Below are 50,809 nucleotides of genomic sequence, written 5' to 3' on the forward strand. Positions count from 1 at the left end.
AACACCACCCATGACGGTGGCCAACTCCACCCGTTGGCGCGCACCAGGCGTCGGGTGCGGCATACGGCCAGGACCGGCGTCAGTGGCTGAGGTCCTTGGCGCGCGTCTCCGGCAGCGTGAGCACGGTCGCGGCCGAGATCAGCAGCGCCACGATCGCGTACGTCGCGAACGCCCAGCGCCACTCGACCGCCGCCGCGAGCCAGTTCTGCACGTAGGGGGCGGTGCCGCCGAACAGCGCGATGCAGATGGCGTACGGCACACCCACGCCGGTGGCCCGCACGTCGGTGGGGAACATCTCGGCATACACCGCCGGCGCGATGGCGAGATAGCCGGCGAGCAGGATCAGCATCACCGAGATCGCCAGCGCGAGCTGCCACATGGTGTGGCCGATGAGCGCGGTCATGGGGATGTAGAGGACCGCCGACCCGAGCAGCGCTATCAGGATGGGGATCTTGCGGCCGATGCGGTCGGACACGAGACCCCACACGGGCAGCGCGAGGATAAAGACGGTGTTGCCGATGATCGAGGCCCAGAAGGCGTCGGTCTTGTCGAACTTCAGCACCTTGATGGCGTAGGCCGGGGTGCTGACGGACCACACGTAGTAGGTGATAGTCAGGCCCATGGTCATGCCGATGACCTGCAGCGCCTGGCGCTTGTGACGCCACACGCCGGCGAGGACGTTCTCGCGGGGGGCGCCCTCGCCGCCCACCTCCTCTTCGAAGATGGCGGACTCCTCGAGCCGGGTGCGCATCCACAGCGCGAACAGCCCGAGCACGGCCCCGAGCGCGAACGGCACGCGCCAGCCCCACGCGTCCATCTGCGCGTCGCTGAGCGTCGTCTCGAGGATCAGGCCGAGGAACATGCCGATCAGCAGGCCGACGGTGCCGGAGACGTAGATCGAGGACGCCCAGAACCCGCGCCGCTCGCGGGGTGCCTCCTCCGCGAGGTAGGTCTGTGCCGAGGGCAGCTCGCCGCCGTGCGCCAGGCCCTGCAGCAACCTCGCCACGAGCAGGATCACCGAGGCCCACACCCCGACGGCGTCATACGTCGGCGCGACGGCGATGAGCAGCGAGCCGCCCGAGGCGAGCATGACGGCGACCATCAGGGAGTGCTTGCGCCCGATGCGGTCGGCGAGCCAGCCGAAGACGTAGCCGCCGAAGGGCCGGGCCACGAACCCGACCGCGAAGATCGCGAGGGTGGACAGGAACGCGGAGGCGGGGTCCGCCTTGGAGAACAGCTGCGCCGCGATGTAGGTCGCGAAGGTGGCGTAGACGTTCCAGTCGTACCACTCGAGCGCATTGCCGACGCCGGTCCCGAGCAGCGTCTTGCTCCGGCTCGGGGCGGGCCGTGCATGGGCGGTGGTGGCGGGTGTGCTCACGGTGGTGTCCTTCGTGGTGGGGAGAGCGGCCGTATGCCGGATGCTCCCCCCATCCCACCCTCCCGTCTGCCGAACGGTCACGCCAGGACGGGGGAACGTCGTCGAAAAGTGACCGGCCTGTGCGGGGTTCGGGTCTGGCGGTGCGGCATACGGGGTAGCCGGAGAGGAGCGCCGGACCAACCCGCAGGAGGCAATCGTGCCCGAGCAGACCGACTCCATCGCCGCCGGACGGCGGACCGCACCCCGACGGCTCGTGCTCGTCCGCCACGGCCAGAGCCTCGGCAACGTGGCGGACGCCGAGGCCCGCAAGGCCGGTCACGGCAGGCTGGCGCTCGACTACCGCGACGCCGACACCCCGCTGTCGGACCTGGGCACCGAGCAGGCCACCGCCCTCGGGGCCCACCTGGCGCGGTTGCCCGAGGCCCACCGCCCCGAGGTGATCCTGTCCTCGCCGTACGCGCGGGCGCGGGGTACGGCCGAGACGGCCCTGCGGGAGGCGGGGCTGGACCACTCGCTGGTCCTCGACGAGCGGCTGCGCGAGCGTGACCTGGGGATCTTCGACGGGCTCACCGGCGACGGCATCCGGGCGGAGTACCCCGAGGAGGCCGAGCGCCGCACCAAGGTCGGCAAGTTCTACTACCGGCCCCCGGGCGGCGAGTCCTGGTGCGACGTGGCCCTGCGCGTCCGCAGCGTCCTCGCCGACATCCGCCAGGAGTACGCCGACGAGCACGTCTGGATCTTCAGCCACCAGGCCGTGATCATGAGCTTCCGCCTCGTCCTGGAGGGCCTCGACGAGGAGGGCATCATCACGATCGACAACGAGACGCCGCTGCCCAACTGCTCCATGACGTCCTACGACCGGGCCGAGGACGGCTCGCTCGCGCTCGACACCTATGCCGAGACCGCCGCGCTCGAGGACGCCGGCACGCAGACCACGCGTGAGGAGCCGGTCGCCAAGGACGCGGACCGGTGAGCCGGCAGCCCGAGGTCGTCTCGTCCGGACTGCTGCGCGGCTGGGAGCTGCCCGGCCACGGCGGCGACAAGGAGAGCAACGGCCGCGTCCTCGTCGTGGGCGGCAACGTCCGCATGCCCGGCGGGGTCGTCCTCGCCGCGGAGGCCGCCCTGCGCGCCGGCGCGGGCAAGCTCCAGATCGCCACGGTCGAGCCGCTGGCGGTGCCGATGGGGATGGCCATCCCCGAGGCCTACGTCGCGGGTCTGGCCGCCGACGACGACGGCAACCTCGCCCCCGGGACCGCCGACGAGATCGTCGAGCTTGCCGAGGGCTGCGCCGCGGTCCTGCTGGGCCCCGGGATCATGTCCCCCGACGCGGCGGTCGCGCTGCTCGAGCGCGTCGTGCCGCGCCTCGACGTGTCGGTCGTCATCGACGCGCTCGGCATGGCCTATCTCACCGAGCACGCCGACGGGGTGAAGCACCTGGACGGGCGAGTCATCCTGTCCCCCAACGCCGGAGAGCTCGCCCAGACGCTCGACGAGGACGAGGACGCCGTGTCGGAGGATCCGCTCGGCGCCGCGCTGCGGCTCAGCCGCCGTGCCGGTGCCGTGGTCGTGTCGGGCGCGTCCACGACCTACGTCACGACCCCCGGCACGCGCGCCACCGCCGACCTGTGGGCGGTCCAGACCGGCGGTCAGGGCATGGCCGTCAGCGGCTCCGGCGACGTCAAGGCCGGCATGCTGGTCGGGCTGCTCGGGCGTGGCGCGGAGCCCGCCCAGGCCGGGGTGTGGGGCGCCTATGTGCACGGCCGCGCGGGCGAGCGCCTGGTCGCGGTGCACGGACGGCGCGGCTTCCTCGCCCGCGAGCTGCTTGCCGAGATCCCACGGGCGCTGGCCGAGCTCGACGGGTGAGCGTCCTCCTCGGGACCTCGGGCTGGAGCTATGCCCACTGGGACGGCGTCCTCTACCCGCCCGGCATGCGTCCCGCGGACCGGCTCGCCTGCTACGTCGCGGAGCTCGCGACCGTGGAGCTCAACGCGAGCCACTACCGCTGGCCCCGGGACGCGAGCTTCGCGAGCTGGCGGCGGCGGTTGCCCGAGGGCTTCGTCATGACGGTCAAGGCGCCGCGCGGCCTGACCCACGCCAAGCGCCTCTACGCCCCCGAGCGGTGGTCCGAGATCATCGCCCGCGGCCTCCACGAGCTGCGGGGACGCCGGGGACCGCTCCTGCTGCAGCTGCCGCCCACGATGGCGCGCGACGACGCGCGCCTGGCCTACGCGCTCGACGCCCTGCCGCCCTGGATCGAGGTCGCCGTGGAGCTGCGGCACGAGTCCTGGCACCGCGAGGAGGTGTTCGCGCTGCTCGAGCGGCACTGTGCCGCCTACGTGGTCATGTCCGGGGCGCACCTGCCCTGCGTCCTGCGCGCGACGTCGCCGCTGGTCTACGTGCGGTGGCACGGCCCCAGCCACGACCACCTGTATGCCGGCAGCTACGGCGACGCCGACCTCGACTGGTGGGCCGACCGCATCCGCGAGTGGCAGGGCGCGGGGCACCGCGTGCTCGGCTACTTCAACAACGACGGGCACGGCCACGCGGTGCACGACGTCCGCCGGCTGCGCGCCCGCCTCGGCGTGTGACCCCAGCCCCGCCGACCGTCAGCTGCCAACTCCCCTCTATTGCTGCTGAGTTGCATTATCGTGTGGGGATGGCCATCGACATCCACCGCGCGACGACGCCGCAGGACCTGGCCGGCGCGCGCGAGCTCATCCTGACCAGCCTGCACGACGACCAGGGCTACGGCTTCCAGCCCCAGTGGCACTGGGACCTCGACCACCTGACCGAGGTGTATGTCGACAACCCCCGGCAGGCGATGGTCGTCGCCGTCGACGAGGGCACCGTGGTCGGCACCTGTGCCGCGGGGATCGGCGGCTCCGCCAGCCCGCCGCACCCCGCCTGGCTCGCCGATCACTACGCCGACCGGGCGAACGTGGTGCAGCTGGTGCGCCTGGTCACCGACCCCCGCCTGCGCCGCAAGGGCCTCGGCCGCCGCCTCGTCGACGCCACCATCGCGTTCGTCCGCGCCGAGGGCGGGTATCGCGTCATCTACCTCCACACCAACGCCAAGATCCCTGGCGCGCTCGAGTTCTGGCGCGGTGCAGGCCTGGTCGAGACCTATGACGCCCGCGGCGACGAGGGGGACGATCGTTTCGAGACGGTCCACTTCGAGCTGCCCCTGCACGCGACCGTGCCCGCCTGATCGCGAGTCGGCGACCGGCGGCACGACATACGGCCCCCTCCCTCGCACGACCAAGGCCCCCGCAGGACTCCGAGGAGTCGAGCGGGGGCCTTGATCACCCGGTCGGGCGCGTCCGAGCCAGGAAAGCGGCCCTGACCAGGGAGATCAGCTAGCGTCGAGCACGGTCGGCCAGCTGCCACCGACGGTGGGGTCCTGGCTGGTGGGCCAGCTGCCGCCCACCGTGGGGTCCTGGCTCGTGGGCCAGCTGCCACCGACGGTGGGGACCAGAGCGAAGGCTGCGAGGGTGAGAACGGCGATGGCGCGAGTGGCCTTGGCAATCATGATGGGAATCTCCTACTGGCGGGGGGATGCGGCAAGCGGTACGTTACTCGCATTGTCAACAGTTGGGAATAGGTCATGAGCGACGAGAACGGTTTCGGAGTAGCGCTGCGCGCGGCGAGGGTCGCGGCCGGCCTGTCCCAGTCGGAGCTGGGGGAGCCGGAGTTCTCCCGCAGCTACATCTCCCTCGTGGAGTCAGGGCACCGGGCGCCGAGCCGCGAGATCGTCGAGCACGTCGCCGGCAGGCTCGGCCTCTCGGTCGAGCACGTCCGCGCCTGGGCTCTCGCCTCCGGCAAGCGCGGCGACGCCCGCGCCGCGGTCCTGCAGACCGAGGCGCTCAGCGTGCTCACGACCCATACCTTCGAGGGTGCCATCAAGGCCGCATCCGACCTGCGCGACTTCGCCCTCGAGGCCGACCGCCTGGACCTCTGGTGGACCGCCGCGCTGATGGACCTCACGCTGCGCATCGAGAACGACTTCGCCGACCAGGTCGTCGAGCAGGCCCGAGCCCTCGTCGACCACTGGTTCACGCAGCAGTCCACGATCCTGCAGGGCCGGGTGCGCACGGTCCTGTCGGTCGCCCTGCGCGTGACCGGCGACCTGGAGGGGTCCGTCACCGAGGCCCGGGCCGCCGTCATGGCCTTCCGCACCACCCCCACCTGGCGCTCGACCGGCGTCGCCGCCCTCACCGCGCTCGTGTCGGCGCTCGGGCAGCAGCACCGCTACAGCGACGCGATCAGCTGGGCGCCGGACCTCGCCCGCGGCGCTGCGGACGCCCCCAACCGGCTCGAGGCCGGCAACGCCTACTGGGCCCTGGCCAACCTCGCCCTCTCGACCGGAGACCCCCAGGCGGGACTCAGCTACTACGACCAGGCCATCGCGGCCATCGACCCGGACGGCCACCTGCGCCGGTGGGGTCGGGTACACCGCGCCGCCGCGGACTTCCGGCTGAAGGCGGACGTCGACCTCGACGCCGTGCCGGGGCTGCTCGCCAAGGCGGCGACGGCGTTCTCGCTCAGCTCGGCCCGCAGCGACCAGGTCGAGCTGGACCTGGTGCAGGGCAAGTACGCCTGCGCCACCGGCGACTGGGCGCAGGGGCGTGCCCACATGGAGCGGGTGCTCGAGGACGGGCACCTGCTCGCCGCCTCCGACCTGGCCGACGCCCACCACCACCTCGGCACGGCGCTGGGTGAGCTCGGCGACCACCGCGGGGCGGCCGAGCACCTGCAGGAGTCGGTGCGCCTGCTCCTGACGCTGACGTCCACCAACGCCGGCCCCGCCTGAGCCACCGCGCACCGTCACCACCTGTCGTTGCGCATTCACACTGAGTTGCCGAGTTAACACTTTGTGTCGACGCACGCCCCCTCGCGTCATTGGTCACCACTGACGTTTGTGAACGATCCAAACGGGTCCCCAGACGCCATTGGTGACCAATGGTGTGCGGTGGGAGGGAGGACGGGACCCCCACGGCGCCGGCGCGGTCGAGCTGGTCGACGGACGCCTGCAGGACCCGCTGCGGCCCCGGTCGACGCGATCAGGGTGAGGGCGGTGCCGGCCATGATCGTCCGGCGGGCGGTGCTGCTGCTCATGACGTCTCCTTGGGTGGTCGGTGTGCCTCCACCCTCGCCGGAACGTCGTGACCCGCGCCTCCCCCGCAAGGATGAGATCGCGGACGCCCGGTCCACCCTCCCAGAGGAGGGGGTGACCGGGCGTCACAGGGGCCCGACGGAGCGCGTCGGAACGGGCAGCGCGTCAGCCCACACGTCACTCAGCCCCCAGGCCGACCCGGAGGTCAGCCGGCGTTGATCCCCTGGGTCAGGCCCTCGGCGTTGCCCTCCTCGTCGGACTCGCCGGGGGTCTCGGGGTCGCCCGAGGTGGGCTCGGGCACCTGCTCGGTGGGCTGCTGGCCGGCCGGCTCGCCCCCCTCGTAGCCACCCTGGTCGTCCACACCCGTGTCCTGGTCCGCGTCCGGGTAGGCCGGGCGCTCGGCCGCGCTCTGGCCCGCGCCGGTCGGGTCGACGTCGTGGAAGGGCCCCTGGTCGGGCTGCGTGGTCTGGTCCGTCACGTGCGGGTTCTGGTCGTTGTCGCTCATGCGCCTGGGCATACCCCACCGCGTCGGGGGTCACCCGCTGCGGCCGGGGCGCGCGGCATACGGTGGGGGCATGGATCTCAAGCCTGCCTCCGACGTCTCCACCGCACCGCTCACCGTCCTCGGCCTGGCCGGCGGCTTCGCGCTCGCCCGCGAGACCGGCATCCGCCCGCTCGGCGGCGTGCTGCTCGGCGCCTGCGGCCTCCTCGCGGGGCGCACCTGGCTCGCGCGGACCGACCCGGGGACGACCTCCGTGCTGGCCGTGACCTACCTCGGCGGGTTCGTGGGGTCGCACCGGCTGGCCAAGAGCATCGGCGCCTGGCCTGCCGTCGGTGTCGTGACGGCGGCCTCGGCGGCCGCCTCCTGGGCCCTCTGCGACGCCCGGGACTGAGCCGTCGACCCACCCGCAGATGGAGGAGCCCGTATGCCGATCCCCACGCCCCTCAACGGCGCCGTCCTCGTGGTGTCTCCGCACCTGGACGACGCCGTCCTGTCCTGCGAGACGCTCATCGGCCGCGAGGCCCCGCTCGACGTCCTGACCGTCTGCACGGCCCGCCCCGCCCAGCCCATGGTCACCGAGTGGGACACACTGTCCGGTTTCCAAGACTCGGACGAGGCCATGGAGGTCCGGCTCGCCGAGGACGACGCCGCGCTCGCCGGGACGCCGCACCGTCGGCACCACCTCGGCCTGCTCGACCAGCAGTACCTCACCGCGGGCCGGACCCCCGAGGACGCCGCCACCCTCACCGCCTGGGTCGATGCCTGGCTGCGCGAGCACGAGGGCGGCCTGGTGCTCCTGCCGACCGCCACCGGGGTGCTGCCCGACCCGCCGCTGCCCCGCCGACCGTTGGGCGTGCGGGCGGCCCGCCGCCTGGCGCGGCTCGGGCTGCGGGCTGGGCGCAGCGGCATACGGCTGGTGCGCGAGGCCCTGTCCCGGGGGGAGGCCGAGGCGATGCCACCGGCCACCGGGGAGCACGCCGCGCCCGTCGGCGCCGGCGTCAACCCCGACCACCGCTGGGTGCGGGACACGCTCACCGACCACCTGACCGGCCGCCTGAGCGGCCGCCTAATCAGGTTCGGCTACTACGAGGACGTGCCCTACGGCTCGGCGCGGCCGGGGCAGGACGAGATAGACGGCCTGGTCGAGCGGCACGGGTTCCACGTCGAGGCGTATGCCGTGCCGGTCGACCGCGTCGTCAAGGCGCGCCGGATCGGTCGCTACGCGACGCAGGTGGAGCCGCTGCGCTTCGGCCCGCACGGACTCGACGAGCCAGAGGGGCTGCCCGAGCTGGAGCGCTACTGGCTGGCCCGTCCGTGGGAGGCCGCCCTGGGGATTCCAGGACAATTGCACCACGGCCATCACCCCCGGTCGTAGGCTTGAACCAGGGGGTGGTGTCCTGTGCCGATCGTGGTGGGCATTCCGACGTACCGACGCCCTGAGCTGCTCCGGGGGCTGCTGCTCGAGGTGACGAAGCAGGCCGAGGGCCATCCGGTCTCGGTGGTGGTCGCGGACAACGACTGCGACCCGGCCGTGGAGCGAGTGGCCGAGGAGGTCGGGCGCGGCACGACGGTCCCGATCACGGTGCGTCCCGTCCGTGAGCGAGGCATCTCGCAGGCGCGCAACGCCCTCGTCACGACCGCCTACGAGGTCGACCCGGATTGGGTGTACCTCGTGATGTATGACGATGACGGCCTCCCCGAGCCCGGCGCCCTCATGGCCCTGGTGGACTGCGCGCGACGCTACGACGCCGACTGCGCGAGCGGGCCCGTCGACATGGGCATCAACAAGTCCTACCCGACGCTCGTGCGGTCCTACCTGCTGGCCAGCTCGGTCCTGCGCCGCGAGGGCCTGGTCTCCTCCCTCGACGGTGGGCAGAACCTCCTGCTCTCTCGCCGGCTCGTCGATCGGATGCCGCGACCGTGGTTCGCCCCGCACCGTGGGCTGTCCGGCGGGGAGGACTTCGCGTTCTTCCTGCGGGCCCGGTCGCTCGGAGCACGGTTCGCGTGGTCGCCCGCCGCCGTCGTGAACGAGCCGCTCCCCCCGCACCGGTTGAGCAACCGGGGTGCGCTGCTGCGCGCGTTCGAGGAGAACGCCGCCAACGCCGACACCGAGGTCGAGTTCTTCGGCTACGGCCACACGTTGGCGACGCTGGGTCGCTCGCTCGTGTGGCCCTTCGTCAACGTGGCCGGCGCCGTGCACCACCGCGACCCCGAGCGGCTCGCCGGGGTCGCGGTGTCGCTGTGCGGTGTCGCCGGGCGGGCGGCGGGGCTGGCCGGCCATCGGCCCAGGCCCTATCTCTGACGAAGCGTCCGGGCCGCGAGGGCCGGATGACCAGACGTACCTACCGGGGGCGGGATCATCAGCCTGGCGAACTAACCCCGGTCGATGCCCCTACCCCCGGCGGGATCATCAGCCTGGCGAACTAATCACGGTCGATGCCCCTACCCCCGGCGGGATCATCAGCCTGGCGAACCGACCCTGGGCTAGCCCTGGGCCTCGCCGAGGCGCGCTTCGGGCGTGAGCTCGGCGGGGAGACCGCCGCCGGTCGCAGCCCGGGCAAGAGCGCGACCCAGCGCAGGTGCCTGCTTGAACAAGTTGTGACCGGCCACAAAAGAGACAGAGCCTGCCTCCCATACGGCCACGCCGTCCTCACTCCACGGGAGGTCGGTCACCCAGCAGTGAAGGAAGTCGCGCGGCTCTGGGTGGAGACCGGGCAGCGCCCGTGTCGCGTATTCGCGTGCGCGTTCGTCCAGCGATCGAATGGCCGCAGGGTCGATGAAAGTTCCGTCGTCGCGGACGCCGACGGTCTCGCTGAGTCCGACGGAGTAACTGCTGTTGCCCGGTAGCGGCGTCGCGTAGACGCCGACTTCGCCGAAGACGCCGCTGCTGTCCTGCAGGCACGCGACTCGTGCCGGGGCGGCGGCTTTCACGTCGAAGGTCAGCCGGACGTGTGCGGCAAGGCGAACCGGCAGCGACAGGCCGACGCTGCGTGCCAGCCGGGCGGTTTCGCGGCCGGCGCACACGACCACCTTGGAGTAGACAGCCCGGTCGGTGACGCTGCGCACCTCGACCGTCCCGTCGGCGCGGGGATCGATGGAGATGACCTCCCCGGTGGTGACCGCATCTGCGAGGGCACCCGTGAGTGCCGTGATCGCGGCGCGGGTGCGGATCGCGCCGCCCGACTCGTCGAGCACCGCTGGCCCCGAGTACCCAGCGAGCAGCGGCATTCGCTGGGCGACCTCGGCCGCGTCGATCTCGTGCGCCTTCACGCCGCCAACCTGATCGAGCACCCGCAGCCGCGCCAGGGCGCTGTCTCCGATCGCCAGGACACCGTCTGATGAGACCAGCTCGACGTCGAAGTGTTCGGCCCACTCATCCCATACGCCGCGGCTTTCGCGCGCGAAAGCGACGAGTCGCGGGTCGTCGTGGGCATGCCGGAAGATCCGCGACTCGCCTGCGGACTGACCCGTCCCGGGCAGACCAGCCTCGTACAAGCGCACCGGCACGCCCTGCTCCCGCAGCGCGTACGCCGTCGACAGACCGACGATCCCGCCCCCGATCACTGCTACCTCGGGTGAACGCGTCGTGGCAACGCCGTCGTCAGTTCCGGTCATCGCGGTTCCTCGATCTGTTGGTGATGAGCGATAGGCCGCAAGAGAAGGGGCCGCTGCCACGACGTCAGCGGGCTGTGCAAGCCCGAAGTCACCGCGCGCAGCGACCCCTCCTCTCTGGGCCAGTACTCCCGGTCTGTGGTGTCAGGCGGGGAGCTTGAAGCCCAGTACGTCGAGCTTCTCGATCGTCGGTTCGGAGAACAACGTGCCGGTCTGCTCGCCGAGAGCTACCGCAACAGGGCCGGACAGGTGGGCGTCACGTCCGGCGTCATCGGGGAACACGTCGAAGATCCCGAACGAGGTCGGCCCGAGGCGGATCGCGAACCACGCGGTGGTCGCCTGCTCGTCATCAACAAGCGCACGGCCGCTGTCAAGGAAATCCTTCACGTCGTCCTCCTTCCCGGGCAACGCGTCAAACCTGACCAGCAATCCCTTGGTCACACTCATGACTTCTCCTCTTCCTTTGTCGAGGTGCCTGCGAGCTGGGACACTATCGCCTCGGAGAACGCCGGCAGGTCCTCCGGCGAGCGGCTGGTGATGAGATTCTTGTCGACCACCACGTCCTGGTCGACGACGTCGGCGCCGGCGTTGCGCAGGTCGGTGCGAATGCTCGGGAACGACGTCAGGGTGCGACCGGCGGCCACGCCGGCCTCGATCAACGTCCACGGCCCGTGACAGATCGCCGCCACTGGCTTGCCGCTCTCGACGAAGTCGCGGACGAAGGAAACGGCGTCCTCGTCGACCCGGAGCTGGTCGGGGTTCACCGTGCCGCCGGGAAGCAGCAGGGCGTCGTAGTCGCCCACCGAGGCGTCGGCGACCAACCCGTCGACGGTGAACGTGCCCGCTTCATCCAGGTCGTTCTTACGGGCCTTGATCTCGCCGTCGTGGATCGAGAGGACCTCGGTCTGAGCGCCCGCGCGGTTCAGCGCTTCGCGGGGTTGCTCGAGCTCAACGCGTTCGACTCCGTCGGCGGCGAGGATCGCGACCCTCTTGCCTTGAAGATCTGCTGCCATATCAGCTTGCCTTCTTTCCGTCTGACATGCCGGGCTTGATGACGACCTTGGTCCAACCCTTGGACCTGGAGTCGAAGTTCCTATAGGCATCGGCAGCCTGGTCCAGCGAGATCTCGTGGGAGACGATCCAGGACGGCTTCGCCTTGCCGGCCGCGATGAGGTCTCGCAGCCGGCGGTTGTACATCTTGACGGGGGCCTGACCGTTGCCCATGGTCTGTCCCTTGAACCAGTGGGTGCCGAAGTCGATGGCTGCCTTGCCCTGCTTGGCCAATTCGCCCTTGGCCCCCGGGTCCTGGGGGACGAACACGCCGACGGTGCCGATCCCGCCGGTGAACCGGACCGAGTTGATGAGCATGTTCAAGGTGGCGGCCGGGTCTTCGTTGCCCTCAGGGTCGTGGGCCTGGTAGCCGACGCACTCGCAGCCGCGGTCGGCTCCGAGCCCCATGGTCTCGTCCAGCACAGCCTGCACGGGGTCGACCTTGGAGTCGTCGATGGCGATCGCGCCGATCTGCTCGGCCAGCGCGAGCCGGTCGGGGTGACGATCGACCACCATCACCTTTGCCGCGCCCTTGATCGTCGCGGACAGGGCGGCCATCAGTCCCACGGGGCCAGCCCCGGCGATCACGACGCTGTCGCCCGGGATCACGCCGGCCATCTCGGTGGCGTGGTAGCCGGTGGGGAAGATGTCGGAGAGCATGACGTAGTCGTTCTCCTTCTCCTCCGCGTCCTCACCCAGGCGCAGCGCGTTGTGGTCACCGAAAGGCACACGGAGCAGTTCTGCCTGCCCGCCGCCGTACGGGCCCATTTCCGCGAAGCCGTAGGCCGCACCGGCGGCCGACGGGTCAGGTTGCGTCGTCAGGCAGTAGTTCGTGAGGCCACGCTCGCAGTTCTTGCAGAACCCGCACGAGATGTTGAAGGGCAGCACGACCCGGTCGCCCACCTTGACCTTCTCCACGCCACTGCCGATCTCCACCACCTCTCCCATGTTTTCGTGACCGAACGTCCGACCTACCTCGAAGGAAGTCCGGCCCTCATACATGTGCAGGTCCGAGCCGCAGATGTTCGTCGTCGTCACCCTGACCAAGACATCGGTGGGTCGCTCGATCTTCGCGTCCGGGACATCCGTGACTGCGACATCGCGCGGTCCCTGATAGACCACAGCCTTCATGGTGGATCTCCAATCGTTGTGTGGTGACTTTCCAGACCCAACCTACCCTCGCCACCGAACGAGGGGGTCGTAGGCAGATCAGGGCGAACCCGGGGGCTAGCTAGCCGGAGGAAATGAGTCGCGCCCAATTTGCCCTCGGAGGGCACGTGAGCAGCTGCGGGGTGTAGAAGGACCACGCGTTGTAGCCGGTCAGGTAGAACAGGTTGGCGGGTCGGTGACCACGAGTGCGGCCAGCCCCTGGTGCGCCATACGGGCTCGGACCGCAGCGAGCCGTCCGTCGACTCCTCGGGGGTGAAGGTCATCGTCCCGCCCTCCTCGTCAGGTCCGGGGGGCGGCGAGGTACTTGACCTCGAGGAACTCCTCGATACCGAGCTTGCCGCCCTCGCGCCCCAGCCCCGACGCCTTGACGCCGCCGAAGGGCGCGGCGGGGTTGGACACGAGACCGGTGTTGAGGCCGACCATCCCGGTCTCGATGGCCTCACCGAGGCGGAAAGCCCGCTCTAGGCTCTCGGTGTAGACGTAGCCCATGAGCCCCCACGGGGTGGCGTTGGCGAGCTCGATCACCTCGTCGTCGGTGTCGTAGGGGATGAGCGGGGCAACGGGGCCGAAGATCTCCTGCTCCATGAGCGCCGAGCCGGGGTCGACGCCGGTGAGGACCGTCGGCGGGTAGAAGTAGCCGGCACCCTTGGGACGGTCGCCGCCGCACCGTACCTCGGCGCCGCGGTCCACGGCGTCGGTCACGAGCTCCACCACCTTGTCGAGGGCCTTGGGCTCGATGAGCGGACCCACCTGCACGCCCTCGGCCAGGCCGTCGCCGACCGACAGGGCGCCCATGCGCTCGGCCAGCTTGTCCGCGAGCGCGTCGTGCACGGAGCGGTGGACGAAGATCCGGTTGGCGGCCGTGCAGGCCTCACCCATGTTGCGCATCTTGGCGATCATCAGGCCGTCGACGGCCTTGTCGAGGTCGGCGTCCTCGCACACGATGAACGGCGCGTTGCCGCCGAGCTCCATCGAGGAGCGCATGACGTGCTGCGACGCCTGCTCGAGGAGCTTCACGCCGACGGCGGTCGAGCCGGTGAACGAGACCTTGCGGGCCAGACCGCTGCTCATCCACGGCTCGACGACCGAGCCGGCGTCGGAGGAGCACACGACGTTGAGGACCCCGGCGGGCAGGCCCGCCTCGACCAGGATGTCGACCAGGGCGAAGCTCGACAACGGCGTCAGGTGGGCGGGCTTGAAGACCATCGTGCAGCCGGCCGCGATGGCGGGGCCGATCTTGCGGGTGGCCATGGCGAGCGGGAAGTTCCACGGCGTGACCAGCACGCACGGGCCGATCGGCTGGCGGGACACGAAGATCCGGGTCAAGCCGTCGCCGGAGAGCATCATGTCTCCGCCGATGCGGACCGCCTCCTCCGAGAACCACCGCAAGAACTCCGCGGCGTAGGCGACCTCGCCCTTGGCCTCGGCGACGGGCTTGCCCATCTCGCTGGTCATGACCAGCGCCAGGTCGTCCTGCCGCTCCATGACGAGGTCGTAGGCGCGGCGCAGGATCTCGCTGCGCTCCCGCGGGGCGGTGCGACCCCAGTCGCGCTGGGCCGCGGCGGCCGCCTCGATGGCGCGGCGGGCGTCCTCGGGACCCCCGTCGGCGATGGTCGCGATGACCTGCTCGCTGGCGGGGTTGACGACGTCGTGGGTCTTGCCGGACGCCGCGTCGCCCCACTCACCGTCGATGAACAGGCCGGTGGGGACGTCGGCGACCACCTCCTGCGCCCGCTGGGACTCGGCGTCGGACGCGGTGACGAGCTGCACGGTCATCGGGGACCTCCTGAAGGGTGTCGTGCTCGGTGGTCGATCTGATCAGCGGTCGCTGCCCGCGGCCCCGGTGACCTCCTCGACGGCGGCCCGGAACCTGTCCAGCCCGAGATCGGTCTCCTCCATGGAGACGACGAGCGCGGGCATGACCCGGACCACGTTACCGAGCGGACCGCATGCACGTGAGGGTGAGCCGGCGGTGACGACTCGCGGCCTGCTGGACGGCCACGGCGGTCGCCGTGTCCGGGCGGCCGCCGGGCGTCGCGATCTCGACGCCCGGCATGAGCCCGAGGCCGCCGCGCACGTCACCGGCGAGCCGCTGGTCAACGTGGTCGACACCCGCACCGGCTTCCCCTGCCGGGGGTAAGGGCATCAGCCGGGCTTCGTCCCCCAGGCTGATGATCCCGCCGGGGGTAAGGGCATCAGCCGGCCCTCGTCCGCCGTGCGGCGGACCCGCCTCACCCTCCCCCACCCGTCTCACCCCGCAGCACGAGACCAGCCCGCCACTGCGAACCCCCCCATCCCACCGAAGACCCGCGCGAGCGCCCGGCCCCCGGATGGGGTGGGCGCTCGCCATACGGACTGTCAGTGCTGATGAGCCGCCGGACCGTTGCCCGGCTGCGCCGTCAGGCGTGGGCCAGCGCGGGCCGCGAGTCCATCGAGATGGGCTCGGCCCGGGCGAACTCGTCCTCGTCGAGGATGCCCTCGCGTCGCGCGACGATGATCTGCACGAGCACCTGGCCCGCGACGTTGACCGCCGTGCGCCCCATGTCGAGGATCGGGTCGATCGCGAGCAGGAGCCCGACGCCGGCGAGGGGCAGGCCCAGCGTGGACAGAGTGAGGGTCAGCATCACGATCGCGCCGGTCAGGCCGGCGGTCGCGGCCGAGCCGATGACCGACACCACGACGATGAGCAGGTAGTCCAGCGGGCCGAGGTCGACGCCGAAGAACTGCGCCACGAAGATCGCGGCGATCGCGGGGTAGATCGCGGCGCAGCCGTCCATCTTGGTCGTGGCCGCCAGAGGTGAGGCGAAGGCGGCATACTCGCGCGGCACACCCAGGGACTCGGTCACGCGCTGGGTGACGGGCAGGGTCCCGAGGGACGACCGGGAGACGAAGGCGAGCTGGATGGCCGGCCAGGCGCCGCGGAAGTAGCTGCGCGGGGAGAGGCCGTGGGCCAGGAGCAGCGCGGGATAGAGCACGAGCAGCACGATCAGCAGCCCGGCGTAGATCGCGAGCGCGAAGGTGCCGAGCTGGGTCAGCGAGGACCAGCCGTAGGTCGCGATCGCGCGGCCGATGAGGCCGACGGTGCCGATCGGGGCCAGCAGGATGACCCACCACAGGACCTTCTGCACGATGGCGAGCGCGGAGGCGTTGAAGGCCAGGAAGGGCTCGGCGGCCTTGCCGACCTTGAGCGCGGCGATGCCCACGACGAGGGCGATGACGACCAGCTGCAGCGCCTTGAAGCTGACGCTGGTGTCGACCGAGGCGAGCGCGCCGCCGGGGCCGGTCACGGGGTGGGAGCTGACCGACAGGCCCAGGAAGTTGCCGGGGACGAGCTGGTCGATGAAGTCGAGCCATCCGCCCTGCGTGCTGGGGGCCTTGGCGGCGCTCTCGCTCACGCTCGTGTTGCGGCCGGGCTGGATCACCAGGCCGAGGACGATCCCGATGATCACCGAGGCCAGAGCCGTGATCCCGAACCACAGGAGGGTCTTGCCGGCCAGGCGGGCGGCGTTGGCGACACCGCGCAGGTTGGCGATCGAGGCGATGATCGCCGTGAGGATCAGCGGCGGCACCAGGGCCTTGAGCAGGGTGACGAAGGTCGACCCGATCGTGTCGAGCACGACGGTGAGCCAGTTGTCGTCGCCGTTCGCGGTGGGGCCCATGGTCAGGGCGACCCAGCCGAGGGCGAGGCCCAGGACGAGGGCGATCAGGATCTGGATGCTGAAGGACGGGAGGCGGCGACGCTTCGTGGGCGTGGTGCTCGCTGTCGAGGACATGGGGACCTTCTCCGGCGCGGGGGTGGGGCAGACGTGGATAACGTCAGCAACAATCAACCATAACGTCAGATTATTCCCAGGGCGCGGTGAAGAGGGGTCTGTCAGACCCACGTGGTTGAGTAGGTGCTGTCAGGACTGGGGGCGACGAGCTGGACCGGCGAACGGTCCTGAGGTGTTCTGAGAGGTGTCATGGTGAGCAGGCAGAGACAGTCATGGTCGGCTGGGTCGACTGGGTCGACGGGGTCGAAAGGGTCGACGGGGTCGGATAGGTCGGGGTCGCGGGAGCGGTCCGACCGGGGAGAGGTGTCCGGGCAGGCGGACGAGCTGGCGCTGGCCGGGGTGCGAGGGCTGAGCGCAGGGTCCGTCTGGGACCTCGACGACGCGGTGGTCGACCTGATCACGCTCGCGCACACCACCGGCGGCCGGGCCGTGGTGGAGCAGACCCTCACGACGCGGTTGCGCGGGGTCCTCGAGGAGAGGTGGCGCAGCGGCTGGCAGCCGATGGACCTGCACCACCTGGTCCGACGGTCCGCGCTGCACGTGCGGGCCGAGCCCGAGACGGTCACGCGGGTCGTGGAGCTGCTGGGGGACGTGATGGCCGCGGACCTGGCGTCCTACCCGCGGGCCACGGTCGAGCAGCGCTGGCACGACCAGCTCGAGCTCGTCGAGGCCTCCGTCTGGTGGCCGGCGGCGGACTCGTGCGTGACGGCGCGGGTCGGGCGGTGGGGCAGCGAGGCGATCGCCTACGAGGTGGCGCTGCGGCTCGAGCACGTGCTCCGGTCGCTCCCCGCCATGCAGCAGCTCGGCGCCAGGCCGGGCGAGGCGACGACGCAGGCCTCGTCCACGCCGATCGACGTGGACGACAAGATCCTGGCGCGGGTGCGGCAGCTGCTGGCCAAGGCCGAGTCCACGCCCTACGAGGCCGAGGCCGAGACCTTCACCGCTGGGGCCCAGGCCCTCATGGCGCGACACAGCATCGACCACGCGGTGCTGGCCGCGAGCGCGTCGTCAGGCGGTGGCGGTGAGCGACCGGACGGGCGGCGGCTGTGGATGGAGACGCCCTACGTCCGGGAGAAGGTCATGCTGCTCGGAGCGGTCGCCGACGCCAACCGGTCGCGCAGCGTGTGGGCCAAGGAGGACGGCTACGTCACGCTGCTGGGCTTCCCCCACGACCTGGACGCCGTCGAGACCCTCTACACGTCCCTCCTCGTCCAGGCGACCCGCGCCATGCACGCCGAGGGCAAGCGGCTCGACCGGCGCGGCGGGTCCCGGACGCGGAGCTTCCGCCAGTCCTTCCTCGCAGCCTTCGGCGCGCGCATCGGCGAGCGCCTGGCCGAGGTGACCGCCGCCGAGACCGCCCAGGCCGCCGAGGAGATGTCGGCCGTGGGAGGTCGCGAGCTCGTGCCGGTCCTCCAGGAGCGCACCGAGGCCGTCGAGTCGTATGTCGAGGAGCTGTTCCCGCGGGTGCGTCACGTGTCGATGTCCTTCGGGCGCGACCGTGAGGGCTGGGACCGCGGCCGCCGCGCCGCCGACCAGGCCTCGCTCCAGTGGGGGCGGGCCGTGGGCAGCTGACGCGGGGGCCCGGGAGATCACCCAGCGCGAACGTCATGCCGGGTGTCGTGCCAGGGTTCGCGTCGGGCGTCGGCTCGTGTGTCGGGCCTGGGGCGTCGGATCAGGTGTCGATCGAGGCTGGGCGGGGCATGGGTCACGCATGGCCACGACCGACGCACCCAGGCCCAGCACCCGCACGCCGCAGCGCGACCCCGGGCCGGGGGCCCGGGCGTCGCAGTCGGCTTCGTCCCCGTTAGGGCACACCCGGGCCGTCGAGATCGTCGACGCGGTGATCGTCGGCGGTGGTCACCACGGGCTGGTGGCCGCCGCCACCCTCGCCGACGCCGGCTGGGCCGTGCTCCTGCTCGAGGCCCGTGACACCCTCGGTGGCGCCGTGTCGTCCCGCGACGTCGACGGCTGGGTGCTCGACGAGTTCAGCGCCTGCCACCCCCTCGGCGCGGCCTCGCCCGTGCTGCGCGAGCTGGACCTCACGGCCCACGGTCTGCAGTGGTCGCACGCCGAGCGCCCGGTCGTGCACGTGGCGTCCAGCGACGACAGCGTCGGCTCGACCATGGAGGGCGACGCCGAGGCGACCGCCGCGCTGCTGGACGCCGACCATCCCGGCGACGGAGACACCTGGCTGCGCCTGGTGCGGCAGTGGGACGCCATACGAGAGCCGCTGCTGGCGAGCCTCCTCACCCGCTGGCCGCCGGGCCGCTCCGTCGGGCCGCTGCTGGCGCGCATCGGAGCGACCCAGGTGCCGGACTTCGTGCGGTTCGCGCTGCTGCCCGTCGACCGGATGGGCGCCGAGCTCTTCGGCGGCGCCCGCGCCGGGCAGATCCTGAGCGGCAACGCGATGCACGCAGACATCCCCCCGGAGGCGCCCGGCAGCGGGTTGTTCGGCTGGATCATGTCCATGCTCGCGCAGGACGTGGGCTTCCCGTCGCCCCGTGGTGGCACGCAGCGACTGGCCGACGCGCTCGCCTCGCGAGCCCGTGCCGCCGGCGCGCGCCTCGAGACCGGTCAGCGCGTGGCTCGGATCGCCGTGGCCGCTGGGCGAGCGCACGGCGTCGAGACGGTCGACGGTCGGCGCATCCAGGCTCGACGCGCGGTCATCGCCGACACGAGCGCACCCGACCTCTACGACCGGCTCCTGCCGAGCGCCGCCGTCCCCGTGGGGCTCCGATCACGCCTGGACCGCTTCGAGTGGGACCTGCCGACGCTCAAGCTCAACTACCGGCTGTCGGCACCGATGCCCTGGATCGCCGAGCGCGCGCACGGCGCGGCGGTGGTGCACGCCGGCCAGGACCGGCAGGGTCTGGTCCGGTGGACCGCCGACCTCGGCTCAGGACGGGTGCCGCAGCGCCCGTTCGCCCTGGTCGGGCAGATGACGACGGTCGACCCGTCGCGCTCGCCCGAGGGCACCGAGGCGCTCTGGCTCTACACCCACCTGCCGCGGGGCATCACCGACGCCGCGTCGGCGGACCGGCTGACGGACGCGTCGGAGGGGATGTTCGACGACCTGGCCCCTGGCTGGCGCGACCACGTCATCGACCGGTGGGACCAGCGCCCCCACGACCTGCACGCGAGCAACGCCAACCTGGGCGACGGCGCGGTGGGGGGCGGCACGATGCAGCTGTTCCAGCAGGCGATCTGGCGTCCCGTCACCGGGCTCGGCGGGCCCCGCACGCACGTCGAGGGCCTCTACCTCGGCAGTGCGGCCACGCATCCCGGCGGGGGTGTGCACGGAGGCTGCGGCTACCTCGCCGCGCGGGCCGCCCTGCAGGACAACCGCTGGTGGGGCCGCCCGGTGCGCAGCCTGTCGCTGGCCGCCCTGCACCGCCTCTACGCCGACCCACCCACCATCCGCTGACCCACCTCAGGTAGGCACATCCGCCCGACCTAGCACCCCAGGCCGATGTGACCGCCTCAGGTAGGCACACTCGCCGGGCTTCGCACCGGAGGCTGATGGGCCTACCCCCGCTAGGTGCATCAGCTGCGGGGCTGGGTGCGGCGCTCCGCCAGCAGGGCCAGACGCAGCAGGGCCTCGTGGTTGCGGCGCGCGATGCCCGCCTGGCGGACGGCGTGCGGGACCAGTCGACCGGGGCCCCGCGACGCGTCCTCCCGCATGCTGATCAGCGTGCCGCCGTCCTGCGGCTCGAGCGTGATCTCGACGGTGGCCACCCCCATGACGGGACGAGCCTTGGCGCTCAGCACGATTCGCCGCCCGGTCTCGCACTCGCGGACCTCGGTCTCGTCGTTCAGCAGCGCGGGCCAGGACCCCACGGAGTGGTGCAGCCGTGCGCCGGCCGCGGGCCAGTCGGCCGACACCGCGCGCATCCGCGACGCCCCGACCACCCAGCACGGATAGGTCCACCCGTCGGCGATCACCGCCCACACCTGGTCGACGGTGGCGGTGGTGCTTCGCTGCTCGGTGTGCATCGGTCCTCCTGAGCCGGCCCACGGCCGGGAGCGGGTGTGCTGTGCCTCCAGCATGACCGAGCCGGCCCGGCCGAGGAGCCTTGCCAGGTGGTCAGCGGCCGTATGCCGCGTCGAAGAACGCCCGCTCGCACGCCACCGACCGCGTGAACGCCCGCTCGGCTGCGTCCTTGTCGCGTGGGTCGCTGGGCTCGTTGGCGTCCAGCTCGGCCTGCAACCACTCGACCCAGGCGCGGAAGTCCGGACCGCGGTGCAGGTCGACCCAGCCCACGTGCTCCGGACGGGTCGCGGCCATCCCGTCGCGGTCAGCGCGCTCGGCCCAGTCGAGATAGAGCTTCTCCGCGACCAGCAGGACCGCGAGGACCTGGGCGTAGGACCGGGACTCGATGGCGTCCCGCATCACCCGGTCGAAGTCCAGCGTGGCCTGGGTCAGCGTGGGCTCGAACCGCTCGGCCTCGGGCACGCCGAGGGCGTCGAAGGAGTCGATGAAGTAGGTGTCCTCGTCGCTGGCGAACATGCCGAGCTGCCGCGCGAACCGCAGCCGCGAGGTGAGGCCCGGCGCAGACGCGCACGCCTGCCCGAGCAGGGCGGTGAACGCGTCGCAGAACTGGTAGTCCTGCACCAGGTATTGCGCCAGGACGTCGTCGGCGACGGTCCCGGCGAGCAGCTCGTCGACGAAGCGGTGGCCCGTCGCGGCGGCCCAGTCGAGGTCGGTGGCGTGACGCATGCGCTGGCTCCAGGTGGCGGTCATGCTTCGACCGTATGCCGCGTCGGTGGTCGCCAACAGCCCACCCCGGCCCCCGCCGCCCCTGCGCACCCCGGCCCGGCCCGGCCCGGCCCGGCCCCACGAGATTTCCGGCCCGGCCCCACGAGATCGTGAGTGTTTCGTCCAAGATTCTTGGACGAAACACTCACGATCCTGGGGATCAGAAGGTCAGAGGGTGACGACCATCTTGCCGGTGTTGGCGCCACGCATCAGGTCGATGAACGCCTGCGGCGCCGCGTCCAGCCCCTCGCGCCGCGTCTCGTCGACGCTGATGTCGCCCGCCGCGATCCAGTCCGTCATACGGCCTCGGAACTCGTCGGCCAGGTGGGAGTAGGACCCGACGATGAACCCACGCAGCGTCAGCTGCTTGCCGATGGCGAGGGCGAGGTTGCGCGGGGCGGGCGTGGGCTCGGTGGCGTTGTACTGCGAGATGGCGCCGCACATGGCGACCCGTCCGTGCAGGTTGAGGCGTCCGATGGCGGCCTCGAGGTGCTCGCCCCCGACGTTGTCGAAGTAGACGTCGATGCCGTCCGGGGCCGCCTCGCGCAGCCGGTCGGCGACCGGCCCGTCGTGGTAGTCGAACGCGGCGTCGAAGCCGAGGTCGCGCAGGCGCTGGACCTTGTCGGGCGAGCCGGCGCTCCCGATGACCCGCGACGCGCCCATCAGCCGGGCGATCTGGCCCACGAGCGAGCCCACGGCGCCTGCCGCGCCGGACACGAACACCGCGTCGCCCTCGCGGAACCCGGCGACGGCGGTCAGTCCGGCATACGCGGTCAGCCCGGGCATGCCGAGGACCCCGAGGTATGCCGTCTCGGACACCCGCTCGGTGTCGATCACCGTCACGCCGTCGGCGGGCAGGATCGCGTGCTCGCGCCAGCCCAGACCGTGCAGCACGCGCGCCCCGACGGGCACGGACTCGCTGCGGGAGGCGACGACCTCACCGACCGCGCCGCCGTCGAGCGGCTCGTCGAGCCGGAACGGCGGCACGTAGGACTTCACGTCGTTCATGCGACCGCGCATGTAGGGGTCGACGGACATCGCGGTGTTGCGCACGAGGACCTGGCCGTCGGCGAGCTCGGGGAGCTCGATCGTCTCGATGCGGAAGTCGTCGGGCGTCGGCCACCCCTGCGGCCGCGCCGCGAGGACGATCTGGCGCGTGCTGGTCGGGGCCGTCATCAGTCCTCCACCACCGTGACGGTGACGTCGATGTTGCCGCGCGTGGCGTTGGAGTACGGGCAGACCTGGTGGGCCTGGTCCGCGAGCTGCTGCGCCTGGTCGTGGGGCAGGGCCGGTATGACGACCTCGAGGGTCACCTCCAGCCCGAAGCCGCCACCGTCACGCGGGCCGATGCCGACGCGGGCGCCGACGCTGGACTCGCCGAGGTCGGCCTTGGCCTCGCGGGCGACCATCTGCAGCGCGGAGTGGAAGCACGCCGCGTAGCCGGCGGCGAACAGCTGCTCGGGGTTGGCGCCCTGGCCGGAGCCACCCATCTCGGTGGGGACGGCGAGGTCGAGGTCGACGCGGCCGTCCTTGGTGAGGACGTGGCCGTTGCGGCCGGCGCCGGTGGCGAGCGCCTCTGCGGTGTAGATCGCGTTCATGACGTGTGCCCTTCGTTCGAGTCGTGCGGGGTGGGCAGGTGGCAGAACCGCTGCGCGAGGGTGCGCAGGGTCTCTGACTCCTGCGGGGTCAGGTGCATGGAGTCGTAGAGCTGCTGGCGCAGGCCCGCCGCCTCCGGCTCGAGCGCGCGGCCCTGGTCGGTGAGGTGGACGGTGACGCGTCGTTCGTCGCGGTGGTCCCGCCGACGCTCGACGTGCCCGGCGGCCTGCAGGCGTCGCAGCAGCGGGGACAGCGTGCCGCTGTCGAGCTGGAGCCGCTCGCCGAGCTCGGAGACGCTGGGGCCGTCGGCCTCCCACAGCGCGAGCAGCGTGACGTACTGCGTGTAGGTCAGGCCGAGACGTGTGAGCCCCTCGCGGTAGGCGCCGGTCGCGACGCGCGACGCGCTGTAGAGCGCGAAGCACAGCTGCCGGTCGAGCTCGAGGTCTGACTCCATGCCGTCTACCCTGCCACGCCAGTCGGTTGTGTGCAACTCAATTGCGCGCAACTCATCACCTCCCGCCGAGCCCGCACACCCTGACCTCGGTCCGGCACCGATCGGTCCGTATGCCGGAAGAACGCCCCCAGGCCGGGGTCCAGGCGTGCGGGAGGCCCGGCGCCATGCCCCGATCGGGGATGACGCCGGGCCTCTCGGCATACGGCCGGTGCAGGGTGCCTGATCAGATCAACCGGCCCTGGTCACACCGGCCTGGGGAACGGAGGCCGGTCGATGCCTTTGCCGGGGGTAGGTCCATCAGCCGGGAGGGGCAGGACCGTCGAACCCAGGCCGATGTGCCTACCTGAGGCGGTCACATCCGCCTGGCGGGCTAACCCGGGCGGATGTGACTACCTGAGGTAGGTCAGGCGGGGGTGACGCGGATGATCGGCGCGCCCTTGGCGATCTCGCCGGACACGTCCAGCGGCTCGACCGGGCCCGTCGCGAACGAGTTGGTCACGAGGACGGGCGTGATCAGCGAGTAGCCCGCCTCCTCGATCACCGCGCGGTCGAAGGTCACGAGCGGGTCGCCCGCGGCCACCGTGTCGCCGGCCTTGACGTGGACGTCGAAGCCACGGCCGTCGAGGTTGACGGTGTCGATGCCGACGTGGATGAGCAGCTCGACACCACCCTCGACCGCCAGGCCGAAGGCGTGACCTGTCGACTGGGCCACGACCACGGTGCCGGCGGCCGGCGCGCAGATCGTGTCGTCGCGCGGGTCGATGCCGACGCCCGGGCCGACCAGGCCCGCGCTGAACACCTTGTCCGGCACCTCGGCCAGCGGCACGACGACGCCGTCGCAGGGCGCGCCGACCTCGACGGCCCCAGCACTGGCAGAGCCAGCCGCACCGGCAGCACCCGCGCCTACAGCAGCACCGGTCGCGGCCGCACCAGCACCGGCCGTGCCCGCGCCAGCGGTGTCGGTCACCACGCTCGCGCCGCCCGCGGCGGCCTCCGGGCGGGAGTGCCCGGCGGGAGCCTCAGGAGCACGACCGGTCGTCGGGGCGTCGCCCGCGAGCGATCCAGCGCCAGCGCCGGCAGCAGCCCCACCAGCGACGGCCCCGGCGTGCGCCATACGGTCGTCGGTGGACAGGGTGACGTTCTCGTTGTCGACCGGGTTCTGCTCCGGGATCGCGGTGTCCGTGGCGGCGGCGTTGGCGGCGAGCGCCTCGGCCTTCTGCTCGGGGGTGCGGTAGTCGGTGAACACGATCAGCAGCATCGAGATGAAGAAGGACGCGGCCACGGCGATGGCGTAGAGCGGGATGTTGTCGAACGCCGGGATCGTCAGCAGCGAGGTGAAGACGAAGGCGCTGGTCTTGAGCCCGCCGCCGAGGCCGATGATCACGCCACCGACGAGGCAGCCGACGAGCATGCGCGGATAGATCCGCTTGAACCGCAGGTGGATTCCGTACAGGGAGGGCTCGGAGATGCCGCCGAGCAGTCCGGCCGCGAGGGCACCGGTCGCCGTCTGGCGCATCGCCACGTCCTTGTCCTTCATGGCGTGGTAGAGGACGCCGGCGGTGGCGCCGAAGCAGGCGAAGTTCCACGCGCCCATGGGGCCCTGGATGAAGTCGAAGCCGTTCTGCTGGATGTTGAGCAGCATGATCGCGTTGATCGGCCAGTGCAGGCCCAGCGGCACCATGAAGGGGTAGGCCAGCGGGATGACGATCGCGAAGATCAGCGGGCTGAAGTCGTTGATGGACTTCAGGAAGCTGCCGAGGCCGGCGCCGACGTAGACGCCGATCGGGCCGATGAGGAAGGCCGTCAGCGGGATCATCACCAACATCGCGAGGAACGGCACGAAGATCAGGTGCAGGTTGCTCGGGATGAGGCGCTTGAGCAGCTTGTACAGCGGGCCGAGCACCGCGGCCATCAGCAGCGGCGGGAACACCGTCGAGCCGTAGTTGAAGATCGTCAGCGGCAGACCGAAGACGTCGAAGATCTTGACCTCGGAGCCGGCGACCGTGGCGGTGCGGGCGGCGTCACCGAGGGCGGTGAAGCCGGGCAGCATCAGCACACCCATGATCGCGAAGCCCACCCAGGGGTCGGCGCCGAGCTTCTTGGACGCGTTGTAGGCGACCATCAGCGGCAGGAAGGTGAACACGCCCTGCCACAGCAGGTTGATGAACGCCCAGCCGCCCTCGAGCTTGACGCGGGGGTCGGCCCAGTTGCCGATGACGCCGAGGGTGGACATCAGCGCCATGAAGGTGATGAACAGCGAGGCACCGAGCAGCGCGCCCAGGATCGGGCGGAACGAGTCGGAGAGGAACTCGAAGAAGTTGTCGAGCCAGGCGCGTCCGCCGCGGGGGCCGCCGGAGCGCAGCTCGGCCTTGAGCTCGTCGTCGGACTTGGCGCCAGATGCGCCTGCGGCCGCCGCGGAGCCGCCACCGCCGGACGCCATCTCGGGCAGCGCCATGATGTCGTTGAAGACGTTCTGGACCGCGCCACCGATGACGACCTGGTAGCGGTCGCCGGACTGCGGGACGGCGCCCATGACGCCGGGGATCTTCTCCACCTGCGCCTGGTCGACGCCGGACGCGTCCTTGAGCTGGAACCGCAGCCGGGTCGCGCAGTGCGTGAGGCTGGTGATGTTGGAGGGGCCGCCGACGCTCGAGACGATGTCGCTGGCAGGGCTTGATGCCATGAGGTACTTCTTTCCTGGGGGAGCCGCTCGGGCGCGTCAAGTATTCCCTGCCCGGGGCAGGTCCGCTGACCGAGCACTCACCTGGCACCGGCGCGTCCCGTATGCCGAACGCCCGCCGTCTCACGGACGGGACCCTCAGGCGCGCCGGGCGACCACCGTCCCGGCCACGACGAGCAGCCCCAGCACGCACACGAGCACGGTCGTCACGACGGCGGCCACGCTGCCGTGCCACAGGGCGACGGCGCCGACCGTGACGGCCACGGCGACCCACACCAGGGCCCCCACGCCGTGGCGGTGGTCGGCGAGGTCGGCGTACACGAGCACCTGGACGAGGGCGAGGGCGACGCCGAGCGCGGTGAACACCCAGGCCTGGTGGCCGAGCTCGTCGACATAGGCGCGCCCGCCGACGACGGAGGTGAGCAGGTCGCCCGCGACCGCCGCGACCAGCACCCCCAGCACGCCGACGGCCGCGGTCATGCCCACGGCCGCCCGGACCGCGGCGCGGCGCTCGGCAGGGCGGGCCATGCGCGGGTAGTAGATGGTGGCGATGAACTGCGGCCCCCAGAAGGCGACCTTCTCGAACAGCGCGCCCATCGTGTAGACGCCGGACCCGTCGCGCGACAGGTGGTGGCGGGCGAGGATCAGGTCGAGGCTCGACAGGACCAGCAGCCCGGCGGTCGGCATGGACCCCACCAGGCCGGCCCGGGCGCGCGCGATCCCGGCGGCCCACCACGAGGGCGCCGTCACCGATCCACCTCGTTCAAGATCAGGTATGCCGTCCGAGCCCGGGCCATCCTCGCCGGCGCCACCCCGGCCGGCCCCGCGGACGGCGAGCGCCCCCGCGACGACGGCGACCACGACCCAGCCCACGGCATACCACCCGATCACCCCCAGGACGCCCTGGCCGAGTGCGGAGGCGGCGACGGCGGAGGCGATCTTGGCGACGCCGACCAGCAGCGCCGAGAGCCCGAGCGCCGCGAACCGCTCGGCGCCCTGCAGCACCCCGAGCGCCGCGAAGGCCACGGTCATGGGCACGGCCGACAGCGCCAGCACGACCAACGGCGCCACGGAGGGCAGGTGCAGCAGCGGAGCCACGAGGGGTGCCGTGACGGCGAGCAGCAACGCCGGCACGCCACCGACCAGCAGCGCCCCGACCAGCAGCCCGCCGTCCACGGGGCCGCCCGATCGGCCGTGCGCGGGCGCCGACTGCGACGCGACGCCGCGCGCCGTCACGAGCTGCAGCCCGAGGCCCGGCACGGTCAGGATCGTCGACAGGTTGATCAGCGAGCCCACGGCGCCCAGGTCGTCGGGGGTCATCGACCGCCCGAGCACCACGAAGAACGCGTAGCCGAGCAGCGCCCCGAGGAAGGTGCCGGCGAAGAGCAGCCCACCGGACGACAGGGCCGACGTGACCTGCGCGAGCGCTCGCGACACGACGGGCCGCGCGGCGGCGTCCGAGGTGGTGCGGCTCATGGGAGCTCCTTGGTCGGTGATGCCCGGGCACGGGGTCGTCAGCGTGCCATAGTGCCAGCATGCGACGCCGCGACGTGTGGCCGGGATCTCGCCGGGGGCGGGTCGGGGGCGGGTCGGGCTAGTCGCCGGTGGGCTCCGCCAGGGAGGCCGTGGCGCGGGGGTGGGAGTCCGCGCGGCGGGGGTGGATGGCCTGGCTGCCGTGGGACAGGGGCGTTCCAGCGCGCCCGTTCGCGACGGCGAGGATCTCGGCGAGGATGCTCAGCGCCGTCTCGGCGGCGGTGGTGCCGCCCAGGTCCAGCCCGGCGGGTCCGCGCAGCCGCGACAGCAACCGGCCGTCGACCCCGAGCGTGCGCAGACGTTCGAGGCGAGCGCGGTGGGTCGCCCGTGATCCGAGGGCTCCGACGTACCCCGCCGGACACCCGAGCGCGACCTGCAGGAGCGGGTCCTCGGTGCGCTCGTCGTGGGTCAGTGCGACGACGGCCGTGCTGACGTCCACGTCTCGCGACCGCAGCAGCCGGTCCAGGTGGCGGTGGGGCTGGTCGACGACGACCTGCCAGGCCTCGGGGAAGCGGTCGGGGGTGGTGAACACCGGTCGGGGGTCGCACACCACGACCCTGCGCCCGAGGGTCGTCCCCAGGCGACAGATCTCGGCAGCCAGGTCACCGGCGCCGTAGACCAGCAGCAGCGGATCGGCCGCCCGCTCGAAGGCCAGGGCCTGCCGCAGCCGAGGGGCGTCCTGCGGGGGGAGGGCCTCGACCTGGACCGTCATCGAGCCCCCGCACAGGATCGACGGGCCGAGGTGCCCGAGGTCGGTGGGCAGGCCCGCCTGCTCCTGGGGCCCCGCGTAGGTGCGGCTGCTCGGCAGGCCGGATCTGAGGACCTCCTCCGCGAGCGCGTAGGTCTCGCCGTCGACGCACCCCACCGAGACGGAGCCCGCGACGACGCCGTCGTCGCGCACGGCCATGGCAGGCCCGGTCGGGCGCGGGGTCGACCCGTGCACCGCCGAGACGGAGGCGAGGGCGACGCGGTGGCCCTCCTCGAGCCAGGCGACGACCTGCTCCAGCACGCGGCTCACGACCCGGTCACCGCGCTCGCGGGTCGGTGCACGCCCCAGCGACCGGGCGCCACCGCGAGGTCAGCAGGGACGTCGACGTCGAGCCCCAGGGCCAGGTCGCCGCAGTCGACCAGCATCGCCTCGGGGGAGCTGAGCAGGCTGCGGGCGCCGACGTCCTGGCTGTCGGACCGCAACAGCTCGCCCCAGTGCGCCCGCCCGACGAGCACGGGATGACCGGGCCGACCGTCGTATGCCGCGCGCGCCAGCGCCACCGGTCCGGTGGGGGCGTCGTCGAGGAGCCGCAGGACGAGCTCGGGCCCCTGGTCGGGCAGGTCGGCGAGCGTGATCAACACGTGGTCCACGTGCGCGTCGACGAGGTCGTGCACCGCCGCCAGCCCCGCGCGCAGGGAGTGCCCGATCCCGTGCTCCCACCCCTCGCAGGACACCACGTGGACGACGTCGCCCGCCTCTCGCAGGGCCCCGTCCGACCCGGCGGACGATCGGGTGATCTCGGTGCGCACCGCCTCCTCGTGCGCCCCGACCGCCACGACCACCGGCGCGCAGCCGGCGTCGAGCAGCGAGCGCACGGCATGGACCACCAGGCTGGTGCCGTCGTCGTCGCGCAGCAGCACCTTGACGATCCCCGTGGGGGCCGGTGCCGCCTTGGGTGCCGCGGAGGGTGTCGCGGACCGCAGCGCCTCCGACCACCGACGTCCCGCCCCCGCGGCGAGGACCAGGCCCGCCACCGCGCGGGGCCTCACAGGAAGGCGTCCGCGGTGATCGGCAGCGACCGCACCCGCACCCCCGTGGCGTTGTAGGCCGCGTTGACGATGGCCGCCGAGACGCCGGTGATGCCGATCTCGCCGATGCCGCGAGCGCCCATCGGGTTGATCGTGTCGTCGGCTCCGGGCAGCCACAGCGCCTCGATGTCCACCGCGTCGGCGTTGGCCGGCACGTGATAGGTCGCGAGGTCCTGGGTGACGACGTGCCCGAACCGCGGGTCGCGCACGGACTCCTCGTGCAGGGCCGCGCCGAGCCCCATGGTCATGCCACCGATGAGCTGCGAGCGGGCCCCACGCGGGTTGACGATCCGCCCCGCGGAGAAGACCCCGAGGAGGCGGCGCACGCGGATCTCGCCCGTCCACCGGTTGACGGCCACCTCGGCGAACTGGGCTCCGAAGGAGTGGTGCGCGTACTCCTTGTCGTCCGCCTCCGTGGGGGTGCTGGTGGCGGAGGCTCCCTCCGCGGGGTCGTCGCCGTGCTGCTCGCGGAAGGCCCGGCAGCAGGCGACCACGGCCGATCCCCACGAGCTGGTGCCGGACGAGCCACCGGCCACGGTCGCCTGCGGCAACGAGGTGTCCCCCACCTCCACGTCGACGTCCTCCGGCGCCACGCCCAGGGCGTCGGCCGCGATCAGTCCGATCGTGGTGCGCGCCCCGGTGCCGAGGTCGGCGGCGGCGATGGCTACGACCAGGCGCCCGTCGGTGGCGGTCACCCGCGCGACGTTGCCGGGCATGGACTCGCCCGGGTAGGTCGCGGACGCCACCCCGAGCCCGATGCGCCAGTCGCCCTCGACCCGGCTGCCGGGGGTGCTCGGACGCTCGGACCACCCGAAGCGCTCGGCGCCGAGCTCGAGGCACTCGACCAGGCGACGCTCGCTGAACGGCAGCCCGGTGTCGGGGTCGACGTCGGGCTCGTTGAGGCGCCGCAGCTCGATCGGGTCGATGCCGGTCCGGCAGGCCAGCTCGTCCATCGCCATCTCGAGCGCGACGACCCCCGGGAAGACGCCGGGCGCGCGCATCCAGGAGGGGATGGCGACGTCCAGCGCCGTGACCCGGTGGCTCGTGCTGCGGTGGGGCGCGGCATACAGCGATCGCGCGGGCACGGCTGCCTGCTCGACGAACTCCTTGACCCGACTGGTCTGCACGTGCACGGCGTGCTCGGTCGCGACCAGCCGCCCCTGCTCGTCGGCACCGAGGCGCACCCGGGAGACGGTCGCGGAGCGGTATCCGCACAGGGAGAACATCTGCTGCCGGGTGACGGCGAGCTTCACGGTGCGCCCGGGCACGGTGCGGGCGGACAGGGCCGCGGCCACGTCGGGCGCGTGCGGCAGGCCCTTGGACCCGAAGCCACCCCCGATGTGGGGAGCCAGGACGTGCACGGCCTCGGGCTCGAGACCGAATGCCGTGGCCAGCTGCTCCTGGACGCCGTGCGGGTGCTGGGTCGAGTCGTGGATCTCCAGCGACGCCCCGTCCTTCGACCAGGTGGCGGCGAAGGCGTGCGGCTCCATCGGGTTGTTGTGCTCGTGCGGCGTCCGGTAGACCTCCTCGACGCGCACGGCGGCCGCCGCCATGGCCGCGTCCACGTCACCGGTGGTCGAGTCCGTGGGGAAGCCGGCGTTGACGCTCTCGGGCCGGTAGACGGGCGAGTCGTCGCGCAGCTCGACGACGAACTCCCGCTCCTGGTAGCTCACCTCGACCAGCGAGGCACCGTGGCGGGCGGCCTCGGGCGAGTCCGCGAGCACGATCGCCACGATCTGCCCGTGGAAGTCGACGTCGCCGTCCTGCAGGACGTCCAGCTCGCGGTCCTCGTGGCTGTCCAGGCGGGGTGCGTTCGCGTGATGCACGACCGCGTGGACACCCGGCGCCGCCAGGGCAGCGGCGTCGTCGACCGAGGTGATCGTGCCCCGGGCGACGGTCGAGGTGACCAGGTGGGCATAGAGCAGGCCCTCCCCGGTCTGCTCGAAGGCGTAGGGCGCGCGACCACGCACCTTGTCCACCGCGTCCCGGCGCTGCACGTCGGTGCCCATCGCGCGGGCCGTCAGCGGCGGCATCGTGGCTGGGTGCTCGGTCATGATCGCGCCTCCTGCTCGTCCCTCAGCCGGCTCAGCACCATGGCGGTCGCCCCGGTCACCATGGCCGGCTTGTACTCGTTGCCCGAGTGCGCGTGGGCGTCGGCCAGCTCCGCTGCGCAGGCTGCGCGGACGGTGTCCTCGGTCAGGGCCTGCCCGGTGAGCCGCTCCTCGAGGATGCGAGCGCGCCACGGCCGGTGCGCGACGCCGCCCCAGGCCACCCGTACGTGGTCGACGCGCCCCTCGCGCAGCCGCAGCACGGCAGCGACCGAGACGAGCGCGAAGGCGTAGGAGGCCCGGTCCCGAGCCTTGTGGTACGCCTGCGAGGAGCCCTCGACCGGTGCCGGCAGCTCGACCGCCGTGATCAGGTCGCCGTGACGCAGCGTGGTGTCCTGCTCCGGGGCGTCCCCGGGCAACCGGTAGAGGTCGTCGAGGGACTCGCGTCGCTCGCCGTCGGGCCCCTGGACGACCACGACGGCGTCCAGCGCTGCCAGCGCCACCGACATGTCGCCCGGGTGCACGGCCCGGCAGTGCTCGGACGTGCCCAGCACCCCGTTGTAGCGCGTGTAGGCGCGGTCGTCGTCGGCGGAGCACCCGCTGCCGGGCTCGCGCTTGTTGCACGGCGTGCTCAGGTCCTGGAAGTAGACGCAGCGCGTGCCCTGGAGCAGGTTGCCCGCCGTCGTCGCCTGGTTGCGGATCTGGCCGCTGGCTCCCGCGAGGAGCGCGCGGGACAGGACGGGCTGGTGGCGTCGCACCCAGGGGTGGGCGGCCAGGTCGCTGTTGCGGACCCCCGCACCCACGCGCAGGCCCCCGCCCGGCGTCTCGGAGATCTCGTCCAGGCCGAGGTCCCCGACGTCCACGAGCCGGCCGGGCGTGACCAGCCCCAGCTTGAGGTGGTCCAGCAGGTTGGACCCGCCGGCCAGGTAGGACGCGTCGGGGTCTGCGGACACCAGCCGGACCGCCTCGTCCACCGACGTCGGTCGCGCGTACTCCACGGGCCTCACGACGTCTGCTCCTTCGCGTCGGATCCGGGGCCGGCGGCGGCGCCGGGTCCGACGCGCTGCTCGGTCGCGGCGAGGGCCGTGGCTACCCGGTCGGGCGGCGAGGACCCGACGGCCTGCCGGACCGCGTCGACGATGTTGGGGTAGGCGCCGCAGCGGCAGATGTTGCCCGACAGCCGCTCACGGACCTCCACCTCGCTGGCCTCGACCTCGCCCTCCAGGTCCTCCGTGACGTGGCTGGGGTGGCCGGCGGCGATCTCGTCGAGAGCCCCGACGGCCGAGCACACCTGACCGGGCGTGCAGTAGCCGCACTGCAGGCCGTCCCGGTCGACGAAGGCCCGCTGGACGGGATGCAGGCCGTCCGGGTCGGCGTCCGCGCCGTCCGCGAGCCGGCCCAGCCCGGCGGCGGTCACCACGTCAGCGCCGTCGTGCTGCACGGCCAGGGTCAGGCAGGTGAGATGGCGTCGGCCGTCCAGCAGCACGGTGCACGACCCGCACTGGCCGTGGTCGCACCCCTTCTTGGGGGCGTTCTCTCCCAGGCGCTCGCGGAGGGCGTCGAGCAGCGTCGTGCGCGGCTCCACCTCCACCTCGCGCGCCTCACCGTCGACGGTGATGGCGACGGTGATCAGGCTCGGGCTCGTCGAGGTCGGTGAGGCCATGTCATCTCCTGGACGCTGAGGACTCGGTGGACGGCGACGCTAGCAGCCACAGGTGCCACCGGTGGGGCTTGCAGGAGGCCTCGTGCCAGAGTGCCTGCATGTCATAGTGCGGGCATGGGACGGCGGGGAGCAGTGCCGGCGGCGACCGGGCGGGCCGCGCTCGCCGGATGCGTCGCCTCCATCCTCCTCGCCCTGGCCTGGACCTGGCCCGCGCTGGGCCGTGGTCAGCTCCTCTACCGCGACTTCGTGCAGGTGCCCGACCCCGTGCTGGGCCCCTCCGTCCTGGGAGCCGTCGGCCAGGCGCCGCGCGCGGTCCCGCTCGACGCCGTGACGGCCCTGCTCGCGCCCGTCGTCCCGTCGGGGGTCCAGCAGCAGGTCATGCTCGTGGCCTCCCTCGCCCTCGCCGGGTGCGGCCTGGCCGTCCTCCTGCGCCGGCACGGGACCGCGGCCTGCGTGATCGCCGCCGCCGTCGCGGTCTGGAGCCCGTATGCCGCGCAGCGGCTGCTCGTCGGACAACCCCCGACGCTGCTGGGGTGGGCCATGGTGCCGTGGCTGGTGGCGGCGGTGCGGCTCGACGGGTCGCCGCGACGCCGGATCCTCGCGGTGCTGGTCGCCGCCCTGCCCGCCGCCCTGACGCCGTTCGGCGGGCTGCTGGCGCTGGCGGTCGTGGTGGTGACCGCCCTGACGACGAGGCATCGCCCCGGGCGGCATCGTCGGGAGTGGTCGGCCCTCGCGGGTCTCGGCGTGGCCTGGTGCCTGCCCTGGGTCGTCGCCGGACTGCGGGGGGCCAGCGCGGCGGGCGAGACGTCGGGGGCCCGGGCGTTCGCGGTGCGGGCGGACGGGGTGCAGGGGGTGCTCGACGTGCTCGGGGGTGGGGGCATCTGGGCGCCCGCCGCCGCCCTCGCCTCACGCGCCCATGCCCCGGCCCTGCTGGCCTCGGCCGCCCTGGTGATCGTCGCGGCCCTCGTGCTGGCCATGGGCAGCATCCGCCCGGGCCGGGCCGACCGGTGGGTGCTCGCCGTCGCGCTGTCGCTGCCCGTCGTGGTCGCCCTGGCCCTGGCGTCCGGACCCGGCCTGGCCGCGTGGGGGCAGGCCCAGCGCCTGCCCGGCGTCGGCATCCTGCGCGACACCCACCGTCTGCTCGGCCTGACCGTGCTCGCGACCGCGGTGCTGCTCGGCCTCGGCGTGGCCGCCCTGGGTCGCCGTCTCGGACGGGTTGTGGCGGCCGGGGCCGCAGCGACCGTCGTGGCGCTCGCTGTGCTCGGTGCCCCAGACGCCCCGACCCGCGTCCACGCGGCCTACCGCCCCACGAGCTTCCCCGCCGGCTGGTCCGAGGCCGTCGCCGCGGTGGGCGACCGGACGACGCTCGTCCTGCCCTGGCAGCCCTTCCGACGGCAGGCCTGGGTGGGCGACCAGCCCTTCCTCGACCCCCTGCCCCTTGCTCTGCGTGGTCGTGTGATCGCATCACGCAACCTCTCGGTCCCCCGCGACGGGGGCGCGGTGGTGGTCGGGTCCGACGACACGACCGCGGTCGAGGCCTGGACCAGAGGCGACCTGGAGGCCCTCCGCTCGGCCGGGGTCGAAGCGGTCGTGACCTGGGCAGACACTCCCGGCGAGACACCGCCGCCCCCACCCGGGGCACGCCGTGTCGGCACGACCGGACCCCTGCGCGTCTGGCTCGTCGACGACCCCTCGACGGGCCCCTCGAGCGCCCGATCCTGAGGCCGCCCATCGGGGCGATATGCCGGTAAAGTGACGCAGACCACAGGACAGGCAGAGCTCCGGCACGTACTCTTACCGACCAGTAGTACCCATCAGTAGCACCTGGTCGTCAGCGACCAGCACCCCAGCAGCACCCAGCACCCCTGCAACGGCGCCATCCAGCGCGGGCCCCGCCTCCCGCCTCCTGCAGATCGAGGTCTGACCATGTCTTCCCTCAGTGGCCGCACCGCCGCCGTCGTCATCGCCGCCCTGTCCTGCCTGCTCGGCCTCGGCGCCTCCGCCCTCGCCGTCAACGCCGTGAGCGCCGCCGCTCCCGACGACGCCAAGGCCGCGACGTCCGGACCGGCCGCCCAGGTCGCCCCCGCCGAGATCATCGGTTACGGCGGCTGACGGCTCCCCGTCACCGCATCGACACCTTCCGCACCACGACCACGCCCACAGCCGTGCGTATCGCCTTCCTCAGCTGGCGCGACCTCACCCACCCCGAGGGTGGTGGGGCCGAGCGCTACGCCCAGACCGTCTGCAGCGGGCTCGCCGCCCGCGGCCACGACATCACCCTGCTGTGCGCCGCCCACGGCGACGCCCCCGAGCAGGAGCACCTCGACGGCTACCGCATCCTCCGTCAGGGGGGACGCGCCTCCGTCTATCCCGCGACCGTCCGGCGGCTGCGCGAGCTCGAGCGCACCGAGGGCCACTTCGACGTCGTCGTCGACATCCAGAACGGCCTGCCCTTCGGCTCGCGCCTCGGCACCCTGTCCCCGGTGGTCGTGCTGATCCACCACGTGCACAAGGAGCAGTGGCCGGTCGTGTTCAACCGCGCCGTCGCCTCCGTGGGCTGGTTCCTCGAGTCCCGCATCTCACCGTGGCTCTACCGCGGCTGCCAGTACGTCACCGTCTCCGGTCGCACCCGTGACGAGCTCGCCGAGCTCGGGATCGACCCCGACGACATCTCGGTGATCCACAACGGCACCGAGCTGCCGTGGAGCACGCGGGAGTCGCGCACCGAGCACCCCAGCCTCGTCGTCCTCGGCCGGCTCGTCCCCCACAAGCGGGTCGAGCTGGCCATCGACACCGCTCAGCGCCTGCGCCACCGGTTCCCCGGGCTGCGGCTGCGGATCGTGGGCGACGGCTGGTGGCGCGAGCGCGTCGAGGAGCACGCCCGCTCGGTGGGGGCCGACGACATCGTCGACGTGCTGGGCTTCGTCGACGAGGTCACCAAGCACCACGAGCTCTCGTCGGCGTGGGTCTCGCTGGCCCCGAGCCTCAAGGAGGGCTGGGGGCTCAACGTCATCGAGGCCGCCATCCACGGCGCCCCCACGGTGGCCTTCCACGACGCCGGCGGCCTGTCCGAGTCCGTGGTCGACGGCTACACCGGCACCCTCGCGCACGACCTCGACGAGTTCGTCGAGGCCACCGCCGAGCTCCTCGCCGACCATCACCTGCGGCACGAGATGGACCTCGCGGCCCGCGCCCACGCCCGCCGCTTCTCCTGGGGCGCGACCGTCGACAGCTGGGAGCGCACGCTCGCCCGGGCTGCCGCGCACCGCCCGGCCGTCGCAGAGATCGACCAGGTCGTCGCCGCACCCGAGCGGGTCGGCCACCGACCCGGCCGGCGCGCGAGCGCATGACCGCGGACCAGCAGCAGCGCGCCCCCGTGCCGGAGCATCCCGGTGCGGTGCGCCCGCTGCCGCCCCTGGCCCGGGTCGGCTCCCTGGCCCGCTCGGTCCAGCTCTTCCGCGCGTTCACGGTCGAGCAGACCGACCCCGCCTACTTCTACGGCCTGCTCGCGCTGGACTCGGTCCGCGAGGCGAGCCGCTGGTGCGAGCTCGACGGTGCCACCATGGTCGACGTGGGGGGCGGACCGGGCTACTTCGCGGACGCCTTCATGGCGGCCGGGGCCCGCTATGCCGGGATCGACCCCGACGCCGGGGAGCTCGAGCGCCGCGGGACGGTCGCCTCCAACACCCTGCGCGCCTCGGGGTTGTCGCTGCCCATCGCGGACGACGTCGTGGACCTCACCTACTCCAGCAACGTCCTCGAGCACGTGCCCGCGCCGGAGGAGATGGCGGACGAGATGGTCCGCATCACCCGACCCGGCGGCACCGTCGTCATCTCCTGGACGCCCTGGCTGTCCCCCTGGGGCGGCCACGAGACCGCCCCCTGGCACTACCTCGGCGGCCGTCGCGCGGCGGACCGCTACGCCGACCGGCACGGCCATCGCCCCAAGAACGACTTCGGCCGCTCCCTCTACGCCTGCTCCATCGCCCGCATGCTCACCTGGCTCGCCGCCGCGGAGCGCGCCGGCCGGGTCGAGCGGGTCGAGATCCTGCCCCGCTACCACCCGGCCTGGGCCCGGTGGCTGATCCGCGTGCCGGGCGTCCGCGAGATCGTCTCGTGGAACGCCGTGCTGGTCCTGCGTGTTCGATGACCTCGGCTCCCCCCGCTCCCCGGACCGACCGGCCCCACCAGGCCGGTCGGTCCGATCGTGCGGGTCGTGCTGACCAGCACGTATGGCGGGTGCGGCTGCTCACGGCGTGCGTGCTGCTCACGGCCGCGAGCTTCCTGCAGGGCGGGGGCCGGGTCGTCCCGGACACCAAGCTCGACCTGACCCTGTCACCGGCGGCCTTCCTCGGCCGGGCCCTGCACGTGTGGGACGGGGGCCACCTCGGGCAGCTGCAGAACCAGGCCTACGGCTACCTCTTCCCCATGGGGCCGTTCCACCTGGTGCTGCGGGTGCTGCAGGTGCCCGAGTGGGTGACGCAGCGGCTGTGGTGGTCGCTGGTGCTGTGCACCGCCTTCCTCGGCTTCTGGCGGCTGGCGCGGGCCGTGGGGGTGGGTGGGCCGTGGACGCGCTACCTCGGGGCCTTGCTGTTCGCCCTGTCGCCGCGCTTCCTCGCCGAGATCGCGGTGACCTCGATCGAGGTGTGGCCCATGGCCGTGGCGCCGTGGGTGCTGCTGCCGCTGGTCGACCCGACCCCCCAGCGCACCCGCCTTCGGGTCCTGCGCTCGGCGCTCGCCTTCGGCTGCATCGGGGGCGTCAACGCCATCGCCACGGGTGCCGCCCTTGTGCTGCCCACCCTGTGGTGGCTGACCCGCGAGCGCCCGGCCCGGTCCCTGCGGGCGTTCGCGGCGTGGCTCGGCGCGTGCGTCCTCGCGGGTCTGTGGTGGATCGGCCCGCTCGTGGTGCTGGGGCGCTACAGCCCGCCGTTCCTCGACTGGATCGAGAACGCCGCCGCCACGACCGGCACCGCGAGCCCCTTCACGGCGCTGCAGGGGACCACGCACTGGCTGTCCTACCTGCGCGTGGCGGACGGCCCGACCTGGCCGGCCGGCTGGGTCACGGTGACCGTGCCGATCCTCGTGGTGACGACAACGGTGCCGGCGGTCATCGGGCTGGTCGGCCTGACCCTGCGCGGCCTCCCGGACCGGTCTTTCTGGCGCCTGGGCGCCGTCGTCGGCCTGGTGCTGCTGGTCGCCGGCTTCGCCGGACCCGCGCACGGCCCCTTCGCCGAGGACGTCCGCACCCTCCTCGACGGCCCGCTCGCGCCCTTCCGCAACATCCACAAGTTCGAGCTGGTCCTGCGGATCCCGTTGCTGATCGGCCTCGTCCACGCCGTCCATGTCGTCGGCACCCGGTCCAGCGGCGAGCGCAGCGCCGGCCCCGCAGGGCCGGTCCGGTGGGTCCCACGGGAGCTCGTCGCCGCGGTCACCGGCATCCTCGTCGTCGCGGCAGCCGCCCCCGCCGTGGCCGCGATGCTGCCGCGGGCCGGCGCCTACGAGCAGGTCGCGGGCTACTGGCGCGACGTGGCGGGCTGGCTCGACGAGCAGCCGGGCTCCGGGTCGGTGCTCGTCGTGCCCGCGGCCCCGGCCGCCGAGCTCACCTGGGGGTCGCCTCGCGACGAGCCGCTCCAGGCGCTGATGCGACGACCCTTCGCCGTGCGCGACGCCGTGCCCCTCGGGTCCGCCGGCTCCACCCGCTACCTCGACGAGGTCGAGCGCCACCTGCGCACCGGGGTCGGCGGCTCCGGCCTGCGCAGCTCGCTGCGCGACGCGGGCATCCGCTACCTGGTCGTCCGCAACGACCTGCGCGCCACCGCCCGGCGGGCCCCCGCCCTCGCGGTGCACCAGGCCCTGACGGACGCGGGCATCGACCGCGTGCGCTCCTTCGGCCCGCCCGCGGGCAGCACCTTCGAGACCGCCGACACCACGGTCGACGAGCGCACCCTGCTGCCCTACCCCAGCGTCGAGGTCTACGACGTCGGGGACGTGGCCGACGCCCGGCTCGTCCCGGCGTCCGCGCTGCGTCAGCTGACCGGCGGGCCGGAGGACCTGCCCTCGCTGGACCGCGTCCTGCCGGGTGGCGCCACCGTGCTCGGCGACGACCGCACGGCCCTGCCCGCCACCCCCGCGCTCCCCGAGATCCTCACCGACGGCAACCAGCGGCGCGAGACGATCTTCGGCCGGGCCTCCGACAACCGGTCGCCCGTGCTGCGCCCCGCGGACCCCGGCACGACCGGCCGCCGGGTGCAGGACTACCTCGTGGACCCCCGCGCGCCACAGGTCACCCTGCGCTGGGAGGGCATCGCCGGGGCCGAGGCCTCCAGCTCGGGCTCCGACGCCGGCTCCTTCGTCCGCACCTCGAGCGGGGACGGCCCGGCCGCTGCCCTCGACGGGGACCCGACCACCCGCTGGGTGTCCGGCCGGTTCCAGCAGGCGGTCGGCGAGTGGTTCGAGGTGCGCCTGGACCGCCCCCGCGACCTGACGGGCACGACGCTCACCGTCGCCTCGCCGTGGGCCGGCGCCGCGCCGCCCGTGGCCGTCGACGTCACCACCGACGCCGGCACCGTGCCCATGACGATCACCCCGGACCAGGCGGCCGGCGCGACGGCCGCCGTCCCCCTGCCCCCCGGCCCCACGACGCGCCTGCGTCTCACCCTGCGCGGCGTCGGCGCCGGCACCGAGCGGGCCTTCGCGATCACCGAGGTCACGCTGCCCGGCATCGTGCCGGTGCCGCGTCTCGTGCTGCCGCCCACCCCCTCGGGGACGCCCGACATCGTCAGCCTCCGACGCCAGGAGCCCGGCCGCACCGGCTGCCTGCGCCAGGGCGACCGCCCGCTCTGCGCCGGGGGCCTCGTCGCGACCGGCGAGGAGGCGGCCGGGATGTTCCGCACCTTCACCACCGCCGCGCGCACGAGCTATGCCTGGTCCGGCCACGTGCGGGCCCGGGCGACCGCGGGGGGCCGGGCGCTTCTCGCCATACCGGGCAAGGTCCAGGCCAGGGCCACGACCTCCCGCGTGCCCGCGCTCGCGGGCCGCCCCGGAGCCGCCGTCGACGACGAAATCGGCACCGGGTGGATCGCCTCCGCCCAGGACCGGCAGCCCACGCTGAGCCTGACCCTGCCCTCGGTCCGGGCCCTGACCGGCGTGCGGCTCCTGTCCGATCCCCATCTCGCGGCCTCGCGGCCACGCCGCGTGCAGGTGCGCACCGGCGACGGCCGGACCCGCAACCTCACCGTCGCGCCGGACGGCACCGTGCGCTTCACGGCACGCACCGACCGCGTGGACATCACGTTCACCGGGGTCGACGAGGTGCGCTCGATCGACGCCGCCACCAAGCTCGCCGAGACGCTCCCCGTCGGCGTCTCCGAGGTCGAGCTCCTCGGTGCCGACGACGTCCGGACCCCGCTCGACCGGGACGCGCCCGTCGGTGCGACCTGCGGCGATGGCCCGACCGTGCGCATCGACGGCGTCGCCCGCGCCTCCCGCCTGGTGGCGACCGTGGGTGACGTGCTCGACGACCGGCCGCTGCGCTGGGTGCCGTGCGGCGGGCCCACCGACCTGGCCGGCGAACGCTCCACGCAGCCGATCACCCTCGACCCGGGCGAGCACCGGGTCACCGTCTTCGCCACGGCGGCCTACGTCCCCGAGAGCCTCCTGCTCACCACCCCCGAGCTCGCGCCCAGGGCCTCGCGCGCGGTCGGCACGGACGTCGTCGCCGACGGCGATGCCTATGCCGTGCCCGAGCGCGCCACCCCTGCCGTGCTCGCGCTCCCGCACAACGCCAACGCCGGCTGGGTCGCCACCGACGACGACGGCCACGAGCTCACCCCGATCCGCCTCGACGGGCGTCGTCAGGGCTGGGTGCTGCCCGCCGGACCTGCCACGACGGTGCACCCCCGCTTCGCCCCCCAGCGGCCGTATGCCGCCCTCCTCGTCGCCGGCTTCCTCGGGCTGCTGCTCCTCGCCGCCGCTGCCTGGCGCGAAGGTCGTCGTCATCGCGCGGCGCTGCTCGAGGGGGTCCCCACCGGCGCGCCACCGCTGCGTGACGGGGCCTGGAGCCCGTATGCCGCCACCGGCGTCGTCGCGGTGCTGCTGCCCGTCGCGACGGGACTCACGGGGTTTGGTGCGGTGGGCGTGGCCGTCCTCGTGGGGCTGCTCGCCCGCCTCGCGCCGCGCCCGGACCTGGTCCGGGCCGCGGTGGTGGCGGTCTGCGCCACGGTGGCGGTCGCCCTGGTCGCCGCGCTTCCCTGGACGTCCGGGAACGCCGCGCTCGCGTCGTGGTGGCCTCAGGCCGCCGTGCTCATCGCCGTGGCGGTGGCGACCCTGCTGCTGCCCCTGTCGTTGACGCTGCCGGATCGTCGGCGGCCCTCTCCACGTCCGGCCCAGCGCCGCTCCCGGCTCCTGCCTCGGTGTCCCTCTCGGCGGTGACCCGCGCGGTGGGGACGGCCGCCGGGCGGCTCCGGCGAGGGTCCCGGCGACGCGCGCGGCGCATGATCGGCGCCTCCACGTAGCGGTAGCTCACCCACGCCACCAGCAGTGACGCCACGATCGTCGTGGGCCACAGCAGGAGGAAGTCCCCCGTGAAGGGCTTGTGGCCGATCGCGCGCTCGAGCAGGCCGAGCACGACGAGGTGATAGACGAACACGCCGTAGGACAGGTCTCCGAGCAGCCGGGCCGGGCGGCTGCCGAGGGCCGCGACGACGCGGGACGAGCTCGGCTCGGCGGCGATGCAGGGCAGCACGACCAGCACCGCCAGGATCGTGTAGCCGAGGTTCTTGCTGCCTGCCTCGAGCAGCGTCGCGCGATCCAGGCCGTACGGCCCGGCCAGGCGGGTGGTGAGGAGCAGGTAGAGCGCACCCGCGGCAGCCCACAGCGTCCCCGGCGAGGCGACGAGGTCGTCGACCACCGTGCGGGGCAGCTCGCCCGCGAGACGCCCCTCGTGCCAGACCGCGAGGGCCATGCCCCCGCCGAACCACGCGGCGTACTCCGGGAGCCAGTAGTTCGTCATACCCTCGACGTTGTCGTGGGTGAGCACGATCCAGGCGAGCGAGACGGCGGGCAGGCAGGCGAGGACGACGAGGGCGAGCTCGGACCAGCTCAGCCAGCTCGACCGCGGCAGGCGCGACAGCCCCCACGCCGCCAGGGGCAGGACGAGGTAGAACGCGACCTCGGTCGACAGGCTCCACATCTGCGTGAGGCCGGGCACCGACGGGGACGGCACGTAGATCTGCGACATCGTCGCCACGCGCAGGTAGTGGACGAGGTCGACCTTGTCGTGCTGGAGCAGCAGGTAGGCCGCCAGCACGGCGACCCACGCGGCCGGCAGGATGCGGAACACCCGGTGCCGCAGGTAGGTCCGCAGGTCACGGGCGCCGGACACCTGCGTGGCGGTCGCGCTCCCGAGGCGGGCCCGGGCGTGCGGACGGTAGAGCAGGAAGCCCGACACCACGAAGAACAGCGGGACGCCTGCGTCCAGGCGAGCGAGGAGCCCGGCATACGGGCCGTGGATCGCCAGCCCGCTGGTGAAGCCCACGTGCGTGGTGACCACCATGAGGGCACCGACGATCCGCAACCCGTCGAGGGCCGCGAAGCGGGTGGTCCTGGGCTCAGCCACCCGAGGAGGGTAACCAGCGAGTAACCCCGAGCGCCTGCTGGTGTGACACGGACGACACGGATGGCGGTCGGAGCGCAACGTCTGGGTCACGAGGGGCAGACAACTCCCAGCCGCGCTGCTATGGTCCCAAGAACCGCGGCGCTACTCACCAGTAGGCACCCGTCGCCGACCGAACGACACACCTCGTCTCGTCAACGTCACTGTTGCCGTTCCCTGAGCAGGAGTCCCCCATGCGTCGCATCCTCGGCGGTCTCGCCGTCTTCCTCGGCATCCTCGCCCTCGTCCTCGGCATGCGGGCCGACTCGATCTACGACCAGCTGGCCACGGTCCCGCTCGACCAGAAGACCACGGCCGAGTCCGAGGGCACCGGCGTCAGCGCCCTGCGCGTGTCCGCTGAGGGCGGCTCGGTCAGGTTCGACAAGCTGACCGACCAGCACGTCAAGAACACCCGCACCATCATCGGCCTCCCCGGCAAGGTGCCCGAGGGGCAGCGCGACGACAACGCGTTCTGGCAGATCGGGCTCCGCACCGAGATCGTCGACGGCCAGGCGCTGGCCCTGAGCACCGACGGTGTCTCCATCGACCGGCGCACCGGCCTGGCGACCAACTGCTGCGGCGACTTCCTGGGCGTGGGCACCACCGAGAACCAGAACGCCACCCAGCCGATCACGCACGAGGGACTGTTCTTCAAGTTCCCCTTCGACGCGCAGAAGAAGTCCTATCCCTTCTGGGACGGCGAGCTCAAGGCCGCCCGCGACGCGGCCTTCGTGCGCGAGGAGAAGGTCAAGGGCCTCAACACCTACGTCTACGAGCAGACCATCCCCACCACCCGCCTCCCCGGGTCCCGTGAGGTGCCTCGCGCGATGTTCGGCAGCGGCGCGGGCAACGTGCAGGTCCAGTCGGACTACGCCAACACCCGCACCTTCTGGGTCGAGCCCAACACCGGGGCGATCATCCGCGCGCAGGAGAACATCAACCGCGAGGCCGTCTCCGAGGCCGGCACGGTCACGCTGATCAAGGGCGTCATCGGCTACAACGACAAGACGCAGCAGAAGTTCGCCGACGAGTATGGCGACAAGGCCGGCAAGCTGGCGTTCGTCCGCGACCTGCTCGGCCCGATCGGCTTCATCGCCGGCGCGCTCCTGACGCTGCTCGGCCTGTTCCTGCTCTTTGCCCGCCGCCGCGGCGGGCACCGCGACTCCCGGCGCGACGACCTCGTCGCCGCCGACCGCGAGGCGACCGGCGCGACCCGCGCCTGACCGGCACCGGCTAGCGGCGGCGCTGCTTGGCCATCCACTCCCAGATCGTCACGCCGGACGCCGTCTGCGGGTCGTTGCGGGCGACGTAGATCCAGGACCAGTGGCCGGGGAACTCGTGGCCGTTCCACACGACGTTGGGGTAGGCCGTGAGGCGGGCGTTGCCGAGGAGGCGCACCGCGCGTCCCGTCGTCGCCTGGTAGTCCACGACCGGGTCGTTGGTGGCGTGGACGAACCACGTCGGGGTCGAGCGCAGCCGCAGGATCTGCGCGTCGGTGAGCATCCGCTGCGTCGTCCCGGTCGCCTGGTCCTTGAGGACGTAGGCCGCGCAGACCGGCACGTTGGCGGCGAAGTAGCGCGGGTAGGCCGACGCCAGCTTCATCGCCATGTAGCCGCCGTTGGACGGGCCGACGACGTAGATGCGCGACGTGTCCACGTCGTGGCCCTTGGCGAACTCGTCGACCAGGCTCTTGAGCCGGCGCGTGTAGGAGTAGTCGCCGTCATCGAGCCACCGGGTCCAGGCCTGGGGCGCGACGACATACGCGCCCTTGAAGATCTGCTGGGACTCGGTGGTGGCGAAGGCGAGCGCACCGCGGTTGGCGAGCAGCGGGAGGTCGTTGTTGTTGGCCTTGCTCCAGCCGCCCTCGCCGCCTCCGTGGAGGAAGAGGATGAGCGGCGCCTTGGACCGGGCCGGGCGCAGGGACTTCTTGGGTGCGTAGTAGCGGTACTTCATGCCGCTGCGGGACGCGCCGGCGCCGAAGGCGTCGACCTCGGGGTCGACCACCCCGCCCTGGTGGAAGGACGTGAGCTGCACCGCCGCGCCGCTCTTGAGTCGGACAGGCGCGGTCTGGGTGAGCGAGTAGGTGAGGTCGAGCACGACGTTGCGCCCGGGCTTGGTCGCGTAGGCGAGCGTCGAGGCCCCCGGCACGCCTTCGCCGTGCGCGAGCTCGACGACGATGTCACCGGATCGGTCGAGGTGGGCGCCGGTGACGGTGCGCTGCGCTGGGCGGCTGCCCGATCGGCTGGAGCGGGCGGGTGCGCACCGTCAGCAGGCTGTATGCCGCGACCGCGGGGCCATCGCACCCAGCGACGAGTCTGTGACAATGCGTGCATGACCTCGACGCCGCGGACGCCGCTCGCGATCATGGTGCTGGCCATCGGGGCGGCCCTGCTCTACATGATGTGGGTCTTCTCGCCCTCCCAGCTGTCGCCGCGGACGTCATTCGTCAGCGAGCTGCTGGTCCACGACCAGCCCGGATCGGGGCTGCTGCGCGCGGCCGACGTCGCGGCCGGGAGCCTCGTCACCCTCGCCGCCGTGCTGGCCTGGCGGCGCCGGCGCCATGTCACCGACGTGCCGAGGTGGGTGCTGACCGCGGCGATCCTCGGGACCGCCGTCTTCGGGCTGGCCACGATCATCGACGCGCTGTCGCCGCTCGGCTGCACCCCCACCGCCTCGGAGGCCTGCCGCCAGGCCGAGCGTGACGGCTCCGTGCGCCTGCACCACCAGGTCCACAGCGTCTCCAGCTCGTTCGCCGGGCTCGGTACGACGGTGGCCATGGTCGCCACCGCACTGGTGGCACGCGCCCGCGCCGCGGTCCTGCGGCCGTGGGTCGTGCGCCTGTATGTCGTCTTCGCCGGCTTCTTCGTGCTCGTCACGGCGTGGGTGCTGCTGGAGGTGGCGCTGCACAGCGGGATGCTGCCCTTCACGGGTCTCGACGCCCTCGGCTGGAGCCAACGGCTGCAGATCACCTCCATCGCCGCCTGGCTCGCCGTCGTCGCCGCGGTCCCGCTCTGGGAACGTCCCGCGCGACGACGGGCCCGGACGCGATGACGTCCCGGGTGCTCGACGTGGGCGGGCGTGAGGTCCACGTCGCCGACTCGGGGTGGCCTGGGGGGCGGCCGGCGCCCGTCATACTCCTGGCCTCGGGGCTCGCGGGGGCATGGTTCGACTGGGCAGGGGTGCAGGCGCTGCTCGAGCCGCACGCCCGCGTGATCGTGATGGACCGGCCCGGGTGCGGCGACTCCCCGCAGCCCGTGGAGCCGGTCGTGGTGGACCTGGTGGGGTGCGCCGACGACCTCGTCGGGGTCCTCGACGCCTGCGGGGTCGGGTCGGCGGTGCTGGTCGGGCACTCCATGGGTGCCTGGTATGCCGAGGCGGCCGCCCGCCTGCACCCCCGCCGCGTGTCGGCCGTGGTGACGGTGGACGGCAGCGTGTGCGAGGGAGACGAGACGGCTCCCGAGCAGGACTCCAGCCCCGTGGCCACCCTGATCACCATCGGTGACCGCACGGTCGGATGGCAATGGCTGGGACCGCTGCTGCGGCGTCTGGGCGACCGCGGGCTGCCCACCGGCGAATGGGGTCGCCGCCATCGCGAGCGCTCCGCCCGCACCTATGTCCGGGCCCACGTGTGGCGGACCATCGCGACCGAGGATGCGGCATACGCCCGGCTGCGGCACGAGCTGGCGCAGCTGCGACGCACCCACCCGCTGCCCGCGATCCCGGTGCACGTCGTCACTGCGCTGGCCGGCTCGGTGCCGATCCGTTGGTCGTGGTGGGGGCGTCAGCAGCGGCGGCAGACCGAGGCGCTGGCGGCCGACAACCCGACCGCACAGGTCACGGGCGAGGTGATCCGCCCGGCCCGGCACATGGTGATGGTGCAGCACCCGCGCCGCGTCGCCGGCGCCATCCTCCGCACATCGGCGCAGGTTCGACGTCACATCTGACCATCGACCTGCACCGCTCTGCGCGGGGCCGGAGGCGAACCGGGTTGGGGGTGCGCAGCCCCGGGTACCACCAGGACATGAGAGTTCCCGAGCCGCGAGGCCCGCTCAGCGAGGCGGTCGGTGCGGCGCTGCGCACCGGCGACCCCTTGCCCACGGACGTCGCCGCGCCGTCCGCGGTCCTCGACGACGAGGACGCCCAGCTGGCGCTGTGGATGCTCTTCGAGCTGCACTTCCGCGGCTTCGAGGACGCCGTGGGCGACCGCGAGTGGGACCCCGAGCTGCTGCGCCTGCGCGGCCGGCTCGAGGCGGGCATGGAGCAGGAGCTGCGCGCGGCGACCCGCGCCGTCGTCGAGGCGGCACCCGACAGCGGCGACCTCGCCGAGGACCTGTTCGCGCTCGTCGCGGCGGACGACGGGCCGTCGGTGGCGTCATACCTCCAGCGGCACGCCACCCGCGAGCAGGTGCTGGAGTTCCTGCGGCAACGGAGCCTCTATGCCCTCAAGGAGTCCGACGCGCACTCCTTCGTGCTCGGGCGCCTCGACGGCCCGGTCAAGGCGGCGCTCGCCGAGATCCAGTACGACGAGTACGGCAGCGGTCACCCCGAGCGGCTGCACTCCACCCTCTACGCCGCGGCGCTGGAGGCGGCCGGGCTCGACAGCACCTACGGCGCCTACCTGCCTGAGGTGCACGTCGAGACCTTGGCCGCCAACAACGTGCAGGCCGCCTTCGGGATGCGCCGGCGGCTGCGCGGGGGGGCGATGGGCTTCCTCGCGGCGTTCGAGACGACGAGCTCGCTGCCCTGCCGCAAGATCGCGACCGGCATCGAGCGCGTGGGCCTGCCTGCCGCGACCGCCGAGTACTTCTCCGAGCACGTCGAGGCCGACGCCGTGCACGAGCAGGTCGCGGTGCGCGACGTCTGCGCAGGGCTCGTCGCCCGCGAGCCGCAGCTGCGCGAGGACGTGCTCTTCGGCGTCGCCACGTCGCTCCACCTCGACGCCGTGGCGGGGACCCGGATGCTCGAGCGCTGGGACGCCGCGCCCGTCCAGGCCGGCACGACCCCCCTCGTGAGGGTTCCCGTCGGGGTCCCCGACATGCCCGTAGGGCGGGCGTCGTGAGCGCGGGAGGCGTGAGCGCGGGAGGCGTGAGCGCGGGAGGCGCCGAGGTCACGGTGCGCCTGTGCCCCGGAGGCCCGCTCCTCGTGCGGGGGGCGGACGTCATACGGGACGAGCAAGGCGGGTCCCACCCGGTCACCCGACCGGTCGTCGCGGTGTGCGCGTGCGGGAAGTCCAGCCGCCGGCCCTGGTGCGACGGAACCCACAAGGTGGCGCGCCGTGGCTGAGATCGCTACGCGCACCATGAGATTCGGGTCGTTGCAGATCCGGTATGACGACCGCGTCCTCGAGCCCCGCCCGTGGACGACGGCCCAGTCGGCGTGGGCCGCCGAGCTGATCGAGCAGGCGCCCGAGGGCGACGTGCTCGAGCTGTGCACCGGCGCCGGGCACATCGGGCTGCTCGCGATCGCCGGCTCGGACCGGCGTCTCGTGGCCGTGGACGCCAGCCCGACCGCGGCCGAGCATGCCGCCGACAACGCCGCCGCCGCAGGGCTCGCGGGACAGGTCGAGGTGCGCCTGGGACAGCTCGACGAGGTCCTGGACGCAGACGAACGCTTCGCCGTCGTGATCGCCGACCCGCCGTGGGTGCCCCGCGCCGAGACGGGGCGATTCCCGCAGGACCCGCTGCTGGCCATCGACGGCGGCGACGACGGCCTCGACGTGGCGCGGCTCTGCCTCGAGGTGATCTCGCACCACCTGGTGCCCGGCGGCGCCGCCGTGCTGCAGCTCGGGACGCTCGAGCAGGCGTCGGCGCTCGGTGACCGGGTCGCCGAGGGCGGCGTGCTGCGGACGGGCGAGGTGCGGGAGCACGAGGGTGGGGTGCTCGTCCGGCTCGACCGGATGGCCTGACGACCCGGCCCCACGTGTGGTGCGTTCACGCACATGTCATCTCGCTCTCGGGCGAGGTTGGCCGGGCGGGGCCTAGCGTCGAGGGATCCATCCCACGCGCTCCAGGAGAAGCCATGATCCGCACGAGCCGCACCATCGCCACCGTCCTCGCCACCGCGACCGCTCTCGCCGGCCTGGCCACCGCAGCCCAGGCCGAGCAGCAGCCCAAGCCGACCGGCACGCCCGCCGCCGCGACGCCCGCGACCTCCACAACGCCAGCCGCCGCATCAGCCCCGGCGGACGCCGCCGACGCCGACAAGCGCAAGCCGGGCAAGCCCGGCAAGCCTGGTCAGCATGGCGGCCTCTACCGTCCGCTGCCGGCGTTCGACCTCCAGGCGCACCGCGGCGGCCTCGGCCTCACCACGGAGGAGACCGTGCCCGGCTTCGCCAAGGCGCTGGCGCTCGGCGTCAACACCCTCGAGCTCGACACCGTCGTCACCAAGGACGGGGCGGTCGTCCTCAACCACGACTTCTCGATGAACGCCGTGAACTGCCGCGACACCAAGCCGCTGACGGCCGGTGACCCGATGTACCCCTACGTCGGCAAGAGCATCGCCAAGCTCACCCTCGCGCAGATCAAGACCGTCGAGTGCGGCTACCGCACGCTGCCGGACCACCCGGGTCAGCAGCTGGTCAAGGGCCCGCTGGTCGAGCTGCGCGAGGTCCTCGACCTGGTCAACGACTACCGCGCCCGCGGCGTCATGCTCAACATCGAGACCAAGTCGGATGCCGGCGACCGGAGCAACAGCGCGCCGCTGCCGTACTTCGTCAAGCGCGTCTACCAGGAGGTGCGTCGCGCGGGCCTGCAGGAGCAGGTCATGATCCAGTCCTTCGACTGGTCGACGCTGCGGCTCATGCACAAGCTCGACCGGCGGATCCCGCTCGTGGCGCTCGACAACTTCGAGAACCAGCAGGTCGGCAAGCCCGGCGCCTCCCCGTGGCTCGGCGGGATCGACATCGACGACTTCGGCGGCAACGTGGTGCGCGCCGCCGCCTCCATCGAGGGCGTCAAGGTCTTCTCCTCCGGCTGGGACATCGGCAACAAGCTGTCCGGCTACTACGTCGACGCGGCCATGATCCGCCAGGCCCGCGCCTCCGGCCTCAAGGTCGTGCCGTGGACCGTCGACGACCCGGCCGTCATGCACCACCTGATCGACCTGGGGGTCGACGGCCTGATCACCAACTACCCGGACCGTGGTCGCCTGGTGATGGCCGAGCGCGGTATGCCGCTGCCCCGGGCCTACTCCCGCAAGCTCTGACGGCGGCGGCTGCGGCATACCAACGTCCATAGCCGCCTCCTGGGGAAGTCTGGGTACCGCTGTCGGTGCGCAGACTTCCCCGCGGAGTCAGGCCAGGAGCTCGGCGGTGGTGGTGAGGGTGATCTGCGGCTCGAACAGGCTCATCACCCGCAGCGCCGCCGCGTGGTCGTCGGGCGTGGAGCCGGCGCACGCGTCGGACACCACCGTCACCCTGGCGCCCGCGTCGGCCGCCGCCAGGGCCGTCGCGATGACGCAGCAGTCCGTCGAGACGCCGGTCACGACGAGCCGCGGTGTGGCGCCGACGATCTCGCGCAGGGCGGCACCCCACTTGCCGAACGTCGGCTCGGTGACCACGTGCGCCCCGGCCGCGAGTGACGCCAGCTCGGGCACGACGGCATACAAGGGGTCGCTGTCCTCGACGCGCGCGAACGGCCACCGGGCGTAGTAGTCCGCCCACGATCCCTGCGGCGACGTCGGCGCGACGAAGCGCGTCACCACCACCCGCCCCGCGAATTCCCGTGCGAGAGCGTGCACCCGGGGCACGATCGACGCGAACATCGGTGAGCCCCAGTCGCTCTCGGGCGACGCGAAGATGACCTGTGGGTCGATCACCACCAGCCAGGCGTCACCGTCAGGCGTCGAGTCGGCCATAGGTGCCGGCCTCCTGTCGACGAACCCGGTTGCGGCGCAGCAGGAGACAGCCGACGAGACCGATCAGCAGGGCGAGCAGGACGCCGATGTTGGAGTAGGGCCAGGCGCCCTCCCACGCGTCGCCGGTGCGCGTGCCGAGGCCGAGCGGGGAGAGCAGGTAGCCCTGCCAGTTGTTCCA

Annotated in this window: 46 protein-coding genes and 2 pseudogenes; 23 read left to right on the forward strand and 25 right to left on the reverse strand. The window is 72.8% G+C overall.

Features of this window, described 5'->3' with window-relative positions; all coding sequences use genetic code 11:
- Window positions 1-79: 79 nt before the first annotated feature.
- Window positions 80-1,378, reverse strand: coding sequence for an MFS transporter (locus B2P18_RS13780; RefSeq protein ID WP_286958854.1), 1,299 nt, complete (start codon window positions 1,376-1,378; stop codon window positions 80-82).
- 196 nt (window positions 1,379-1,574) lie between these two features.
- Between B2P18_RS13780 and B2P18_RS13785 the strand changes: the two genes are divergently transcribed.
- The 4 genes from B2P18_RS13785 (at window position 1,575) to B2P18_RS13800 (ending at window position 4,586) form a co-directional block, all read left to right on the forward strand.
- Complete coding sequence (locus B2P18_RS13785) at window positions 1,575-2,351, forward strand: histidine phosphatase family protein (RefSeq protein WP_019287496.1); 777 nt, start codon at window positions 1,575-1,577, stop codon at window positions 2,349-2,351.
- Window positions 2,348-3,241, forward strand: a complete 894-nt coding sequence (locus B2P18_RS13790) for an NAD(P)H-hydrate dehydratase (protein ID WP_286961208.1) — start codon at window positions 2,348-2,350, stop codon at window positions 3,239-3,241. Before B2P18_RS13785 ends, B2P18_RS13790 begins: the two co-directional genes overlap by 4 nt.
- Window positions 3,238-3,966, forward strand: coding sequence for a DUF72 domain-containing protein (locus B2P18_RS13795; protein WP_286961210.1), 729 nt, complete (start codon window positions 3,238-3,240; stop codon window positions 3,964-3,966). The genes B2P18_RS13790 and B2P18_RS13795 overlap by 4 nt, the downstream gene beginning before the upstream one ends.
- Window positions 3,967-4,034: 68 nt before the next feature.
- The gene (locus B2P18_RS13800) at window positions 4,035-4,586 is read left to right on the forward strand and encodes a GNAT family N-acetyltransferase (RefSeq protein WP_239266241.1); all 552 of its coding nucleotides are present in this window, start codon (window positions 4,035-4,037) and stop codon (window positions 4,584-4,586) included.
- A gap of 144 nt (window positions 4,587-4,730) precedes the next feature.
- Here the strand turns inward: B2P18_RS13800 and B2P18_RS13805 are convergent, their stop codons facing one another.
- A complete protein-coding gene (locus tag B2P18_RS13805; protein WP_019287500.1) occupies window positions 4,731-4,907 on the reverse strand; it encodes a hypothetical protein in 177 nt (58 codons plus the stop codon).
- Between the two features lie 75 nt (window positions 4,908-4,982).
- Between B2P18_RS13805 and B2P18_RS13810 the strand changes: the two genes are divergently transcribed.
- A complete protein-coding gene (locus B2P18_RS13810; protein WP_239266239.1) occupies window positions 4,983-6,188 on the forward strand; it encodes a helix-turn-helix domain-containing protein in 1,206 nt (401 codons plus the stop codon).
- 508 nt (window positions 6,189-6,696) lie between these two features.
- Here the strand turns inward: B2P18_RS13810 and B2P18_RS13815 are convergent.
- Window positions 6,697-6,996, reverse strand: coding sequence for a hypothetical protein (locus tag B2P18_RS13815; protein ID WP_019287507.1), 300 nt, complete (start codon window positions 6,994-6,996; stop codon window positions 6,697-6,699).
- A gap of 70 nt (window positions 6,997-7,066) precedes the next feature.
- Here B2P18_RS13815 and B2P18_RS13820 point away from each other — a divergent pair, with 70 nt between their 5' ends.
- Genes B2P18_RS13820 through B2P18_RS13830 form a run of 3 tightly spaced genes read left to right on the forward strand, consistent with a single transcriptional unit; the run spans window position 7,067 to window position 9,295 of the window.
- Window positions 7,067-7,384 carry a hypothetical protein gene (locus B2P18_RS13820; protein ID WP_239266235.1) on the forward strand — a complete coding sequence of 106 codons (318 nt, stop codon included), beginning with the start codon at window positions 7,067-7,069 and terminating at the stop codon, window positions 7,382-7,384.
- A gap of 33 nt (window positions 7,385-7,417) precedes the next feature.
- Window positions 7,418-8,368 (forward strand): hypothetical protein, encoded by a 951-nt coding sequence (locus B2P18_RS13825; RefSeq protein WP_239266232.1) that lies wholly within the window; start codon window positions 7,418-7,420, stop codon window positions 8,366-8,368.
- A 36-nt stretch (window positions 8,369-8,404) separates the two neighbouring features.
- Window positions 8,405-9,295: a glycosyltransferase family 2 protein gene (locus B2P18_RS13830; protein ID WP_286958860.1), complete on the forward strand. Its 891-nt coding sequence runs from the start codon at window positions 8,405-8,407 to the stop codon at window positions 9,293-9,295.
- A 182-nt stretch (window positions 9,296-9,477) separates the two neighbouring features.
- On the opposite strand, the gene B2P18_RS13835 is transcribed toward B2P18_RS13830, so the two are convergent.
- The 5 genes from B2P18_RS13835 to B2P18_RS13860 all read right to left on the reverse strand — a co-directional run bounded on the left by B2P18_RS13835 (window position 9,478) and on the right by B2P18_RS13860 (window position 14,601).
- The gene (locus tag B2P18_RS13835) at window positions 9,478-10,608 is read right to left on the reverse strand and encodes an NAD(P)/FAD-dependent oxidoreductase (protein ID WP_286958861.1); all 1,131 of its coding nucleotides are present in this window, start codon (window positions 10,606-10,608) and stop codon (window positions 9,478-9,480) included.
- 141 nt (window positions 10,609-10,749) lie between these two features.
- Window positions 10,750-11,052, reverse strand: a complete 303-nt coding sequence (locus B2P18_RS13840; RefSeq protein ID WP_286958862.1) for a putative quinol monooxygenase — start codon at window positions 11,050-11,052, stop codon at window positions 10,750-10,752.
- A complete protein-coding gene (locus B2P18_RS13845) occupies window positions 11,049-11,618 on the reverse strand; it encodes a type 1 glutamine amidotransferase domain-containing protein (protein ID WP_154592201.1) in 570 nt (189 codons plus the stop codon). The genes B2P18_RS13840 and B2P18_RS13845 overlap by 4 nt, the downstream gene beginning before the upstream one ends.
- Before the next feature lies 1 nt (window position 11,619).
- Window positions 11,620-12,786, reverse strand: coding sequence for a glutathione-independent formaldehyde dehydrogenase (locus tag B2P18_RS13850; protein ID WP_286961218.1), 1,167 nt, complete (start codon window positions 12,784-12,786; stop codon window positions 11,620-11,622).
- Between the two features lie 318 nt (window positions 12,787-13,104).
- Complete coding sequence (locus B2P18_RS13860; RefSeq protein WP_239266222.1) at window positions 13,105-14,601, reverse strand: NAD-dependent succinate-semialdehyde dehydrogenase; 1,497 nt, start codon at window positions 14,599-14,601, stop codon at window positions 13,105-13,107.
- A 196-nt stretch (window positions 14,602-14,797) separates the two neighbouring features.
- Between B2P18_RS13860 and B2P18_RS13865 the strand changes: the two genes are divergently transcribed.
- Window positions 14,798-14,965: a hypothetical protein gene (locus B2P18_RS13865; RefSeq protein WP_286958865.1), complete on the forward strand. Its 168-nt coding sequence runs from the start codon at window positions 14,798-14,800 to the stop codon at window positions 14,963-14,965.
- A gap of 259 nt (window positions 14,966-15,224) precedes the next feature.
- Here B2P18_RS13865 and B2P18_RS13870 read toward each other — a convergent pair whose 3' ends face one another.
- Window positions 15,225-16,598, reverse strand: coding sequence for a dicarboxylate/amino acid:cation symporter (locus B2P18_RS13870; RefSeq protein WP_286958866.1), 1,374 nt, complete (start codon window positions 16,596-16,598; stop codon window positions 15,225-15,227).
- A gap of 303 nt (window positions 16,599-16,901) precedes the next feature.
- Between B2P18_RS13870 and B2P18_RS13875 the strand changes: the two genes are divergently transcribed.
- Window positions 16,902-18,170 (forward strand): DUF2786 domain-containing protein, encoded by a 1,269-nt coding sequence (locus tag B2P18_RS13875; protein WP_286958867.1) that lies wholly within the window; start codon window positions 16,902-16,904, stop codon window positions 18,168-18,170.
- A gap of 139 nt (window positions 18,171-18,309) precedes the next feature.
- Window positions 18,310-20,022, forward strand: coding sequence for a phytoene desaturase family protein (locus B2P18_RS13880; RefSeq protein WP_286958868.1), 1,713 nt, complete (start codon window positions 18,310-18,312; stop codon window positions 20,020-20,022).
- Window positions 20,023-20,141: 119 nt separating this feature from the next.
- On the opposite strand, the gene B2P18_RS13885 is transcribed toward B2P18_RS13880, so the two are convergent.
- The 12 genes from B2P18_RS13885 to B2P18_RS13940 form a co-directional block, all read right to left on the reverse strand.
- Window positions 20,142-20,591 (reverse strand): SRPBCC family protein, encoded by a 450-nt coding sequence (locus tag B2P18_RS13885; protein WP_019284435.1) that lies wholly within the window; start codon window positions 20,589-20,591, stop codon window positions 20,142-20,144.
- Between the two features lie 91 nt (window positions 20,592-20,682).
- Window positions 20,683-21,339 (reverse strand): TenA family protein, encoded by a 657-nt coding sequence (locus B2P18_RS13890; RefSeq protein WP_286961223.1) that lies wholly within the window; start codon window positions 21,337-21,339, stop codon window positions 20,683-20,685.
- A gap of 183 nt (window positions 21,340-21,522) precedes the next feature.
- Window positions 21,523-22,530, reverse strand: coding sequence for an NADP-dependent oxidoreductase (locus B2P18_RS13895; RefSeq protein ID WP_239266630.1), 1,008 nt, complete (start codon window positions 22,528-22,530; stop codon window positions 21,523-21,525).
- Window positions 22,530-22,952, reverse strand: coding sequence for an organic hydroperoxide resistance protein (locus B2P18_RS13900; RefSeq protein WP_239266628.1), 423 nt, complete (start codon window positions 22,950-22,952; stop codon window positions 22,530-22,532). The genes B2P18_RS13895 and B2P18_RS13900 overlap by 1 nt, the downstream gene beginning before the upstream one ends.
- Window positions 22,949-23,404, reverse strand: coding sequence for a MarR family winged helix-turn-helix transcriptional regulator (locus B2P18_RS13905; RefSeq protein ID WP_239266626.1), 456 nt, complete (start codon window positions 23,402-23,404; stop codon window positions 22,949-22,951). Before B2P18_RS13905 ends, B2P18_RS13900 begins: the two co-directional genes overlap by 4 nt.
- A gap of 403 nt (window positions 23,405-23,807) precedes the next feature.
- The gene (locus B2P18_RS13910) at window positions 23,808-26,087 is read right to left on the reverse strand and encodes a glucose PTS transporter subunit IIA (protein WP_286961226.1); all 2,280 of its coding nucleotides are present in this window, start codon (window positions 26,085-26,087) and stop codon (window positions 23,808-23,810) included.
- A gap of 135 nt (window positions 26,088-26,222) precedes the next feature.
- Window positions 26,223-27,560, reverse strand: coding sequence for a lipopolysaccharide biosynthesis protein (locus tag B2P18_RS13915; protein WP_286961228.1), 1,338 nt, complete (start codon window positions 27,558-27,560; stop codon window positions 26,223-26,225).
- A gap of 118 nt (window positions 27,561-27,678) precedes the next feature.
- Window positions 27,679-28,635 carry an XdhC family protein gene (locus B2P18_RS13920; RefSeq protein WP_286961229.1) on the reverse strand — a complete coding sequence of 319 codons (957 nt, stop codon included), beginning with the start codon at window positions 28,633-28,635 and terminating at the stop codon, window positions 27,679-27,681.
- Window positions 28,632-29,375, reverse strand: coding sequence for a nucleotidyltransferase family protein (locus B2P18_RS13925; RefSeq protein WP_286961231.1), 744 nt, complete (start codon window positions 29,373-29,375; stop codon window positions 28,632-28,634). The genes B2P18_RS13920 and B2P18_RS13925 overlap by 4 nt, the downstream gene beginning before the upstream one ends.
- Complete coding sequence (locus B2P18_RS13930) at window positions 29,372-31,468, reverse strand: xanthine dehydrogenase family protein molybdopterin-binding subunit (RefSeq protein ID WP_286961232.1); 2,097 nt, start codon at window positions 31,466-31,468, stop codon at window positions 29,372-29,374. The genes B2P18_RS13925 and B2P18_RS13930 overlap by 4 nt, the downstream gene beginning before the upstream one ends.
- The gene (locus B2P18_RS13935) at window positions 31,465-32,469 is read right to left on the reverse strand and encodes an FAD binding domain-containing protein (protein ID WP_286961234.1); all 1,005 of its coding nucleotides are present in this window, start codon (window positions 32,467-32,469) and stop codon (window positions 31,465-31,467) included. Before B2P18_RS13935 ends, B2P18_RS13930 begins: the two co-directional genes overlap by 4 nt.
- Window positions 32,466-33,125, reverse strand: a complete 660-nt coding sequence (locus B2P18_RS13940; RefSeq protein ID WP_286961236.1) for a 2Fe-2S iron-sulfur cluster-binding protein — start codon at window positions 33,123-33,125, stop codon at window positions 32,466-32,468. The genes B2P18_RS13935 and B2P18_RS13940 overlap by 4 nt, the downstream gene beginning before the upstream one ends.
- 114 nt (window positions 33,126-33,239) lie before the next feature.
- On the opposite strand from B2P18_RS13940, the gene B2P18_RS13945 reads away from it, so the two are divergent.
- The 5 genes and pseudogenes from B2P18_RS13945 to B2P18_RS18950 form a co-directional block, all read left to right on the forward strand.
- The gene (locus B2P18_RS13945) at window positions 33,240-34,847 is read left to right on the forward strand and encodes a hypothetical protein (RefSeq protein WP_286961238.1); all 1,608 of its coding nucleotides are present in this window, start codon (window positions 33,240-33,242) and stop codon (window positions 34,845-34,847) included.
- Between the two features lie 204 nt (window positions 34,848-35,051).
- Entirely contained in the window at window positions 35,052-35,237 is a 186-nt protein-coding gene (locus tag B2P18_RS13950; protein WP_029210934.1) for a hypothetical protein, read from the forward strand.
- A 53-nt stretch (window positions 35,238-35,290) separates the two neighbouring features.
- Window positions 35,291-36,475, forward strand: coding sequence for a glycosyltransferase family 4 protein (locus B2P18_RS13955; RefSeq protein ID WP_239266654.1), 1,185 nt, complete (start codon window positions 35,291-35,293; stop codon window positions 36,473-36,475).
- Window positions 36,472-37,275, forward strand: coding sequence for a class I SAM-dependent methyltransferase (locus B2P18_RS13960; RefSeq protein WP_286961242.1), 804 nt, complete (start codon window positions 36,472-36,474; stop codon window positions 37,273-37,275). Before B2P18_RS13955 ends, B2P18_RS13960 begins: the two co-directional genes overlap by 4 nt.
- Window positions 37,272-40,511, forward strand: a pseudogene (locus B2P18_RS18950) (alpha-(1->3)-arabinofuranosyltransferase domain-containing protein); the annotation flags it as partial. The gene B2P18_RS13960 and the pseudogene B2P18_RS18950, both read left to right, overlap by 4 nt.
- 916 nt (window positions 40,512-41,427) lie before the next feature.
- Here B2P18_RS18950 and B2P18_RS13970 read toward each other — a convergent pair.
- Window positions 41,428-42,741: an acyltransferase family protein gene (locus tag B2P18_RS13970; protein ID WP_286961244.1), complete on the reverse strand. Its 1,314-nt coding sequence runs from the start codon at window positions 42,739-42,741 to the stop codon at window positions 41,428-41,430.
- Between the two features lie 230 nt (window positions 42,742-42,971).
- Between B2P18_RS13970 and B2P18_RS13975 the strand changes: the two genes are divergently transcribed.
- Window positions 42,972-44,000, forward strand: coding sequence for a DUF3068 domain-containing protein (locus tag B2P18_RS13975; RefSeq protein WP_286961245.1), 1,029 nt, complete (start codon window positions 42,972-42,974; stop codon window positions 43,998-44,000).
- 10 nt (window positions 44,001-44,010) lie between these two features.
- Here B2P18_RS13975 and B2P18_RS13980 read toward each other — a convergent pair whose 3' ends face one another.
- Window positions 44,011-44,925 (reverse strand): prolyl oligopeptidase family serine peptidase, encoded by a 915-nt coding sequence (locus B2P18_RS13980; RefSeq protein ID WP_286961250.1) that lies wholly within the window; start codon window positions 44,923-44,925, stop codon window positions 44,011-44,013.
- Between the two features lie 183 nt (window positions 44,926-45,108).
- Between B2P18_RS13980 and B2P18_RS13985 the strand changes: the two genes are divergently transcribed.
- The 6 genes from B2P18_RS13985 to B2P18_RS14010 all read left to right on the forward strand — a co-directional run bounded on the left by B2P18_RS13985 (window position 45,109) and on the right by B2P18_RS14010 (window position 49,980).
- Complete coding sequence (locus B2P18_RS13985; RefSeq protein ID WP_286961252.1) at window positions 45,109-45,828, forward strand: DUF998 domain-containing protein; 720 nt, start codon at window positions 45,109-45,111, stop codon at window positions 45,826-45,828.
- Window positions 45,825-46,721, forward strand: coding sequence for an alpha/beta fold hydrolase (locus B2P18_RS13990; RefSeq protein WP_286961256.1), 897 nt, complete (start codon window positions 45,825-45,827; stop codon window positions 46,719-46,721). The genes B2P18_RS13985 and B2P18_RS13990 overlap by 4 nt, the downstream gene beginning before the upstream one ends.
- 77 nt (window positions 46,722-46,798) lie before the next feature.
- Window positions 46,799-47,836 (forward strand): iron-containing redox enzyme family protein, encoded by a 1,038-nt coding sequence (locus B2P18_RS13995; RefSeq protein ID WP_286961262.1) that lies wholly within the window; start codon window positions 46,799-46,801, stop codon window positions 47,834-47,836.
- Window positions 47,837-47,919: 83 nt separating this feature from the next.
- A complete protein-coding gene (locus tag B2P18_RS14000; protein WP_286961287.1) occupies window positions 47,920-48,060 on the forward strand; it encodes a CDGSH iron-sulfur domain-containing protein in 141 nt (46 codons plus the stop codon).
- Window positions 48,053-48,682, forward strand: a complete 630-nt coding sequence (locus B2P18_RS14005) for a methyltransferase domain-containing protein (protein ID WP_286961270.1) — start codon at window positions 48,053-48,055, stop codon at window positions 48,680-48,682. The genes B2P18_RS14000 and B2P18_RS14005 overlap by 8 nt, the downstream gene beginning before the upstream one ends.
- Before the next feature lie 113 nt (window positions 48,683-48,795).
- Window positions 48,796-49,980 (forward strand): glycerophosphodiester phosphodiesterase family protein, encoded by a 1,185-nt coding sequence (locus tag B2P18_RS14010; RefSeq protein WP_286961273.1) that lies wholly within the window; start codon window positions 48,796-48,798, stop codon window positions 49,978-49,980.
- 87 nt (window positions 49,981-50,067) lie between these two features.
- Here the strand turns inward: B2P18_RS14010 and B2P18_RS14015 are convergent, their stop codons facing one another.
- Together B2P18_RS14015 and B2P18_RS14020 are read right to left on the reverse strand one after the other, a co-directional pair.
- Entirely contained in the window at window positions 50,068-50,631 is a 564-nt protein-coding gene (locus B2P18_RS14015; protein ID WP_286961276.1) for a cysteine hydrolase family protein, read from the reverse strand.
- Window positions 50,612-50,809 (reverse strand): annotated as a pseudogene (locus tag B2P18_RS14020) (allantoin permease); the annotation flags it as partial. The gene B2P18_RS14015 and the pseudogene B2P18_RS14020, both read right to left, overlap by 20 nt.

Source organism: Arsenicicoccus sp. UBA2120 (genome assembly GCF_002330965.1).
GTDB lineage: Bacteria > Actinomycetota > Actinomycetes > Actinomycetales > Dermatophilaceae > Arsenicicoccus > Arsenicicoccus bolidensis.

Coding starts and splice junctions, on each gene's coding strand:
- B2P18_RS13800 (WP_239266241.1), top strand. CDS start 4,035: ATGGCCATCGACATCCACCGCGCGACGACGCCGCAGGACCTGGCCGGC.
- B2P18_RS13805 (WP_019287500.1), bottom strand. CDS start 4,907: ATGATTGCCAAGGCCACTCGCGCCATCGCCGTTCTCACCCTCGCAGCC.
- B2P18_RS13810 (WP_239266239.1), top strand. CDS start 4,983: ATGAGCGACGAGAACGGTTTCGGAGTAGCGCTGCGCGCGGCGAGGGTC.
- B2P18_RS13815 (WP_019287507.1), bottom strand. CDS start 6,996: ATGAGCGACAACGACCAGAACCCGCACGTGACGGACCAGACCACGCAG.
- B2P18_RS13820 (WP_239266235.1), top strand. CDS start 7,067: ATGGATCTCAAGCCTGCCTCCGACGTCTCCACCGCACCGCTCACCGTC.
- B2P18_RS13825 (WP_239266232.1), top strand. CDS start 7,418: ATGCCGATCCCCACGCCCCTCAACGGCGCCGTCCTCGTGGTGTCTCCG.
- B2P18_RS13835 (WP_286958861.1), bottom strand. CDS start 10,608: ATGACCGGAACTGACGACGGCGTTGCCACGACGCGTTCACCCGAGGTA.
- B2P18_RS13840 (WP_286958862.1), bottom strand. CDS start 11,052: ATGAGTGTGACCAAGGGATTGCTGGTCAGGTTTGACGCGTTGCCCGGG.
- B2P18_RS13845 (WP_154592201.1), bottom strand. CDS start 11,618: ATGGCAGCAGATCTTCAAGGCAAGAGGGTCGCGATCCTCGCCGCCGAC.
- B2P18_RS13850 (WP_286961218.1), bottom strand. CDS start 12,786: ATGAAGGCTGTGGTCTATCAGGGACCGCGCGATGTCGCAGTCACGGAT.
- B2P18_RS13860 (WP_239266222.1), bottom strand. CDS start 14,601: ATGACCGTGCAGCTCGTCACCGCGTCCGACGCCGAGTCCCAGCGGGCG.
- B2P18_RS13870 (WP_286958866.1), bottom strand. CDS start 16,598: ATGTCCTCGACAGCGAGCACCACGCCCACGAAGCGTCGCCGCCTCCCG.
- B2P18_RS13880 (WP_286958868.1), top strand. CDS start 18,310: ATGGCCACGACCGACGCACCCAGGCCCAGCACCCGCACGCCGCAGCGC.
- B2P18_RS13885 (WP_019284435.1), bottom strand. CDS start 20,591: ATGCACACCGAGCAGCGAAGCACCACCGCCACCGTCGACCAGGTGTGG.
- B2P18_RS13890 (WP_286961223.1), bottom strand. CDS start 21,339: ATGACCGCCACCTGGAGCCAGCGCATGCGTCACGCCACCGACCTCGAC.
- B2P18_RS13895 (WP_239266630.1), bottom strand. CDS start 22,530: ATGACGGCCCCGACCAGCACGCGCCAGATCGTCCTCGCGGCGCGGCCG.
- B2P18_RS13900 (WP_239266628.1), bottom strand. CDS start 22,952: ATGAACGCGATCTACACCGCAGAGGCGCTCGCCACCGGCGCCGGCCGC.
- B2P18_RS13905 (WP_239266626.1), bottom strand. CDS start 23,404: ATGGAGTCAGACCTCGAGCTCGACCGGCAGCTGTGCTTCGCGCTCTAC.
- B2P18_RS13910 (WP_286961226.1), bottom strand. CDS start 26,087: ATGGCATCAAGCCCTGCCAGCGACATCGTCTCGAGCGTCGGCGGCCCC.
- B2P18_RS13915 (WP_286961228.1), bottom strand. CDS start 27,560: ATGAGCCGCACCACCTCGGACGCCGCCGCGCGGCCCGTCGTGTCGCGA.
- B2P18_RS13930 (WP_286961232.1), bottom strand. CDS start 31,468: ATGACCGAGCACCCAGCCACGATGCCGCCGCTGACGGCCCGCGCGATG.
- B2P18_RS13940 (WP_286961236.1), bottom strand. CDS start 33,125: ATGGCCTCACCGACCTCGACGAGCCCGAGCCTGATCACCGTCGCCATC.
- B2P18_RS13945 (WP_286961238.1), top strand. CDS start 33,240: ATGGGACGGCGGGGAGCAGTGCCGGCGGCGACCGGGCGGGCCGCGCTC.
- B2P18_RS13950 (WP_029210934.1), top strand. CDS start 35,052: ATGTCTTCCCTCAGTGGCCGCACCGCCGCCGTCGTCATCGCCGCCCTG.
- B2P18_RS13960 (WP_286961242.1), top strand. CDS start 36,472: ATGACCGCGGACCAGCAGCAGCGCGCCCCCGTGCCGGAGCATCCCGGT.
- B2P18_RS13975 (WP_286961245.1), top strand. CDS start 42,972: ATGCGTCGCATCCTCGGCGGTCTCGCCGTCTTCCTCGGCATCCTCGCC.
- B2P18_RS13985 (WP_286961252.1), top strand. CDS start 45,109: ATGACCTCGACGCCGCGGACGCCGCTCGCGATCATGGTGCTGGCCATC.
- B2P18_RS13990 (WP_286961256.1), top strand. CDS start 45,825: ATGACGTCCCGGGTGCTCGACGTGGGCGGGCGTGAGGTCCACGTCGCC.
- B2P18_RS13995 (WP_286961262.1), top strand. CDS start 46,799: ATGAGAGTTCCCGAGCCGCGAGGCCCGCTCAGCGAGGCGGTCGGTGCG.
- B2P18_RS14010 (WP_286961273.1), top strand. CDS start 48,796: ATGATCCGCACGAGCCGCACCATCGCCACCGTCCTCGCCACCGCGACC.
- B2P18_RS14015 (WP_286961276.1), bottom strand. CDS start 50,631: ATGGCCGACTCGACGCCTGACGGTGACGCCTGGCTGGTGGTGATCGAC.